Origin of the sequence: Methylobacterium sp. NEAU K, from assembly GCF_030700285.1 — a bacterium.
Classification (GTDB): Bacteria; Pseudomonadota; Alphaproteobacteria; order Rhizobiales; family Beijerinckiaceae; genus Methylobacterium.
The window spans coordinates 1-56,261 of the sequence record NZ_JAUYZJ010000033.1 but is presented as its reverse complement, the minus strand read 5'-3'; the positions used below and the strand labels follow the sequence as shown (position 1 = coordinate 56,261).

The 56,261-nt window shown below is 68.2% G+C and carries 53 protein-coding genes and 1 pseudogene (1 of these 54 running past the window's edge); 30 read left to right on the top strand and 24 right to left on the bottom strand.

Features of this window, described 5'->3' with window-relative positions:
- Both Q8W67_RS21755 and Q8W67_RS21750 read right to left on the bottom strand, forming a co-directional pair.
- A protein-coding gene (locus Q8W67_RS21755) for an inorganic phosphate transporter (RefSeq protein WP_305549852.1) crosses the window boundary here: on the bottom strand, positions 1–279 show its 5' portion. It extends 711 nt beyond the left edge of the window; only the first 279 of its 990 coding nucleotides appear in the window; its start codon is at positions 277–279; the stop codon falls past the left edge of the window.
- Positions 280–288: 9 nt separating this feature from the next.
- Positions 289–930, bottom strand: coding sequence for a DUF47 domain-containing protein (locus Q8W67_RS21750; protein ID WP_305549850.1), 642 nt, complete (start codon positions 928–930; stop codon positions 289–291).
- A 600-nt stretch (positions 931–1,530) separates the two neighbouring features.
- Between Q8W67_RS21750 and Q8W67_RS21745 the strand changes: the two genes are divergently transcribed.
- The 10 genes from Q8W67_RS21745 (at position 1,531) to Q8W67_RS21700 (ending at position 13,058) form a co-directional block, all read left to right on the top strand.
- Positions 1,531–1,794, top strand: coding sequence for a DUF485 domain-containing protein (locus Q8W67_RS21745; protein WP_305549849.1), 264 nt, complete (start codon positions 1,531–1,533; stop codon positions 1,792–1,794).
- Positions 1,791–3,437 carry a cation/acetate symporter ActP gene (gene actP, locus Q8W67_RS21740; protein WP_305549848.1) on the top strand — a complete coding sequence of 549 codons (1,647 nt, stop codon included), beginning with the start codon at positions 1,791–1,793 and terminating at the stop codon, positions 3,435–3,437. Before Q8W67_RS21745 ends, actP begins: the two co-directional genes overlap by 4 nt.
- 19 nt (positions 3,438–3,456) lie before the next feature.
- A complete protein-coding gene (locus Q8W67_RS21735; RefSeq protein WP_305549846.1) occupies positions 3,457–4,092 on the top strand; it encodes a glutathione S-transferase family protein in 636 nt (211 codons plus the stop codon).
- 780 nt (positions 4,093–4,872) lie between these two features.
- The gene (locus tag Q8W67_RS21730) at positions 4,873–5,163 is read left to right on the top strand and encodes a hypothetical protein (RefSeq protein WP_305549844.1); all 291 of its coding nucleotides are present in this window, start codon (positions 4,873–4,875) and stop codon (positions 5,161–5,163) included.
- Positions 5,164–5,327: 164 nt separating this feature from the next.
- Positions 5,328–6,272 (top strand): formylglycine-generating enzyme family protein, encoded by a 945-nt coding sequence (locus Q8W67_RS21725; protein ID WP_305549859.1) that lies wholly within the window; start codon positions 5,328–5,330, stop codon positions 6,270–6,272.
- On the top strand, positions 6,269–7,966 hold the full coding sequence (locus tag Q8W67_RS21720) for an arylsulfatase (protein WP_305549843.1): 1,698 nt from the start codon (positions 6,269–6,271) through the stop codon (positions 7,964–7,966). The genes Q8W67_RS21725 and Q8W67_RS21720 overlap by 4 nt, the downstream gene beginning before the upstream one ends.
- A gap of 49 nt (positions 7,967–8,015) precedes the next feature.
- Positions 8,016–9,038, top strand: coding sequence for a transporter (locus Q8W67_RS21715; RefSeq protein WP_305549842.1), 1,023 nt, complete (start codon positions 8,016–8,018; stop codon positions 9,036–9,038).
- A gap of 616 nt (positions 9,039–9,654) precedes the next feature.
- A complete protein-coding gene (locus tag Q8W67_RS21710) occupies positions 9,655–10,437 on the top strand; it encodes an SDR family NAD(P)-dependent oxidoreductase (RefSeq protein ID WP_305549841.1) in 783 nt (260 codons plus the stop codon).
- An 881-nt stretch (positions 10,438–11,318) separates the two neighbouring features.
- Complete coding sequence (locus tag Q8W67_RS21705; RefSeq protein WP_305549840.1) at positions 11,319–12,635, top strand: carotenoid oxygenase family protein; 1,317 nt, start codon at positions 11,319–11,321, stop codon at positions 12,633–12,635.
- 6 nt (positions 12,636–12,641) lie between these two features.
- Positions 12,642–13,058 (top strand): hypothetical protein, encoded by a 417-nt coding sequence (locus Q8W67_RS21700; RefSeq protein WP_305549839.1) that lies wholly within the window; start codon positions 12,642–12,644, stop codon positions 13,056–13,058.
- A gap of 231 nt (positions 13,059–13,289) precedes the next feature.
- Here Q8W67_RS21700 and Q8W67_RS21695 read toward each other — a convergent pair whose 3' ends face one another.
- From Q8W67_RS21695 to Q8W67_RS21685, 3 genes are read right to left on the bottom strand one after another with little or no spacing between them, the layout of a single operon-like run.
- Entirely contained in the window at positions 13,290–13,643 is a 354-nt protein-coding gene (locus Q8W67_RS21695; RefSeq protein WP_305549838.1) for a response regulator, read from the bottom strand.
- A gap of 54 nt (positions 13,644–13,697) precedes the next feature.
- Positions 13,698–14,747, bottom strand: a complete 1,050-nt coding sequence (locus tag Q8W67_RS21690) for a sensor histidine kinase (RefSeq protein WP_370693929.1) — start codon at positions 14,745–14,747, stop codon at positions 13,698–13,700.
- Positions 14,744–16,165, bottom strand: a complete 1,422-nt coding sequence (locus Q8W67_RS21685) for an ATPase domain-containing protein (protein WP_305549857.1) — start codon at positions 16,163–16,165, stop codon at positions 14,744–14,746. Before Q8W67_RS21685 ends, Q8W67_RS21690 begins: the two co-directional genes overlap by 4 nt.
- 761 nt (positions 16,166–16,926) lie before the next feature.
- On the opposite strand from Q8W67_RS21685, the gene Q8W67_RS21680 reads away from it, so the two are divergent.
- On the top strand, positions 16,927–17,214 hold the full coding sequence (locus Q8W67_RS21680) for a hypothetical protein (RefSeq protein WP_305549837.1): 288 nt from the start codon (positions 16,927–16,929) through the stop codon (positions 17,212–17,214).
- Positions 17,215–17,798: 584 nt separating this feature from the next.
- Here Q8W67_RS21680 and Q8W67_RS21675 read toward each other — a convergent pair.
- Positions 17,799–18,008, bottom strand: coding sequence for a cold-shock protein (locus tag Q8W67_RS21675; RefSeq protein ID WP_305549836.1), 210 nt, complete (start codon positions 18,006–18,008; stop codon positions 17,799–17,801).
- An 829-nt stretch (positions 18,009–18,837) separates the two neighbouring features.
- On the opposite strand from Q8W67_RS21675, the gene Q8W67_RS26910 reads away from it, so the two are divergent.
- The gene (locus Q8W67_RS26910) at positions 18,838–18,993 is read left to right on the top strand and encodes a hypothetical protein (protein ID WP_370693928.1); all 156 of its coding nucleotides are present in this window, start codon (positions 18,838–18,840) and stop codon (positions 18,991–18,993) included.
- Positions 18,994–19,342: 349 nt separating this feature from the next.
- Here Q8W67_RS26910 and Q8W67_RS21660 read toward each other — a convergent pair whose 3' ends face one another.
- Positions 19,343–19,642, bottom strand: a complete 300-nt coding sequence (locus Q8W67_RS21660) for a pentapeptide MXKDX repeat protein (RefSeq protein WP_305549834.1) — start codon at positions 19,640–19,642, stop codon at positions 19,343–19,345.
- A 386-nt stretch (positions 19,643–20,028) separates the two neighbouring features.
- Between Q8W67_RS21660 and Q8W67_RS26905 the strand changes: the two are divergent.
- A pseudogene (locus Q8W67_RS26905) lies at positions 20,029–20,161 on the top strand (IS5/IS1182 family transposase); the annotation flags it as partial.
- Positions 20,162–20,249: 88 nt separating this feature from the next.
- On the opposite strand, the gene Q8W67_RS21655 reads toward Q8W67_RS26905, so the two are convergent.
- Entirely contained in the window at positions 20,250–20,510 is a 261-nt protein-coding gene (locus tag Q8W67_RS21655) for a hypothetical protein (protein WP_305549833.1), read from the bottom strand.
- Positions 20,511–20,682: 172 nt separating this feature from the next.
- On the opposite strand from Q8W67_RS21655, the gene Q8W67_RS21650 reads away from it, so the two are divergent.
- Together Q8W67_RS21650 and Q8W67_RS21645 are read left to right on the top strand one after the other, a co-directional pair.
- Complete coding sequence (locus Q8W67_RS21650) at positions 20,683–22,305, top strand: ABC-F family ATP-binding cassette domain-containing protein (RefSeq protein WP_305549832.1); 1,623 nt, start codon at positions 20,683–20,685, stop codon at positions 22,303–22,305.
- Positions 22,306–22,396: 91 nt separating this feature from the next.
- The gene (locus Q8W67_RS21645; RefSeq protein ID WP_305549831.1) at positions 22,397–22,876 is read left to right on the top strand and encodes a hypothetical protein; all 480 of its coding nucleotides are present in this window, start codon (positions 22,397–22,399) and stop codon (positions 22,874–22,876) included.
- Between the two features lie 51 nt (positions 22,877–22,927).
- Here the strand turns inward: Q8W67_RS21645 and mnmE are convergent, their stop codons facing one another.
- The gene (gene mnmE / locus Q8W67_RS21640) at positions 22,928–24,253 is read right to left on the bottom strand and encodes a tRNA uridine-5-carboxymethylaminomethyl(34) synthesis GTPase MnmE (protein ID WP_305549830.1); all 1,326 of its coding nucleotides are present in this window, start codon (positions 24,251–24,253) and stop codon (positions 22,928–22,930) included.
- Positions 24,254–24,755: 502 nt separating this feature from the next.
- Here mnmE and Q8W67_RS21635 point away from each other — a divergent pair.
- From Q8W67_RS21635 to Q8W67_RS21620, 4 genes are all read left to right on the top strand, one after another.
- Positions 24,756–25,244 (top strand): YbaK/EbsC family protein, encoded by a 489-nt coding sequence (locus tag Q8W67_RS21635; protein ID WP_305549829.1) that lies wholly within the window; start codon positions 24,756–24,758, stop codon positions 25,242–25,244.
- A 57-nt stretch (positions 25,245–25,301) separates the two neighbouring features.
- A complete protein-coding gene (locus Q8W67_RS21630; RefSeq protein ID WP_370693927.1) occupies positions 25,302–25,676 on the top strand; it encodes a hypothetical protein in 375 nt (124 codons plus the stop codon).
- Between the two features lie 87 nt (positions 25,677–25,763).
- Positions 25,764–26,612: a pantoate--beta-alanine ligase gene (gene panC, locus Q8W67_RS21625; protein WP_305549827.1), complete on the top strand. Its 849-nt coding sequence runs from the start codon at positions 25,764–25,766 to the stop codon at positions 26,610–26,612.
- A 240-nt stretch (positions 26,613–26,852) separates the two neighbouring features.
- Positions 26,853–27,770, top strand: a complete 918-nt coding sequence (locus Q8W67_RS21620) for an alpha/beta hydrolase (protein ID WP_305549826.1) — start codon at positions 26,853–26,855, stop codon at positions 27,768–27,770.
- A 141-nt stretch (positions 27,771–27,911) separates the two neighbouring features.
- On the opposite strand, the gene Q8W67_RS21615 is transcribed toward Q8W67_RS21620, so the two are convergent.
- Complete coding sequence (locus tag Q8W67_RS21615; RefSeq protein WP_305549824.1) at positions 27,912–29,357, bottom strand: EAL domain-containing protein; 1,446 nt, start codon at positions 29,355–29,357, stop codon at positions 27,912–27,914.
- 301 nt (positions 29,358–29,658) lie between these two features.
- Between Q8W67_RS21615 and Q8W67_RS21610 the strand changes: the two genes are divergently transcribed.
- Entirely contained in the window at positions 29,659–30,522 is an 864-nt protein-coding gene (locus Q8W67_RS21610; protein WP_305549823.1) for a MipA/OmpV family protein, read from the top strand.
- Between the two features lie 73 nt (positions 30,523–30,595).
- Positions 30,596–30,823, top strand: coding sequence for a heavy-metal-associated domain-containing protein (locus tag Q8W67_RS21605; protein ID WP_305549822.1), 228 nt, complete (start codon positions 30,596–30,598; stop codon positions 30,821–30,823).
- Here the strand turns inward: Q8W67_RS21605 and Q8W67_RS21600 are convergent.
- On the bottom strand, positions 30,810–30,959 hold the full coding sequence (locus Q8W67_RS21600; protein WP_305549821.1) for a hypothetical protein: 150 nt from the start codon (positions 30,957–30,959) through the stop codon (positions 30,810–30,812). The genes Q8W67_RS21605 and Q8W67_RS21600 overlap by 14 nt on opposite strands.
- Before the next feature lie 414 nt (positions 30,960–31,373).
- Between Q8W67_RS21600 and mnmG the strand changes: the two genes are divergently transcribed.
- The 4 genes from mnmG to Q8W67_RS21580 all read left to right on the top strand — a co-directional run bounded on the left by mnmG (position 31,374) and on the right by Q8W67_RS21580 (position 35,749).
- Positions 31,374–33,281, top strand: a complete 1,908-nt coding sequence (mnmG, locus tag Q8W67_RS21595; RefSeq protein ID WP_305549820.1) for a tRNA uridine-5-carboxymethylaminomethyl(34) synthesis enzyme MnmG — start codon at positions 31,374–31,376, stop codon at positions 33,279–33,281.
- Positions 33,278–33,913 carry a 16S rRNA (guanine(527)-N(7))-methyltransferase RsmG gene (gene rsmG, locus Q8W67_RS21590; RefSeq protein ID WP_305549819.1) on the top strand — a complete coding sequence of 212 codons (636 nt, stop codon included), beginning with the start codon at positions 33,278–33,280 and terminating at the stop codon, positions 33,911–33,913. Before mnmG ends, rsmG begins: the two co-directional genes overlap by 4 nt.
- Positions 33,910–34,791: a ParA family protein gene (locus tag Q8W67_RS21585; RefSeq protein WP_305549818.1), complete on the top strand. Its 882-nt coding sequence runs from the start codon at positions 33,910–33,912 to the stop codon at positions 34,789–34,791. The genes rsmG and Q8W67_RS21585 overlap by 4 nt, the downstream gene beginning before the upstream one ends.
- A 61-nt stretch (positions 34,792–34,852) precedes the next feature.
- Positions 34,853–35,749: a ParB/RepB/Spo0J family partition protein gene (locus Q8W67_RS21580; RefSeq protein ID WP_305549855.1), complete on the top strand. Its 897-nt coding sequence runs from the start codon at positions 34,853–34,855 to the stop codon at positions 35,747–35,749.
- A gap of 508 nt (positions 35,750–36,257) precedes the next feature.
- On the opposite strand, the gene holA is transcribed toward Q8W67_RS21580, so the two are convergent.
- The 9 genes from holA to Q8W67_RS21535 all read right to left on the bottom strand — a co-directional run bounded on the left by holA (position 36,258) and on the right by Q8W67_RS21535 (position 44,728).
- The gene (gene holA / locus Q8W67_RS21575; RefSeq protein ID WP_305549817.1) at positions 36,258–37,301 is read right to left on the bottom strand and encodes a DNA polymerase III subunit delta; all 1,044 of its coding nucleotides are present in this window, start codon (positions 37,299–37,301) and stop codon (positions 36,258–36,260) included.
- A 7-nt stretch (positions 37,302–37,308) separates the two neighbouring features.
- Complete coding sequence (gene lptE / locus Q8W67_RS21570) at positions 37,309–37,854, bottom strand: LPS assembly lipoprotein LptE (RefSeq protein WP_305549816.1); 546 nt, start codon at positions 37,852–37,854, stop codon at positions 37,309–37,311.
- A 121-nt stretch (positions 37,855–37,975) separates the two neighbouring features.
- Positions 37,976–38,122 carry a hypothetical protein gene (locus tag Q8W67_RS21565; RefSeq protein ID WP_370693926.1) on the bottom strand — a complete coding sequence of 49 codons (147 nt, stop codon included), beginning with the start codon at positions 38,120–38,122 and terminating at the stop codon, positions 37,976–37,978.
- Positions 38,123–38,183: 61 nt separating this feature from the next.
- Positions 38,184–40,427, bottom strand: a complete 2,244-nt coding sequence (locus Q8W67_RS21560; RefSeq protein ID WP_305549815.1) for a TonB-dependent siderophore receptor — start codon at positions 40,425–40,427, stop codon at positions 38,184–38,186.
- A gap of 131 nt (positions 40,428–40,558) precedes the next feature.
- Positions 40,559–41,428, bottom strand: a complete 870-nt coding sequence (locus Q8W67_RS21555; protein WP_305549814.1) for a phosphatase PAP2 family protein — start codon at positions 41,426–41,428, stop codon at positions 40,559–40,561.
- A gap of 275 nt (positions 41,429–41,703) precedes the next feature.
- Positions 41,704–42,561 carry an alpha/beta fold hydrolase gene (locus Q8W67_RS21550; RefSeq protein ID WP_305549813.1) on the bottom strand — a complete coding sequence of 286 codons (858 nt, stop codon included), beginning with the start codon at positions 42,559–42,561 and terminating at the stop codon, positions 41,704–41,706.
- A gap of 28 nt (positions 42,562–42,589) precedes the next feature.
- The gene (dapD, locus tag Q8W67_RS21545; RefSeq protein ID WP_305549812.1) at positions 42,590–43,435 is read right to left on the bottom strand and encodes a 2,3,4,5-tetrahydropyridine-2,6-dicarboxylate N-succinyltransferase; all 846 of its coding nucleotides are present in this window, start codon (positions 43,433–43,435) and stop codon (positions 42,590–42,592) included.
- Between the two features lie 87 nt (positions 43,436–43,522).
- Positions 43,523–43,975: a cyclic nucleotide-binding domain-containing protein gene (locus tag Q8W67_RS21540; protein WP_305549811.1), complete on the bottom strand. Its 453-nt coding sequence runs from the start codon at positions 43,973–43,975 to the stop codon at positions 43,523–43,525.
- A gap of 66 nt (positions 43,976–44,041) precedes the next feature.
- A complete protein-coding gene (locus tag Q8W67_RS21535) occupies positions 44,042–44,728 on the bottom strand; it encodes a response regulator transcription factor (protein ID WP_305549810.1) in 687 nt (228 codons plus the stop codon).
- A gap of 410 nt (positions 44,729–45,138) precedes the next feature.
- Between Q8W67_RS21535 and Q8W67_RS21530 the strand changes: the two genes are divergently transcribed.
- Positions 45,139–45,636 (top strand): L,D-transpeptidase, encoded by a 498-nt coding sequence (locus Q8W67_RS21530; RefSeq protein WP_305549854.1) that lies wholly within the window; start codon positions 45,139–45,141, stop codon positions 45,634–45,636.
- Between the two features lie 93 nt (positions 45,637–45,729).
- Here the strand turns inward: Q8W67_RS21530 and Q8W67_RS21525 are convergent, their stop codons facing one another.
- Positions 45,730–46,482: a YggS family pyridoxal phosphate-dependent enzyme gene (locus Q8W67_RS21525; protein WP_305549809.1), complete on the bottom strand. Its 753-nt coding sequence runs from the start codon at positions 46,480–46,482 to the stop codon at positions 45,730–45,732.
- A 179-nt stretch (positions 46,483–46,661) separates the two neighbouring features.
- Here Q8W67_RS21525 and leuS point away from each other — a divergent pair, with 179 nt between their 5' ends.
- The gene (gene leuS / locus Q8W67_RS21520; RefSeq protein WP_305549808.1) at positions 46,662–49,244 is read left to right on the top strand and encodes a leucine--tRNA ligase; all 2,583 of its coding nucleotides are present in this window, start codon (positions 46,662–46,664) and stop codon (positions 49,242–49,244) included.
- Between the two features lie 118 nt (positions 49,245–49,362).
- On the opposite strand, the gene Q8W67_RS21515 is transcribed toward leuS, so the two are convergent.
- Positions 49,363–50,172 carry a TerC family protein gene (locus tag Q8W67_RS21515; protein ID WP_305549807.1) on the bottom strand — a complete coding sequence of 270 codons (810 nt, stop codon included), beginning with the start codon at positions 50,170–50,172 and terminating at the stop codon, positions 49,363–49,365.
- On the bottom strand, positions 50,169–51,122 hold the full coding sequence (locus Q8W67_RS21510; RefSeq protein ID WP_305549806.1) for a lipid kinase: 954 nt from the start codon (positions 51,120–51,122) through the stop codon (positions 50,169–50,171). The genes Q8W67_RS21515 and Q8W67_RS21510 overlap by 4 nt, the downstream gene beginning before the upstream one ends.
- Before the next feature lie 298 nt (positions 51,123–51,420).
- Between Q8W67_RS21510 and Q8W67_RS21505 the strand changes: the two genes are divergently transcribed.
- The 3 genes from Q8W67_RS21505 (at position 51,421) to Q8W67_RS21495 (ending at position 54,759) form a co-directional block, all read left to right on the top strand.
- A complete protein-coding gene (locus Q8W67_RS21505; RefSeq protein ID WP_305549805.1) occupies positions 51,421–52,257 on the top strand; it encodes a hypothetical protein in 837 nt (278 codons plus the stop codon).
- Between the two features lie 42 nt (positions 52,258–52,299).
- Positions 52,300–53,535, top strand: a complete 1,236-nt coding sequence (locus tag Q8W67_RS21500; RefSeq protein ID WP_305549804.1) for a thermonuclease family protein — start codon at positions 52,300–52,302, stop codon at positions 53,533–53,535.
- Positions 53,536–53,718: 183 nt separating this feature from the next.
- A complete protein-coding gene (locus Q8W67_RS21495) occupies positions 53,719–54,759 on the top strand; it encodes an aldose epimerase family protein (protein WP_305549803.1) in 1,041 nt (346 codons plus the stop codon).
- A 313-nt stretch (positions 54,760–55,072) separates the two neighbouring features.
- Here Q8W67_RS21495 and Q8W67_RS21490 read toward each other — a convergent pair.
- The coding region (locus Q8W67_RS21490; RefSeq protein ID WP_305549802.1) for a DNA translocase FtsK at positions 55,073–56,261 on the bottom strand (1,189 nt) is incomplete at its 5' end.

Below are 56,261 nucleotides of genomic sequence, written 5' to 3'. Positions count from 1 at the left end.
AGTGAGCAGGTTCCAGGTGATGGCGCCGCCGAGCGCGCCGAGGATCACCCGATCGTTCACCACAGCGACGTCGATGATGCCGGACCCGACCGTGCCGGCGACGTGCAGGCCGAAGACCAGGAACGCCACGAAATTGAAGAACGCCGCCCAGAGCACGGCGTAGCGGGGTGCCAGAACCCGGGTCGAGACGATGGTCGCGATCGAGTTGGCTGCGTCGTGCAGGCCGTTCAGGAAGTCGAAGACCAGGGCGACCGCGATGAGGACGATCAGGAGTGTCACGCGGCCGGCTCAGACATGCTCGACGACGATGCTGCTGATCTGGTTCGCGACATCCTCGAACCTGTCCATGACCTTCTCCAGGTGATCGTAGAGTTCCGACCCGACCAGGAAGGCCATGGGATCCTGCCGCGACGCCTTGAACAACTCCTTGAGCCCCGCATTGTGCAGATCATCAGCGCGGCCTTCCAGTTGTATGACATGCTCGGTCAGGCTGTTCAGCGCGGTCGCATTCTCGCCCATCGCGCGCAGCTTCGGGAGGGCCTCGGCGGTCACGGAAGCGGCCTCCTGAATCACGGCGGCCATCTCGCGCATCGACGGCTCGAAAGTGGTCACCTCGAAGAGCTGGACCGCCTTGGCCGTTTTGAGCATCTGGTCGATGGCATCATCCAGGGAGCCGACGAGGGCCTGGATGTCACCGCGATCGAACGGAGTGATGAAAGTCCTGCGAACCGCCAGCAGGGCCTCACGGGTGATGGCGTCGGCTGTCTCCTCGTATGCGGAGATCGCCTGGCAGGCCACCGGAACGTCCTGCGTGCCGTCGAGCAAAGCTCGGAGCGCGGCCGATCCCTGCACCAGCGTAGCAGCGTGTTGTTCAAAGAGGTCGAAGAAGCGATCCTCCTTCGGCATCAACGCCCGGAACCAAGTCAGCATGTAACGTCCTGATTTACCGAAAGCGATAGGCGCGCCGCCTCGACGAGCCGGCCTATCCTGGCGAGAGGACATCCACGACGCCGACGGTCTGCCGCGCCATGCTCACCTCGCTCCGCGTCACGGCTGGCACTCAGAGCCAAGTAGATGACCATGTCGCCGGTGGCCATCCCCCGACCGGATGCACTGGACGCCTCGTTGGGCGCTCTATCATCGCGACGCGTCCGGCTCTCGCATCTCGTTTCGAAGATCGGCATGGCGGCTGTCATCATGGGCGTCCGCATGCTGGTACGGGAACGGCGCCGCCCCGCCGGCGCCCGCTTCGGAGGATGGACGGGATGGTGCTGAAGGGCCGGGATGGGCGCGAAGCGGCCGGCCGAAGCTGGCCGGAAGCGGCATGGCTGCTTCCGAGTGACCAGTGCGGTGAAGCAGAAATTGGATGTCCAACCGCTTGCGGCCCATGGCAGTCGCAGCGGTCTGCGCAAATGTTTCTCGGGAGCGGAGTTTCGTCACAAGGTGATCGAGAGCGCAGGTCTTTCCCGGAGCGGTGTTCGGGTTGGCATCCGAGTTGCTGATGCTTCCGCGACGCGTCCGGAGACACCAATGGCTTTGCAGATTTCCCCACCTTCGGAGGCGGGTGGCAAAATCGGGCGCCCCCGGCTCGGCCTCGGCCTCACCGCGACTCTGATGCTCTTCTATTTCGGCTTCGTCGGGCTCGGCGCGTTTGCGCCCTCCGTCTTGGCCAGACCGCTTGTCGATGGTGGCACGGTGACCGTCGCCTTCGCATACGGTCTCTTCGTGATCGCGCTCGGCGTCGCGCTGACAGGGATTTACGTGCTCATCGCGAACCGCGAGAGCATCCGATGAGGGTCTCGGCTGCGCGCCGCCGCGGGCTATCCGGCCTGGCCCTTCTCGCACCGGCACCCGCCCTCGCACAGACAGGCGGGACCAGCGGCGGCCTCAACCTGACCGCCATTGCGCTCTTCACGACCGTCGTGATGGGCACGCTGTACATCACCTACAGGGCGGCGAAACGGACGCAATCGGCATCGGACTTCTACACGGCCGGAGGACGGATCACAGGATTCCAGAATGGTCTCGCGATCGCCGGCGATTTCATCTCGGCGGGCGCCTTCCTCGGGCTCGCTGGCCTCGTGTTCGGCAACGGGTTCGACGGCCTCATCTATGCGGTCGGCTACACGACGGGGCTGCCGATCGTGGTCTTCCTGATGGCGGAGCGGCTGCGTGCACTCGGCCGCTTCACCTTCACGGACGTCGCCTGCACGCGCCTTCAGGAGAAGCCGGTCCGCATCTTCGCGGCCTCGGCCTCCCTCGTGGTGATCGCGTTCTACCTCATCGCCCAGATGGTGGGAGGCGGGCAACTCATCCGCCTTCTGCTCGGACTCGATTACATCTATGCGCAGTTCATCGTCGGGCTCCTGATGATCTGCTACGTCCTGTTCGGGGGCATGGTCGCGACGACGTGGGTGCAGATCACGAAAGCGGTGCTGTTCCTCATCGGCGGGACGGTGATCGCACTGCTCGTGATGGCCCATTTCGGGTTCGATTATGGCGCGCTGCTTCGGCAGGCGGTTTCCCGGCACCCCCGCGGGGAGTCGATCCTGGCGCCGCAATTCCTGTCCCGCGATCCCGTCTCGGCGATCTCGCTCGGACTCGCGCTGATGTTCGGGACCGCCGGCCTTCCCCACATCCTGATGCGATTCTTCACAGTGCCCGATGCCCGCGCCGCGCGCATATCCGTGTTCTGGGCGTCGGTTTGGATGAACTACTTCTTCGCGCTCGTGTTCGTCATCGGGTTCGGAGCGCTCGCCCTCGTCGCCAAGAACCCGGCCTACGTGAACGCCGCCGGCGGCCTGATCGGCGGCGGGAACATGGCGGCGATCCACCTCTCGCACGCGGTCGGCGGCGACCTGATGCTCGGATTCATCTCGGCCGTCGCCTTCGCGACCATTCTCGCGGTCGTCGCGGGCCTGACGCTCGCCGGGGCGACGGCGGTGTCACACGACCTCTATGCCAGCGTGTTCCGGCGCGCCGGCGCGAGCGATGCATCCGAGGTGCGCGTCTCGCGCTACGCCACCGTAATCCTGGGAATCGTCGCGATCGGGCTCGGCATCGCGTTCCAAAACCAGAACGTCGCCTACATGGTGAGCTTGGCGTTCTCCATCGCCTGCTCGTCGACGCTGCCGCTCTTGATCCTCGTCCTGTATTGGCCAGGGCTCACGACGCGGGGCGCCGTGACCGGGGGATGCGTCGGGCTGGGAACCGCGCTCCTCTTCACCATCTTGGGCCGGCCAGTCTGGGTCGGCGTTCTGGGCTACGCGACGCCGATCTTTCCGATCGATCCGCCGACGATCGTGACGATGCCGCTCGCGTTCCTCGTCTGCTACGTCGTGTCCATGACGGACAGGAGTCCGCAGGCACGGATCGATCACCAGCGGGGCGCTTCGGTCGGCCGGACAGCGCCGCCCGCCTCGGTGCCCGCGGAATGAACCTGCCCAGGATTACAGCATGATGAAGCTGATCAGCGCGACACCGAGCCCGTATGCCCGCAAGGTGCGGATCGCGCTCGCCGAGAAGGGCATCCCTTTCGCCCTGGAGACCGAAGTGCCCTGGCACGGCACGACCGTGACGCCGCAGTACAATCCGCTTGAGAAGCTGCCCGTTCTCATCCTCGATGACGGGAGCTCCGTCTACGAGTCGCGCTACATCATGGAATGGATCGAGGCGAAGTACCCGACGCCGCCGCTCGTTCCAGAAGATGTCGACGGTCGGCTCCTCGCACGCAAGTTCGAGGTGCTTTGCGACGGCACCTGTGACGCGTTCGTGCTCATGTTCTTCGAGCAGATGCGCGAGCAGGGACGGCAGAGCCCGGAATGGATCGCACGGCAGCGCCGAAAGGTCGATGGCGGCGTGCGCGAGATCGCCCGCCTGATCGGCGACCGGGATTACGCGGTCGGCGACAGCTTCGGGCTCGGGGACATCGCGGCAGGAACGGTCGTCGGGTATCTCGACGTTCGCTGGCCGGATTATCCGTGGCGTGAGCAATACCCGAGCCTTGCCGCCTATAGCGATCGCATGGAACGTCGGCCTTCCTTCCAGGGTACGAAACCCACGCCGCAGAAAATCACGGAAAAGGTGGTGTGATGGGACAACCGACGAGCGATCGTTGAGCCATCGCATCCGCAGCACCGACCGAGAAGTTGCGCACCGCAGAACCGCGTAGCGACGCTCTCCATGCCTGCTCGCGCCACCATGCTGGCCCGGACCTAGCCCGTTGCTGAATGCCCGCTAGGCCCATCATCCAGTCGAGAGAGGACGGGTAGAAATCCACCGAACTCTGCCGTGCGGACGTGCGGGTGCCAATTTCCAGATGTGGCCGGAAGCGGCCGGACGGCTTCCGGCATTCAAGCCGGAGAAGCCGACCTTCGTCGTGGCTCAGATCGTGGTCTCAGATTGAGCCTTTGCAGACTGCCGCCCCGAATGTCCGCTCGATAGCGGAAAGCAGAAATCAAACGGAGGCGGCATACTGGACGCTCGGCATGCCTAATATTGAATCGAAACATGCGTGCAGCTATTAGATCTGCTCGTTGTCGCGCTCTGTATTGTTCAGAAATATTTGTAGTCAAAAGGATTTCATTTCGAATATCACGAAATTTGTTAGATTTATTGCCAATGTAATTTTTACGACGAAAATTTCATGCGTGTGAGATATTTATTCCACTCTATCCTATTGACAAGATTTAGAATAAAAATTCTATTGCCCGAGCGGACCCTTGAGCGTCCGGTGTCAAATGCCGGCGAGGTGCAGCCGTCTGTGGGTTCGCACCGATCGTTAGCTTGCGTGGATGGACACCAATGCAGCCCGACCGTCCTGCGTAGGATGGAAAGGCTTATCGCATCGTAGTCCGACGGATGGGACGGCAGATGTTGAAGCCACTGTGCCTGCTGGTCTTGCCGCTTCTCGCTGCCACGGCTGTCCAAGCCGACGAGGTGCCGCGCTTCAACATCAAGGCAATCTGCGGCGAGGCGCCATCACTCGGTCAGAGCGCCCGGACTACCGATCAGGGCTGTATTCACGATGAGACACTGGCCCGGACACAGCTTGAGCAGCAATGGGCCGGTTTCAAAGCCCAGCGCCGTAAAGCCTGCATTCAGGAAGTGAGCATCGGCGGACCGCCTAGTTACGTCGCATTGCTGACTTGCATTCAGATGTAATTATTTCTTATTATATCTGTGGACCGTGCCAATATTGCAGTTAATTTAGATAGTTTTGAAAAATTCGATTTTGTTCTTGGCAGGAAATATCTATTCACGTCCGACAGGAACACGAGATGGCTGGTGCTTCGTCGAGTGCGATTAACCGGCCTGTTCCCGCGACGATGCCAGATGTTCGCCGGGGCATGTGCTGGATACCAGGCGGGACGTTCCGCATGGGGTCAGATGTGCACTATCCCGAGGAAGCGCCCGCCCACCGTGTAACCGTAGACGGCTTCTGGATCGACGAGGCCCCGGTCACCAACCGCCGCTTCAGAGACTTCGTCCGCGCGACCGGCTACCGGACCGTCGCGGAGAGCCCTCCTGATCCCAAGGACTATCCGGGCGCGCAACCCGACATGCTCTACGCCGGCTCGCTCGCCTTCTCACCGCCACGACAGCCCGGCGACATGCGCGACTGGACCCGATGGTGGACTTTTGTGCGGGGGGCGAACTGGCGGCATCCCTACGGACCGGGTAGCTCGATCAAGGGCCTCGACGACCATCCTGTCGTGCACGTCGCGCTACGTGACGTCGAGGCCTACGCCGCCTGGGCGGGCAAGGGACTGCCGACCGAGGCTGAGTGGGAGTTTGCGGCCCGCGGTGGCCTCGATGGCGCGGAGTACGCCTGGGGTGATGTATTTTCGCCCGCAGGACGCCTGATGGCCAACACCTGGCAAGGCGACTTCCCCCACCTCAACACCGCCCCCCGCACCTATAAGCGCACCACGCCAGTCGGCTCGTTCCCCCCGAACGGCTACGGGCTCTTCGACATGATCGGCAATGTCTGGGAATGGACGTCCGACTGGTACGGATCGGCGCATCCGGCCGATGCCTTGAAGGCCTGTTGCGTCCCTCGGAACCCGCATGGCGGGCGCGCGGAGGACAGCTTCGACCCGCGCAATCCGCAGGTCCGGATCCCCTGCAAGGTTGTGAAGGGCGGCTCGCACCTCTGCGCGCCGAATTACTGCCGCCGCTATCGCCCCGCGGCCCGCCACGCGCAACCGGTCGACACCTCAATGAGCCACGTCGGCTTCAGGTGCGTCCTGAGAGAGAGGAACCGGTCATGACTCACGACGACGTGCACCAAGCGGATCAAACGGGCTCCGAGCCGGCAAGCGCACTCAGCCGCCGGAACATGCTCCTCGCCGGCACGTCGCTTCTGGCGACCGCCGGGCTGATGACGACAACCCAGACGGCAGCAGCGCAGGCTCAGCAGCAGCCGACGCCGGCGGGGCAGAAGCCGAACATCATCGTCATCATGGGCGACGACATCGGCATCTGGAACATCGGGGCCTACCATCGCGGCATGATGGCGGGACGGACGCCCCACCTCGACCGGCTGGCTTCCGAGGGCATGCTGTTCACCGACTACTACGCCGAGGCGAGCTGCACGGCCGGGCGCGCGGCCTTCATCACCGGGGAACTGCCGATCCGCACCGGCATGACGACAGTCGGCCAGGCTGGCGCACCCATCGGCTTACCGGCGCAGGCCGTGACCATCGCTACCGTGTTGAAGGGGATGGGCTACGCCACCGGACAGTTCGGCAAGAACCACTTGGGGGACAAGAATGAGTTCCTGCCCACAGTGCACGGCTTCGACGAGTTCTTCGGCTACCTCTACCATCTCGACGCGATGGAGGACCCGGCCCACCCCGGCTACCCGCAGGAGCTGCTGGACAAGGTCGGTCCACGCAACATGGTCCATTCCTGGGCGACGAGCGTAGCAGACACGACCGACGACCCGCGCTGGGGCGTGGTGGGTAAGCAGAGGATCGAGGACGCTGGGCCGCTCTACCCGAAACGGATGGAGACGGTGGACGACGAGATCCGCGACCTGGCACTCAACTTCATCGACAAGGCCAAGGCCGACGGCAAGCCGTTCTTCGTCTGGCTCAACCCCACCCGGATGCACGTCACCACGCACCTGTCACCGAAATATCAAGCTCTGCGCAACTCCAAGAACGGCTGGACCATCCATGAAGCCGGCATGGCGCAACTCGACGATGACGTCGGCTTGGTGATGAAGAAGCTGACGGAGTTGGGCGTGGACGATAACACCATCGTCGTCTTCACCACTGACAATGGCACGGAAGTCTTCACTTGGCCGGATGGCGGGCAGACCCCATTCGCGCAGTCGAAAGGCACGGTCATGGAGGGAGGCTTCCGAGCGCCGGCGATAATCCGCTGGCCCGGGAGAGTGCCCGCCGGCAAGGTCGAGAACGGTGTCATCTCCGGCCTCGACTGGTTTCCCACGCTCGTCGCGGCGGCGGGCGACGCCGACATCGGTGAAGAACTGAAGAGGGGCAAAAAGATCGGCGACGAGACCTACAAGGTGCACCTCGACGGCTACAATCAGATGGACATGATCACCGGCAAAGGTCCTTCGAATCGCAACGAAGTCTGGTATTTCGGAGAAAGCGAACTCGGAGCCGTGCGGATCGGCGATTACAAATACCGGTTTATCGACCAGCCCGCTGGGTGGCTTGGAGATAAAACCAAACCGGATGTCCCCTATATTACCAATCTCCGGCTCGACCCGTTCGAGCGCACCGGTTGGCCTGAAAATGGGACAAGGGGCGGCACGCAAAACTACATGAACTGGTTTCTCTACGAGTTCTGGCGCTTCACCTTCGTCCAACAGGAGGTGGAAAAGCTCGCGATGACCGCCATCGAGTTCCCGCCGATGCAAAAGGGCGCGAGCTTCAACCTTGATGCGGTGAAAGCGAAGATCCAAGCCGCCCGGGCGGCGATGGCGAAATAAGTAGTAACGATTAGGTACTGTAGCTATATTTTCCAAATCGGAGGGCGCTATGCGCAGTACAAATCGACCGAATTGGCTCGTTGTGCTGGCGTTCGCTATGACAATGAGTCTGGTGCTCCTGGGTAAAGGCCACGCTGCGGAGGGCGCGCAAGGTGTTTATGTTCTCGGCAACCGTGGGCCACTCGCGGGCGTAATCCCGCCACCGGGTTTCTACTTCGAGAGCGAGACATACTTCTATCAGGGTAATCTTGGGGGCGGCCGCACTTTCCAGAATGGCGGCGTCGTCGCTGCGAATGTCAAACTCGATATCAGTGCGAACTTCGTGACACCGATCTGGGTCACGCCGATCGAGATCCTGGGCGGTAACCTCGGCTTCTCCATCACCGTTCCGTTCGGGACGCCCAACGTGAGCGCTGGGGCGGTGCTCTCGTCGCCCCGGATCGACCGGATCGTCAGTGGGCGCGAGCGGGACGCCGTGTTCAACGTCGGCGACATCTATCTCGCCTCCTTCGTGGGCTGGCACTCCGGCAACCTCCACTGGAGCGTGACGGCCCTTGGGGTGGTTCCGTCCGGTTCCTACGAAACCGGGCAGCTCTCCAACATCGCGCTCAATCGCCCGGCGTTCGATCTCTCCGGGGCGCTGACCTACCTCGACCCCGCTCTCGGCTACGAGCTCTCGGTGGTGCCGGGCATCACCTTCAACTGGATCAATCCGGCGACACAGTATCTCACGGGCACCGAATTCCATCTGGAATGGTCGGCGTCGAAGTATCTGAGCAAGGAGTTATCGGTGGGACTCGTCGGGTACTTCTATGACCAGCTGACGGGGGATAGCGGGCGAGGCGACAAAGTCGGCCCCTTCAAGGGCCGGGTCACGGCTCTGGGTGGCCAGATCGGCTACACCTTCCAAGTCGGCGAGATCCCCGTTTCCACGAACGTGAGGGTCTTGCGCGAGTTCGCCGTTGCGAATCGTTTTGCCGGTACGGCAACCTATTTGACGATATCAGCGCCGCTTTGGGTGGTACCTCCGAAGCCCGTCGCGGAACCCAAGCTGGTCACCGCTAAGTTCTGACGACGCCGAAATACGTCATGTCATTCCGTCGCCATGGGCGCAAGAATTGGTTATGTTTGTGTAAGTCCTTTACTGCAGGCGTTATGCGCATGAGCCAGTCGGTCCGCCGCCACGCGCTATGTCCGCTGTGGCGAAGCGTGTCAGAGTCCTCGAATGACTGGGATGAGCGCTTAGCGACCGTAGGACAATCGGGCTCAGACTGCGGTGCGGATCTTTGATTGATCTTATAAGATCGACGATGAAGATATCTTTCTGTTTTTTCTGAACGAATCGCCGGAATTGACAGCTATTTTAGCAATTTTACCGGCGTTTCGATTTATTTGCGCGGTCAGATTTTGAGATTTATACTTGAGATTTGCGCTATGGATGGAGTCTTCGATCTCTCCCGCTTGCTTGATGCCGCAGCCGCCGCAACTCCTGTATCGGGCAGACCTGATCTCCACCGAATCTTCACGGTTTCGCCTGCACCATCGATAAGCAATTAAACCACGCCTCGGAATGCGACGGCGTGACGACGAGGAAGGCCCATCCGGCCCCGCTCGCGGCGGCCGCGCTGCTGCCTGCCTGAAGATCCCTTCTGCCGCCGGAGCGCGGCCGTCGCCGACGGAGACGGGACATGAGCGACACCAAGGACCGGACCGCGCTGGTGACGGGGGCGGCCCGCGGCATCGGGCTCGCCGCCGCGACCCGCTTCCTCGCGGAAGGATGGCGCGTCGCCCTCCTCGATATCGACGGCCCGGGCGTGGAGGCGGCGGCCGTCCGGCTCGACCGTCCCGAATCGGTGCTCGCGGTGACCGCGGATGTCTCCGATCCGCGGGCGGTGGCGGAGGCGGTGCGGCAGGTCGCCGACCGGTTCGGGTGCCTCGACGCGCTGGTCAACAACGCCGGCATCGCGATCTTCAAGCCGCTGATGGAGACCACGTTCGAGGATTGGTCGCAGGTGCTTGCGGTGAACCTGTCGGGGCCGTTCCTGTGCACGCAGGCGGCCGTCCCGCTCCTGGCCGAGCGTGGCGGCGCGATCGTGAACGTCACCTCGATCTCGGGCCTGCGCGCCTCGACGCTGCGGACGGCCTACGGCACCAGCAAGGCGGCGCTGGCGCAGCTCACGAAGCAGCAGGCCGTCGAGCTGGCGCAGTTCGGGATCCGCGTGAACGCAGTCGCCCCCGGCCCGGTGGACACGGCGATGGCCAAGGCGGTCCACAGCCCCGAGATCCGCGCGGATTACCACGACGCCGTCCCCCTCGGGCGCTACGGCCTGGAGACGGAACTCGCGGAAGCGATTGTCTTCCTCTGCTCCGAGCGCGCCACCTTCGTCACCGGCCAGCAGCTCGCCGTCGACGGCGGCTTCGAGGCGACGGGCATCGGCCTCAAGACCCTGCGCCGGGACCGGCGGGACTGAGCGTCGCTCCGGCCGCATCCTTCCTGCTGGTGGATTGTCCGTCGTCAGATGTTCTGAGGCGATTTGGGAGGCTGAGAAGCGGAGGCTCTAATCCATCTGGCGTGAAAGGTGAGGCAGCCTGCTCGCGGTGGTAGATTAATTTGAATGTTTCTTGTCGGCAGCCGGCCCGGACGAATATGGGCCAGAACGTCCGCACTGGCTTATGGGCGCCTTCGGCTATCGGCGCGATCCAGCCCTGATAACTGGGCTGCTACCATGTCCAATTCGGAGATGCCGTCCGAGTCGGCCGGGTGGCGGCAATGGGCGCAGGCCGGAAGGTCTGCTTCGGTAATCCCTCGATTCGGGCGTTCGCGCGATGCTGAAAACGCCGTCGCCTGCAGGCCATTGCCGATCCCCTGCATGCGCTGTTTTCCTTCCCCGCTTACCCTTGTAGGGAAAGGCTCGCCAAGCAGCTGATCGACCATGACAATCCAGCGCACATCTGCTCAGCGATTGGCTTTTCCGAAGCTCGTCCCTGTATTTTCCGCACGGACAGGGAATGCGCGCAAGGAGACTGGTTCGGGCCCGACTGCCCGCACCACCAGGCTTTCCTGATGGAAAGGGGTCTTGAGGGCACGGTGGTGATAGGGACGTCGGTGCCGACTCATGGCGGCGGCGAGCGTGGTCTCGCGCGAGCCGGAACCTCTTTCCCGGTCGCTCGACAGGCTCGTGTGCGGGCCCATGTCTCCCCAGGTGAACGACGGCGTTCCGGGCGCCCGGCCGCCGGCAGGCCGCAGACCGGCTCGCGCAGTCGCAAGAGAAGCCCGTTCGTATCCGCGGCAAGGCATGCGCCTCGCGCATCCGGCACTCCGAGGGACGGACAGCACGATACGGAGACGCCGATGCCCGAGGTCGAGGCGGCACCCTACTGGCTCGACGGCAACTTCGCCCCCGTGCAGGAGGAGGTCACCAGCTTTGCGCTCGAGGTCGAAGGCGCGGTGCCGCCTGAGCTTCGCGGCCTCTACGCCCGCAACGGCGCCAATCCTCGCGACGGCCATTCCGGCCACTGGTTCCTCGGCGACGGCATGATCCACGGCGTCGCGCTACGCGACGGCCGCGCCGAATGGTACCGCAACCGTTGGGTGCGCACGCCGCACTTCGAGGGCTGTGACTCCGGCAACCCGCTCGACCTGCGCGGCAGCGTCGCCAACACCAGCGTCGTGGCCCATGCCGGGCGCACCTTCGCGCTCGTCGAGAACGCCCTGCCGATGCGGATCGGGCCCGAGCTCGAGACTCTGGGCTACGAGGATTTCGGCGGGCGTCTGACGACGCCGTTCACGGCCCACCCGAAGATCTGCCCTGAGACGGGCGAGCTGCACTTCTTCGGTTACAGCCCGCGGCCTCCCTACCTGACCTACCACGTCGCCGACGCCGCTGGCACGCTGGTGCGCAGCTCAGCCCTGCCGCTGCCCGCGCCCGTGATGATGCATGACTTCGCCCTCACGCGTGGGCACGTTGTGTTCATGGACCTGCCGGTGGTGTTCGACCTGGGATTGGCGATGCGCGGCACGATGCCGTTCACCTGGAGCGATGTGCATGCGCCCCGTCTCGGCGTGCTACCGCGCGGCGCGGGGGCCGAGGCTATCCGCTGGGTCGCGGTCGGGCCCGGCTACGTCTTTCATGTCGGCAACGCCTACGAGGAGGCGGATGGGACGCTGGTGCTGGACGTGGCGTGGTACCCCGAGCTGTGGCGCGGCGGCCCCTCCACCTCGCGCTTCGAGCGTGCGCGGTTGAGGCGCTGGCGTGTTTGCCCTGGGGCGGAGCGCGCGCAGGAGACGGATCTGGACGATCGCGCGATCGAGTTTCCGCGCATCGACGCGCGACGCACGGGGCTGGAGCATAACGTGCTCTACGCGGTGCAGACCGGGGCCGGCTCGGGCGAAGACGAGGCCCGCAACGGCGCTTTGGTGCGCTACGATCTCACCCGGGGTCAGGACGCGACGCACGTGTTCGTCGACGGCATCCCGAGTGAGTTCGCCCACGTGTCCGGCGGCTCGGATGACGGCTGGTTGATGGGGTTCGTCTATGACCAAGTTCGCGGGGCAAGCGACCTCGTGATCCTGGAGGCGGCGGACGTGGCGGCCGAGCCCCTGGCGCGAGTGCGCCTGCCGCGGCGTGTGCCGCAGGGCTTCCACGGCATCTGGATCCCGGACGCGTGAGGACCGGTGCCGCAGGCGGTCGCAGCCCGACTACGCCGTCAAGCTGCGCGCCTCGAGCATCACACAGAGCGCAAGCATCGCGCCACGACCGGACCTTGGTTCCTGGCCGGTAAGCGGGCCTACGGCATTAACCGCCATCCGGCTACCCGGAGCAGCTTCCAGAAAGCGGACATTCCAAAATCACCCGAACTCGGCTGCTATAGATCGAACGCAGAATGCCAGCTTTCGAACATGCGAGAGTTAGAAGCAGATGCGTTCTCAGAGCCATTCACAAAACTCGCGATCACCGGGGCGTTCTCTCTGGGGGTACGACGGCGCAGCGGAAATCTTGTGAGGCGCTCTCAGCCTTCGATCGCGCGTGATCTGTCGGCATTTGAAAGCCCGACAGCTTTTTCAGAGCAATTGTCGATGCTGGCGCCGTGAAAATCCGAGCGTACCGCTCCAGCAGATTGAACGATCCTTTTCCTTTCACTGTAATGCGGGCGTTATGAAATGCGAATGAGCATCGGGCCTCGGGGAAAATAAGCGTTACGCGATATCGATTCATGCTGAAGCATCAAAACTGTGAGGCCAGCTCCGATTGAGCGCCATCGTTCGCGGGTTGGATTTCTAGGGAGATGTTTTCTTACGATTTCCGAAATTCAAAATCGGATATCATTCATTTCCCAAGGGGAAGAGCGCCATTTTTTGCGCGAAGTCCAACTGCGAAATCGGCTTACCGATGATTGCAATCGATATGTCGCGATGTTGATCCGCAATTTGTTCTTGTCCAGTAATGAAAATTGTTGGAATGCCGCGCTCCAAGAGCCAGGCGGCGGCCGACGGGCCGGTACGCCCATCGGTAAGATCAATGTCAACCAACGCGCCGTCAAACTCGAGATCCGAAAAATTTTCCTTAAGATCGGCGAAGCTTTCCAGAGCGCCTACAAATACGTGGCCCAAATCTTCGAGCAATTGCTCGATATGAAATACGATGAGGGCATTGTCTTCAAGGCAGAAAATACGCATGCGATTCGCCAAAAATATTTCTCTAGACTGATAGATTGCGGGCGCGGCATAGATCTATTGGTTGCAGGACACTCGCGCTAAGGAGCCGCGCGCTTCGCACCGCAGACCTTCGGGATGGAAGGCAATCACAGGCTTTTGTCCGAACATTCCCGTCAGGGCGGCACGCAGGTAGCGGGTCCCATAGCCGGCACGCACCGGCTCCGTGACGGGCGGTCCGTTGCTCTCGCGCCAGCTTATCGACAGCTCGCGCGGCTCGTCATCCGAAACCGTCCATTCGAGAAGCACCCGCCCTTCAGCTTTCGATAAGGCACCGTACTTGATTGCGTTGGTTGTCAATTCATGGAGGCACAGCGCCAACGTCGTTCCGGCTTCCCGGTGCAGCATGACGGTAGGCCCGCGCGCTGTGATCCGATCCTCGCCGGTCAGTCGATAGGGGCTGAATGTGATATCGGCGATCTCCTGGACCGGTACGATTTCGCCGGCCGCATGGAAGACCGCAGAATGGACCTTGGCCAGTGCGCCAAGGCGCCCCCTGAAGTCCTCGGCAAATTCTTCTATCGATGTTGCGCCCCGGCGGGTCATCTCGAAGATCGATGTGACGCTGGCGAGGATATTCTTGACCCGATGGTTTAACTCGCGCCGCAATTCGATCTCACGTGCGATATGGTCCCGCACGTCGCGTTGCCGAAGGCGGGCCAACAAAGCAGACTGGACTCCGCTGACCAGTTCCACAGGCGTGACGGGCCGTTGATAGAAGAGTTGTCGGGCCCGTGGCCATGCTCGGCTCAGTTCTGCGCGCATGCGTGCGTTCGGAGAGGCACGATCGAGCAGCACGACGATGGGCATTTCCGACCAAGCGGGCTGGGACCGCAAATGGACCGCGACCGCTTTCAAGACGGCAGGCGTCAGGGCTTCATGCGTCGTGACCAAAACTCCAGGCAGAGTTGCGAGTTGGGCCACGATGTCGTCGATGCCGGACGCTGTCTCGACACGAATGCCGTGCTCGGACAGCAGACGGCCGAGGTAGATCGCGTCTTTGCGATAAGGCGCCAGGACCAGCACGTGATCCAGCGCCGAGAGATCCTCGAAACCCAGATCGCTCACGCTTCCGGAAGCGGGTTGTAGGGGACGACGGTCACTCCCGAACTCCTGATGAAGAGTTCATGGACGTCGAGGTCATGGGGCCCATGCCGTTTCTTCACCACGGTGATATTCCGCCGTAGTCGGCCATCGTGCTCCGTAATCCGGAGGAGTAGAACAGTGTCGCCAAGAAAGCTGACATCGACGTCGATCCCGACGTTTTGGCCCAGGAGACCGTGTTGGGCGACGATCAGCATCGTCAATACACCCGCCCGCGCGAGATATTTGAGCAATGCCTGGATATCGCGGACTGCCTTTTCGCGATGGGGAAGCGAGTTGAGATAGCCGGTGAAACTGTCGATCACGACGACGCGGCTGTTGTCCTGCGTGACAATTTCTTGAACGATTTGTGCGAATTCGCCTGGTGAGATCTCGTTCGGATTGAAATCGCGAATGATGAGCTGACCATTCTCATGGAACTGGCGCAAATTCATGCCCAGGCCCTCCGAGCGCCGGAAAAAGGTTTCCAGTCGCTCCTCGAACAAAAATAATGCTACGCTCTCGCCACGCTTCAACGCGGCCGTCGAGTACAGCGAGGCCATCGTGGACTTGCCGGTGCCGGACTGGCCGATGACCAGCGTCGTCGTTCCTGCCTCCTGGCCGCCACCGAACATCTCATCGAGAGTATCGACACCGGATTTGATGAGTTCCGGTTTGATGGACTCCCTCGCCGCGCCCGGCACGATGCGTGGAAACACGACGACGCCCTGCCCTTCGCGGATCGCCATATCGTGATAACCATCGGCGATCGGCACGCCGCGCATCTTGCTGACCTCAATCCGCCGACGAACTGCGCCGTACTCCTCAAGCGACTTGTCAAAGCGGATCACACCGTGGGCGATACCCTCGACTTCTTCGCCAGTCACGCCTTGGCCGTTCTGTGTGTCGAGCAATAGGGCGACCACGTTGCGTTTAGCCAGGAAGGCCTTGAAACCGATCAGTTCGCGACGGAAGCGGGGTGTATCACCCGTGATCAGCCTGATCTCCAGCAGCGAGTCGTAAACGAGACGACTGGGCTTGTGCTCTTCAATGGCCCGTTCGATCGCCTGGCGCGTTTCGTCCAAGCGCAATTCTGCAGTCTGAAAGATCGTCTGGTCGGCCGCGCCATTGACTGCGTCCGAGGCAGACAATTCTTCGACCCGAATACCGTTCAGACTCCATCCGTGTGAGAGGGCGATCGATTCGAGCTCCGCTGCGGTTTGCGACAGGCTCACATAGATGCACCGCTCGCCAGCCTCGACCCCGGCCAGTAGGAACTGAAGGGCCGCGGTGGTCTTGCCTGCACCGGGGGCCCCTTGCAGCAAGTAGAGGTTCGAGGGCGGAAATCCACCGCGCAAGATTTCATTCAGCCCGCTTACCCCTGTCGGGACGGGCTTAGGCATCTTGCTTGTCGCCACATTTATCTCCTCGCCGCTATCCGTGGAAAAACGGCGTTCCGCCCGGTAATAAATGCTTCATCACCGGGTCGCCCGGAAAACGCAAGCCGCTAGCCGGGACCGTCCCGGTTAGGAGGTTCACCCGCAGGTTGCTCTCGGATTCATCAGCTTCGCATGGCCCACGCGGTCGACGGCGTTGATTTGAGTCGGATCCCCGTCGACGGTGTCGCTCGGCGGTTTCGCTGGAGCCCCTCCGCAGATCCCGTGGCGCGGCCGATCGCCAGGGGGACTCGCCGACCAGTTGACCCCGACGCCCGTCCCCATAACCTGCGAGCATGGCTGTCGAAGCGCGCAACCATCTCGGCCGCGCTGGGCCGATACGCTCGCAGGCGCTGTCCCGGCCGCAGGCCGTCGCCGTGAGCGTATCGGGGCTGTCCGTGAACCCGAGGGAGGGCCACAAAGCCGGCCGGTCAGGTCAGTGGACGGCTCCGGGCAGGCGCGATAGGGGCGGGGGATGACCTCGAACACAATTGTTTCTGACCTTCGCAACGCCGTCGCGGTCACGGACGGCGAGATCAACGCGGCGGTCGGCACGGTGCTGACGCATCTCGCGACCGAAGCCTATACGCTGGCGAATGCCTGGACCCTCGCTCGGCCGGAGCGATCGCCGGGCACAAGGCCTCCCGGGACGCGCTCCTCGCCGATCGTGATGCCGACAAGCCCAACAGGGTCCGCACCGCGATCCTGCTGGCGCATCCGGTGAAGGGGTGAGCGAAGTGCGCGGCGCCACGACCGAACGCAGGCACTGGTTCTATGACAGCAAAGTGATGGTCTCTGCGTTCTGCCTGCTGTCCTTCGTCCTCATATTTTGGCAGGTGAGCACCTTTGAGGGGTTTCAACCCATCTTCACGTGTGCCGCCGCGAAAGATGTTGATCGCGGGCTGCTCTCCTCGGGAATGAATGCCTGCATGGAACATGCGCATTCGCAGGCCGATCGAGAGCGGTGCATGCGGACGGTCTACGTGCTGGCCTGCATGAAGGAGCGGTGGCGTTGAGGGGCGCCCGCAAAGGCCCTGCGGCCCGGCATCTTAGACGGGCCCATGCGGGGGCAGCAGCTCCATCGCCATGCGTGACAGCCCGGGCCATGTTGTCGGCATTGTCGTGCTCTTTGGCTTCGCAACGGTGATCGGCGGAACGCTGTTCCGGCAGTGGCACCCCGAGGCGCGCGTCCGCGCAAGGAGGCCCGGGGCCGGATCCTGGCCTCCCTCTGCGACCGGAACCGGTCACGGCCACACAGGTCGCCGAGCGCGCGGGAATCGCTGGGCGTGAGCGGGGAGATGGCCTCGATGGAGCCGTGCCAGAGCGCGACCGGTTCGGACGCAGAACAGGGGCGAGGCCGGATGACATGCCGGCGAGTTACGGCGGGCCTGTGAAGGCGGCTAAGCGGCCGGAAGCGGGTTGCCCACCGGCCGCAGCAGATGGGCCCCGCCGCCCGATTCGATCGCGGGCTGGCGGGGGAGGTCGTCGATTTCACCGGCGGTCGAGCCGATACGCGACGCGGCTCGGGATGCGTGATGCGGCCGCCTGGTCAAGTCGGCGACCGGCCACACCTGCTGCCGAGGTCTCAGAACAGGAGGGCTCAGGCCGCCTGCAGATTGCCGGCGCTCTCCTTGCCGCTACGACGGTCATTCTCGACGTCGTAGGAGATCTTCTGCCCCTCGATCAGGTTGCGCATCCCAGCGCGCTCGACGGCCGAGATGTGGACGAATACGTCCTTGCCGCCGTCATCGGGCTGGATGAAGCCGTATCCCTTGGTCTCGTTGAACCACTTCACGGTGCCAGTCGCCATCAGATGTCCTAGTCGTCTCCGGCACGCCAACGTGACGTGCCTAAAGCCCAAACCGAGTCTCTTGGCCGACTGTTCCGTGGGAACTTCGGGGGGCCGGCAGGCCATGCGGCCAAAGGCGCCCTGCCCGATACGGGTTGGGACGGCTCGCCCCTACCATTCGCATGGCGCCGCAGCGGTGCCCGACCTGACCGGGGGCGATGGTGCTCTCGGATTCCTAATGCCGAGAGCGGTCGCAGGAGGTTCGCCCACCTGAGGATTCTCACCGGAATCCTCGGAATCCGAAGCGGTCGCGGGCATACCCTTGCGGCATCCTCAGGCACGAGCGGCAAGACCCCTCGCCTCAGACGCGCTTGGTCCGGGACGCTAATTTACACCGCTGTCACTGTTCCGCTGCTTACAGCGCCAGCCGACGAAGCACGCCGGTACATCGGACGTCGGCTCATAGGCGGGCGCACTGGTCTGGTCCTGCTGGCAGGCGCCGCCGTCTCGATAGACCATCTCGTATTCGCGTTCACTCGATGCAAGCACCGCTTTGCCCGCTTGAGCCACGAATGCCTTCAGCGCCGCACACGTGGAGGTTCGCGTGGGTGTGCGAACCTGGGCATGTGTGCCTGTGGACGCGGTCAGCATGAGGAGGATCGCGAGGGTCGGAGAAAGGCGATTCATGGCAGGCTATGGTCAGCAAAATAGGTGACGATCATGGCGCCCCCGGGATCGTCTATGTCCATCGCGCGATCCGCGGCATAGGCACGCTGGTGTCGCGGGCCTATCGCAAACGGCAACGCGTCGTTGGCCATACCCGTCCGGCTTGCCGCTCCGCAGGCGGCCCATGATCCTCCGCACGCTCGCCGTCAAGCTGGAGCGGCAGGCCCGCGGCGACTTCAAGAGCCGGTATTTTGAGGGCGCCCGCATCGTGCCGGCCGTGTCCCGGGACCGGCTCGCCGGGTGCCCGCGGGCGCGCCGCCAATGGGGCCGGCGCGGATGAAGGAACCGCGCCGGGATCAAGGACCTGGAGCGCGAGGTCCGCCAAGCCCACGAGCTCCTGAGGGCGGCGTCGGCGTATTCCGCCATGGCGGAGCTTCGAGGCCGTCGCGTACGCCACCCCGGATGTGTCACTGGTTCAGAAGACGCCGGCTACGCGAACCGTTCGGCAACGCGCCCCCCGCCGAGGCCGAGGCGCTCGACCATGCCCGGATCGACGTGCAACCCTTGACCGCGTGACCCAAACCAAACGGCCCCCCGGGAAGCCCGGGGCGGTTCAATCCCGCACGTCCGGGCGGGGACTGTTGGACGGGTAGCCGGCGACGGCTACCCACCGGCGCATCATGGCGGCCTTACTTTTTCATGGCGTCCTTGCCCATGGCGTCCTTGCCCATGGCGTCCTTGCCCATGGCGTCCTTGCCCATGGCGTCCTTGCCCATGGCGTCCTTGCCCATGGCGTCCTTGCCCATGGCGTCCTTGCCCATGGCATCCTTGCCCATGGCATCCTTCTTCATCGGATCCTTGTGCATGACGTCGGTGCCCATCGAGTCCTTGTGCATGACGTCCTTGCTCATCGACTCAGCCGCGTAGGCAGGAGCCATGACGACCGTAGAGGCAATGAGTGCGGCGGCGACGCTGAACGAGAAGCGCATGTGAGTTTTCCTCCTCTGCTGTGCCTTGGAAGGCACCGACCAAGCTTTCGACGCCATCGCGTCGATGGTTACACCCGCTCCAGAGGTTCTACTCCGTCGGTCTCCAGAGGACTTCTCGGTGATAATGCGCTCGCATCGGCCTCTCGCGGTGCCGAGAGCTGAAAGGCGGGCTTCTGGCCGAGGGGGATACCCGGGCGTAGCCAAAGCGCATGTAAGGGTCTGAGCCGCATCAAGTTGTCGCGAGGGCTATGGTTTTGCGAGTCAGGGCCGTCATTGCAGCACGGCGGCAGCGAGGATGGAGCTGTTTTGGCGCTCGGATGAGCAGTGGGCGGTGATCGAGCCGTTCATGCCGGTGAACCAGGCCGGCCCAGACCGCCAAAAGCGGGCGCCGCTACCGCGAGCCTTGGCGCGTTGAAGCCGCCTTCGTCCCTCTGAAAGACTTCCGCCGCATCGCAACCTGCTACAACAAGCGACCGCCGCAACGACGCCTCGGCCGTACCCCTCGCCTTCTGGTGCTGATCAAATCCAGACTCTCGGGCCGAGCAGAGACTAATGCGGCGGCCTGGCAGGGCGCTTCTGGTGCGGCCGGTGGTGCCGAGCCTGCACCTCAGCCCTTGCTCAGCCGCAGCGCGTTGGCCCGGACCTTGCGCCGGTAATTGCGGATCACCTTGCCGTTCGAGGCGCCCGCGGCGACCATCAGCGCCGTCTCGCTGGCCGCCATGATCTTCTCCGTCACCATGAGCTGCGCTTCCACCTGCGCGGCCGGGCCGCCGAGCGCGAACATCGCCATCCGCTGGGCGATCACCTCCTGCGCCTCCAGCCCGAGCATGGCCATGTCCAGGCTCGTCTTCCACCAAGCGAACAGCATCGCGTTCCTCATGTTGCGCGGGGCAACGGCCCAGCCTGGGCTTGGCTCCCGACGCCCGACCACGGTTGCGTGAGGCGCAAGTCCGCCCCGCGACCCCGGGTTCCGTCTTTGCGCCGTCTCGATCCATGCCGTAAGCGCCCCCGAGACCTCCCCGGATACGCGCCCACTCCTCATGATACGCCTGGACAAGATCACCAAACAGAACGGGCGGCAGCTCGTCTTCATCGAGGCCTCGGCTGCCCTCCAGCGGGGCGAGAAGGTCGGGCTCGTGGGGCCGAACGGGGCGGGCAAGACGACCCTGTTCCGCATGATCATCGGCCAGGAGCAGCCCGACGAGGGCCATGTCGCGGCCGACCGGGGCATCACCATCGGGTATTTCAGCCAGGATGTCGGCGAGATGTCCGGGCGCAGCACCGTCACCGAGGTGATGGATGGCGCCGGGCCGGTGAGCACGGTGGCGGCCGAACTCGCCGAGCTCGGCGCGGCGCTGGCCGACCCGGACCGGGCGGACGAGATGGATGCCCTGGTGGAGCGCTACGGCGAGGTCCAGGCCCGGTTCGAGGAGCTCGACGGCTACGCCCTGGAGGGCCGGGCGCGGGAGGTGCTCGACGGCCTCAGCTTCAGCCAGGAGATGATGGACGGGGATGTCGGCGCCCTGTCGGGGGGCTGGAAGATGCGCGTGGCGCTGGCCCGGATCCTCCTGATGCGCCCGGACGTGATGCTGCTCGACGAGCCCTCCAACCACCTCGACCTGGAGAGCCTGATCTGGCTCGAATCGTTCCTGAAGGCCTATGACGGCGCCCTGCTGATGACCTCGCACGACCGCGAGTTCATGAACCGCATCGTCACCAAGGTGATCGAGATCGACGGCGGCGCGCTCACCACCTATTCGGGCGACTACGCCTTCTACGAGGGCCAGCGGAAGCTGAACGAGGCGCAAGCCCAGGCGCAGTTCGACCGCCAGCAGGCGATGCTCGCCAAGGAGATCGCGTTCATCGAGCGGTTCAAGGCGCGGGCCTCCCACGCCGCCCAGGTGCAGAGCCGGGTGAAGAAGCTCGACAAGATCGAGCGCGTGGAGCCGCCCCGGCGGCGGCAATCGGTGGCCTTCGAGTTCCAGCCGGCGCCGCGCTCGGGCGACGACGTCGTGATGATGAGGAACGTCCACAAGCGCTACGGCAGCCGCAGCATCTACGAGGGGCTCGACTTCTCGGTGCGGCGCAAGGAGCGCTGGTGCGTGATGGGGATCAACGGCGCCGGCAAGTCGACGCTCCTGAAGCTCGTGACCGGTACGACCGAGCCGGACGACGGCTCGGTCACTGTGGGCGGCAGCGTCAAGCTCGGCTACTTCGCCCAGCACGCCATGGACCTGCTGGACGGTGACCGCACCGTGTTCCAGTCCCTGGAGGATGCCTTCCCGCAGGCCGGGCAGGGCTCGCTCCGGGCGCTGGCCGGCTGCTTCGGCTTCTCGGGCGACGATGTCGAGAAGCGCTGCCGGGTGCTCTCGGGGGGCGAGAAGGCGCGGCTGGTGATGGCCCTGATGCTCTACGACCCGCCAAACTTCCTGGTGCTCGATGAGCCGACCAACCACCTCGACATGGGCACCAAGGAGATGTTGATCGCGGCGCTCGGCGCTTACGAAGGCACGATGCTGTTCGTCTCCCACGACCGGCATTTCCTAGCGGCCCTGTCCAACCGGGTGCTCGAAATCACGCCGGAGGGCGTCCACCAATACGGCGGCGGCTACACCGAGTACGTGGCCCGCACCGGCCAGGAGGCACCCGGCTTGCGGAGCTGACGGGCGGCCTGCGCCGCGACCATGCGGCCGGTTACGCGGGCCGGGCGGTTTGCGCTATGGCTGGACCGACAGTGCTGGTGGCCGAGACGCCGTGCGACGCCTGCTGAAATTCCTCCACACGATGGGGGCCGCCGGAATGCTGGGGGCGATGGCGTCCCTTGTCGTCATGCTGGGCGTCAGCCCTGGGCCTGCCGCCCTGCCGGAATACGCCGCGCTGCGGGGCGGCATGGGCGCCGTCGCCACCTGGGTCTTCCTTCCTTCCCTGGCGTTGACCCTGATGTCGGGCCTGCTGGCGATGGCGGTGAACCGCGCCTTCTTGGGCGCAGGCTGGGCGTGGCTGAAGCTCGCCACCGGCGTCCTGATGTTCGAGGGCGGGCTCGTCTACGTGCAGGGGCCGATGCGGCAGGAGGCCGAACAGAGCGCCCGGGCGCTCGCTGGCCGGGTTGATCCCGGGACGCTCGCCGCCTCGCTCGGGGCCGAGCGCGGCACGCTCTGGGTGCTGCTTGCCGTGGCGGCGGCCAACGTCGTGCTGGCGATCTGGCGACCGCGGATCCTTCGGATTCCGCGATAGGAGCTCCCGACAGTCCGGAGCGGCAAGCCTCTGTATTGCCGGCTATTCAAATTACTTTCCGATGCAAAATCCCGAAAACAGACGGTCGAGGACATCTTCGATGCCGACATGACCCCCGACCTCGCCCAGGGCCCGGACGGCGAGCCGCAGGTCTTCCGCGACGAGTTCCGGCATTCCGCCCACCCCCGCGAGCAGGCGGTCGAGGTGGGCGACGCAAGCCTCCAGGGCTGCCCGGTGGCGAGCCCGGGTGACCAGCGCATCGCCTGCGCCGAATCCGGCCTCCGCCTCGCCCTGGATCGCGTCGAGGAGCGCCTCCAGGCCGGCCCCCGTCCGGGCCGAGACGGCGAGGGCATGGGGCGGGACGGATCGTGATGCGTCGGCCAATAGATCGGCCTTTGTAAGCACCCGGAGGGTTCGGATCCCCGGGCTGCCGAGATCGGGCGCGTCTCCACCCGGGGGGATCAGGGTGAGCACGAGGTCCGCCGCGCCGATGCGGGCCCGGCTGCGCAGGATACCCTCGGCCTCCACCGGTTCGGCGGTGTCACGCAGTCCCGCAGTGTCGACCAGAAGGACCGGCAGGCCTCCGAGGTCGAGGCGGACCTCGATGGCGTCCCGCGTGGTGCCGGGCACCTCCGAGACGATGGCCACGTCCCGCCGACTCAGCGCGTTCAGCAAGGTCGACTTGCCGGCGTTCGGGGCGCCCGCCAGCACCACCGTAAAGCCTTCGCGCAGGCGCTCGCCCCGGCGGCCGTCATGGAGGGCGGCGGCGATCTCCTGGCGCAGGGACGCGGCGCGGCCGAACAGGGCGGCGTCGAGGCCGGCATCGTCCACATCGCCCTCGTCGGCAAAGTCGAGGGCGGCCTCGGCGGCGGCCAGACAGTCAATGGCTTCCAGGCGCCACGCCGCGACCTGCCGGCTGAGCGCCCCGTCGAGCTGGCGCAGGGCCTGCCGGCGCTGCCCCTCCGTTTCGGCGTCGATCAGGTCAGCCACCGCTTCGGCCTCGGCAAGGTCCATGCGGCCGTTGAGCACCGCCTGGCGGGTGAACGCACCGGGACCGGCAGCTCGGCATCCCGGAAGCCGGGCCAGGGCCGCCAGCACGCCCATCCGCACCGCCGTCCCGCCATGCAGGTGCAACTCCGCCATGTCCTCGCCGCTGTAGGTGTCCGGGCCGGGAAACCACGCGACCAGGGCCCGGTCGAGCAATGTGCCGTCTGCGGGATCCCGCAGGGTCCGAAGGGACAGGCGGCGGGGTGGCGGCAGGGCGCCGCTCAGGGCGACGAGCGCGTCGGCGGCGGCCGGGCCGCTCACGCGGATCACCGCAACGGCCGCGCGACCGAAGCCGCTGGCGGGGGCGAAGAGGGTAGCGGTCTCGGTCATGCTGCCGTGGCTCGTCATGTGCGCCCGGAGGTCGGTCGCCAGGGGGCTCCTGGATGTTTCACGTGAAACCAGAGTCCGGGCCGCCTGGCCATCCCGGCGACCCTCTCACCTGCCCCGACCGCAGTGAGCCGGCCTGAACACCGCGATCACCGGTGACCCGCGCGACACCACGACGCCGAGGCGAAGCGCGCGACTTTTGTCCGGATCCCGCTCGGTCCGATCCTGCCGGCCTTCGCGCCCGGCCGGCTGGAGGCTTGGTGGCCGCGTCCCGGACCGGTCTCAGGCGGCTGCGCGCGGGCCTACCGCCGGACTGGCCCGTGGGCAACGAGATCGCCGTGGCGACAACGGCACGGTCAACGATGTGGCGACCCTGCGGCCGCCGGGCTGTACGCCCGCCGTCGCGGCGGTGTACGTCGCCGGCGCCCCAGGGCCCGCGGAGGCCTACGCCGGGATCAGCCGGCTTGTCCCCGCGCGGGCGGGGGGCGCCCGAGAGCAGACGGATATGGCCAAGACGCCCGCGAAGACGACCCGTGCCACCCAGACCCTCGAAAGGGCGGGCGCCCGCTACAGCCTGCACGCCTACGACTATGATCCGGAAGCCCCGCGCATCGGCCTCCAGGCCGCGGAGGCGCTGGGCGTCGATCCCGGGCGGGTGCTGAAGACCCTGATGGCGGCGGTGGACGGGCGGACGATCTGTCTGCTGGTGGCCTCCGACAAGGAAGTCGCGATGAAGCGGGTGGCGGCGGCTTTCTCGGGCAAGGCGGCTGCGATGCTCAAGCCCGCCGATGCCGAGCGACTCACCGGCTACCATGTCGGCGGCATCAGCCCGCTCGGGCAGAAGCGGCCGTTCCCCACGGCGATCGATGCCGGATCCCTGACCGAGCCGTCGGCCGAGATCCACGTCAATGGCGGCGGGAGGGGCCTGCAGATCCGCCTCGCGGAGGGCGATCTCGTTGCCTTGCTGAGCGCGCTGGTGGTGCCGCTGACGTGAACGGTTGGTCGCCGGGGTAATCGCCCGTTTACCCTGTTCCCGCACGGTGGCGGCGGTATGTGGGGTGGGCGCGGCATGCGGGTGATGGGGCGCGGGATCATGGCGGCGCTCGGGCTCGCCCTGCTGGCCGGCGGCGCGGCGGCGGCGGACTTGGACGTCGTACGCGGCGGCTACGACCCCGTCCCGAGCGGCAGCCCGCGCTTCTTCCCGCGCAGCGACGGGCTCGACCGCCGTCCGGTCTATGCCGTCCGGTCCCGCCGGGTGCCGGTGGGCTGCACGCCACGCCGAGCGCCCGTGCCCACCGACGCGCCGGACGATCCGAGCTATGTCGGCTCCGCGTACGGGCTGTCGCATCCGAGCTATTACGGCTTCACGCCGCCTTTGGGCGTCGACGACCCGTTCGGCCGCTCCCTCCTGCCCTATTGTCCCTGACCGGGCCTGCCGGTCGCGGCGCGAACAGGCTGTTTCCCTGCGACGGCCTCATGGTCTAGATCAGCGCCCCGCCGCGGAGCCTGACCCGTGCCCGATTCGATCCCACAGCGTTTCAGCGACCTTGCTGCCCTGCGCCGGAGCGTGGCGGCCTGGCGGCAGGCGGGCGAGCGCGTCGTGCTGGTGCCGACCATGGGGGCGCTCCATGCGGGGCACCTCGCCCTGGTGGCCGAAGCCCGGCGGATCGGCCGCCGGACGGTGGCGAGCATCTTCGTCAACCCGACCCAGTTCGGCCCGAACGAGGATTTCTCGCGCTATCCCCGCGACCTGGAGACCGACCTCGGGCTGCTGGGGCGGGCCGGCGCCGACGCTGCCTGGACGCCGGCGGTAGGGACCATGTACCCGCCAGGCTTCGCCACCCGGATCGAGGTGGCGGGGCTGACCGAGGGGCTGTGCGGCCCGTTCCGGCCCGGCCATTTCTCGGGGGTCGCCACCGTGGTGACCAAGCTCCTGAATCAGGTCCGGCCGGATGTCGCCCTGTTCGGCGAGAAGGATTTCCAGCAGCTCCGGGTGATCCAGCAGGCTGTGTCCGACCTCGATCTCGATGTCGAGATCCGCGGCGTGCCGACGGTGCGCGAGCCCGACGGCCTCGCCCTGTCCTCGCGCAACCGCTACCTCTCGGCCACGGAGCGCGCGGTCGCCCCGAACCTCCATGGCGTGCTCACCGAGATCGCCGCCGCCGCCCGCGGCGGGGCCGCGGTGGCGGGGCCGATCAACGCGGGACAGGCCGCCCTGGAGGCGGCAGGCTTCCAGGTGCAGTACCTCGCGGTCTGCGATGCCCGCACCCTGGCCCCCGTCGAGCGGGTGGCGGGTCCGGCGCGAGTCCTCGTGGCCGCCTTCCTGGGCCGGACCCGGCTGATCGACAATCTCGCCGTGTAGACGTTCGGCGCGGCCCGGCGTTCGGGGTGCAACAAAGCCCCCGGCAGCCGCGCGCAGCTCGGGGACACGCGGCCTTTTCAGAGACGCCGCGCACTTGATCTCGGCAGGACCGCCGAGCAGGCTTGTGTCCGCGTCGGGGCGGGGAATGCATTCGTTCGCCACCGACCGCAAAGATTGCACGCTCGCCAGTCGTTCTATTTTATGGATTGTATTGCCGGCTTGATGCGAGCCCGAAATCTGATGACGCTGCCACCTCCGGCTGAAGTGAGCGACATCGAGCGGATCCGCGCACGACTGGTGGCGAGCCCGAGACCGGCCGATCTCGCGGCGCGGCGCGAACGCGTGGACGCCCTGGGTGCAGGCTACGCGGTGCCGAGCGACATCGCGGTCGAGCCGGTCGATGCGGGCGGCGTGCCTGCGGAATGGACCGCGACACCGGCGGCGGATCGGGATCGCGTGATCCTGTTCCTGCATGGCGGCGGCTACGTCTCCGGTTCCCTGGCGAGCCATCGCCACGCCGTGGCGCAGGCGGGCCGCGAGGCTGGGACGCGCACCCTCGCCCTCGCCTACCGGCTCGCCCCCGAGCACCCGTTTCCGGCCGCGCTCGACGATGCGCTGGCCGGCTATCGGTTCCTCCTCGAGGCCGGGTACGCCCCCGGTCACATCGCCCTGGCGGGCGAGAGCGCGGGCGGCGGCCTCGCCCTGGCCGCCGCACTGTCTCTGCGCGCGATGGGCCTCCCGCTGCCCCGCTGCCTCTGGCTCAGTTCCCCCTGGACCGACCTTGCGCTGACGGGGGCGAGCCTGGACACCAAGGCCGCCATCGATCCGCTGATCAGCCGGGCCTATCTGACCGAGCTCGCCGCTGCCTACCTCAACGGGGCCGATCCGGACGGCCCTCTGGTCTCGCCGATCCGCGCCGATCTGGCCGGCCTGCCGCCGATGCTGATCCAGGTCGGTTCCGCCGAGACGCTCCTCGACGACGCCCTGCGGCTCGCCAATGTCGCCGGTGCGGCCGATGTCGCGGTGGACCTGCAGGTCTGGCCGCACATGATCCACGCCTGGCACCTGTTCTACCCGGAGGTCGCGGACGGGCGCCGGTCCCTGGCAAGCGCAGGGCGCTTCATCCGGGCGCGCCTGAACGGCTCGGAGGTTGCATGACGGGCGGCCGCCCCTGGGGCGGGGCGGCCGCCCGCTGGTGATAGGTTGCTGGCCGGTGCGAGGCTGATCGGGCTCCAGCCGCCGCAGGACTCGCGATGACGGCGCGGGACGATCGGCCGAGCGCGTCAATCGGAAGCCGTATCAGACGGCCCGGCGCAGGACCGACCGGAATGGGCGCCGCTCGGGCTCCGGCTCCACCGGCGGCGGCGAGGGCTCGTGCGGCGGCGGTGCGGCGAGGACCTCGGCACGCACGGGCCGCGGCGCCGCGAAGGCCGCCCCCTGCGCGAACGGCACGTCGAGGTCGATCAGGTCCGGCACGTCCGCCTCGTCGACGACGTCCGTGGCGACGAGGCGGATGCCGGCCCGGGCCAGGGCCGGGACGAGGTCCTCGATGGCGATGTCCGACAGGTGCCCCCGGTCCGGACCCGGCCGCAGCAGCATCTGCGCCGGCACCTTGACTTGGCCAACCCCGAGCCCCGCGAGCACGGCGGCGTCGAAGCGCAGGTCGTCCGGGCGGTCGAGGCTGAAGCCGATCCGGCCGCGCAGCGGCGCGAGCAGGCCGCGCTGCCCGGCATCGAGACCGTGCCAGCTCGCCTGCGGCAAGGCGATCGCCAGCCCTGCCAGGGCGGGGTCGTCCGCGGTCGCGCGCGCCAGCTCGCGCAGGAGGCCGGGCTCGAACAGCGACAGCGGCGACAGGCCGTAGGTCAGCATGGTCTCGCTGCCCCGGCGGGCGAGGTGACGCACCACGACGACTGCCCGCTGCAGCATGCGCCGGTCGAGCTCGGTGGTGCGGCCGTAGCGCTCCAGCACCGGCAGGAACGCCTCGGGCTCGGTGAGCCGGCCCTCGACCCGCAGCCGCGCCAGCGCCTCGTAGGCCGTGACCTTGCGCTGGGGCAGGGTGACGACCGGCTGCAGGTGGATCTCCAGCCCATCGCCCTCGAAGGCCCGGATGATCTCGGCCTCGCTCCCGGGCTGCTGGTCGGCTTGGCGCGAGGCAGGGCGCGGCGGGATCGGCCGCTGCGGCGGCATGGGCGGAGAGTGTGGTTGCGCGGGCGCGTCGAGCCTGAGGGCCGGGACGGGGCGCGCCTCGGCCGCGGGCGGCATCGCGCGCGGTCGGGTCTGGGGCGGGGCGGGATCGAGCGCGGGGGCGGGCGGGACTGGGGTGGGCTCCGGAGGCAGGGCCGGCCGGGGCTCTGGCCGGGCCTTGAGAGCCGCGATCTCCGCGTCCTGGGTGCCGACCACCGTGGTCAGGTCGCGCACGATGCCGCTGAGGAGCCCGAGTTCGACGCTCAACTCCTCGATCTCGACCCGGAGCGCGGCCTCGCCCGTCTCCGGACGCGGCTGCACCGCCGCGGTCTCGGCCTTCAGCAGGCGCCGGGACAAGAGGTCGACCTCGCCCGACAGCTTATCGCAGCGCGCCTTCAGGGTGGCGGTACGGACCTGGAGGAGGCCGGCCGCGGCGACCGCAACCGCGCCGAGTGCAAGAGCACCCAATGACGGCGCTAACACCGCGAGCGGCCCGAGCACGACGAGCCCGAGAAGCCCGGTCGCCAACAGCCCCGCGTACCGGCCGAGGACCGGGACCATCGTCAGAACACCTGCCAGGGTCACGCACCGGCCGCCGGGAGACGTCCCGGGTGGGGATTCGGCGGGCGAAGACCGTCGGGGCGATCATTGTCGCTGCGCGGGCCGCGCGGCAAGGCGACGACGGGCGGGAGCGCGCGAATTCCACCCTGTGTGACGCCGGAGCCCGCTGGAACGTTGCGGAATCGTCACGGCCGCACCGTTTCCGATGTGTTCGGAGAAGGGTTGCGCGGTGCGCCCATGCAGACCGGATGAAAAGGCGCCATAAAGCGTGGCCATGTCTACAGTGCCGAAGCGCGTCCCGATGCTCCGTGTCCTCCTCCGTGCCTGCGCGGGTCTCGGCGCCCTCTGTCTCGCCCTCGATGGGGGCGCCACGGAAACGCAGGCAGCCGATCTCGGCGCGATCCTCCCGCGCGACACGCCTGTCTTCACCCAGGTCGATCCCAACACCTGGATCGTGACCGTCAGCGGCTCGCTGCAGGCGGTGCCCCGCTACCCCGGCGCGTCGGATTACTCGGCAGTCGGTTATCCCTCGATCGACATCCGCCGGGCGGGCGAGCCGCGCCGTTTCTCGACGCCGGATGACGGCTTCAGCCTGTCGTTCTACGACGATCCGGCATTCCGGATCGGCCCGACCGCCCGCATCGTGCCGGGCCGCTACTACGGCGACGACCGGCGCCACCTGTTCGGGTTCCGGGATGCGCGCATCGCGTTCGAACCGGGTGTATTCGCCGAGTTCTACCCGGTCTCGTTCATCCGGACCCGGGTAGAAGCCCGGCAGGGCGTGTACGGGCATCACGGCACGGTCGGCTCGGTGGCGGCCGATTACCTGATCCCGACGGGGCAGTTCCTGTTCTCGATCGGGCCGCGCTTCAACATCGGCGACGCCAGCTACGCCCGGAAGTATTTCGGCGTGTCCCCGGCCGAGGCGGCGCTCAACGGCCGGGTGACCCCCTACGATCCGCGGAGCTTCTACTCGGCGGGCCTGCTCGGGGCCGCGACCTATACCCAGAGCGAGACCTGGGCCTATACGGCCTATGCGGGCTACACCCGGATCCTGGGCGCGTCCGGCGACAGCCCCCTGGTGCGGCGGCCGTTCGGCAATCCGAACCAGTTCCAGTTCGGCCTGAAGATCGACTACGCGTTCAGCATGCCGGCGCAGTTCTGAGCCGCGCTCCGGCGGCGCTTGCGCGGGGCGCGCTGCGCCGCGACAGGCCGGGGCACGGTTCATGGAGGCTGGGATGGACGGGACGCGCACCGACCTGCGGATGCGGGTTGAGGGGATGACCTGCGACGGCTGTGCCGCCGCGGTGACCCGTGCGGTGAACCGGATCGACCCGACGGCCGAAATCCAGGTCGACCGCGCCGCCGGGCGGGTCGCGATCCGCACCGATGCTCAGGCCGTGGTCATCGCCGAGGCCTTGGCCAAGGCCGGCTACGCGGCGACGGCTCTGCCTACGAGCGGCTGAGGAACATCCCGGTCAGGAGCAGGGCGAAGGCTGCGAGCCCGAACAGGCCTTCCTTGCGCTTGGTTGTGTCGAGAAAGTGGGCGGCTGCGCCGGCCGCGCAGCACACGGCACCCAGTCCGATCGTCAGCGACGACATCTCAGGTCCTCCTTATCGCGCGTCGCCCCCGCGGAGATCCGCGACGCAGCGAAACAGTCCCATGCTCGGGGCCTGCCGGACGCCGTTGTCCGTTCAGGATTCGTTCAAGTCTTGAAATTCGCATGGCCCGTATCGACTGGCAAGTGTCAATCGTAATCTTGGGCTGGCCCCCTGGCCGGCCATGCTGCCCAAGTACATCAGCCGGAGGACGCTGCTCGAATGCCCGTCCCAACTTGAATAAAGCATTCACCGTGCCGGGCCGGAGCCGGGGACCCCTTGACCGCAGCGCCGGACGCGTTGACCGTGCCGGTCGCGCACGCTTAGAGCACCTCACAGGACTCCCGCTGCGCCGTCGCGCTCAGAGTGAGAACTCCCGGAGATCGGGAGTTTTGTGAGAGGCTCTTCATCACGCCCATGCTCATCCCCTCCTCCGCCCGGTTCGACGTCGCGGTCGTCGGCGGCGGCCATGCCGGCGTCGAGGCGGCTGCCGCTGCGGCGCGCTGCGGCGCGCGCACCGCCCTCGTCACCCACGATCCCGCCACCATCGGGGCCCTATCGTGCAATCCCGCCATCGGCGGGCTCGGCAAAGGCCATCTCGTTCGGGAGGTCGATGCCCTGGACGGCCTGATGGGCCGGGTCGCGGACGCGGCCGGCATCCAGTTCCGGCTGCTCAACCGCCGGAAAGGGCCCGCTGTGCGCGGCCCCCGGACCCAGGCGGACCGGAAGCTCTACGCGGCCGCCATGCAGGCGGCCGTCGCCGAGACGGACGGCCTCTCGGTGATCGCGGGCGCCTGCGAGGATCTCATCCTCGACCCGCAGGGCCGGCTGTCCGGCCTCGTGCTGGCGGACGGGCGGGTGATCGGCTGCGGCGCGGTGGTACTGACGACCGGCACCTTCCTGCGCGGCTTGATCCATATCGGCGAGCGACAGATCCCGGCCGGCCGTGTCGGCGAGGCCCCGGCGATCGGGCTGGCCCAGACGCTGGATCGGCTCGGCCTGCGGCTGGGGCGGCTCAAGACCGGCACGCCCCCGCGCCTCGACGGCCGGACCATCGACTGGACCGGGCTGGAGATGCAGGACGCGGATGCCGAGCCGGTGCCGTTTTCGACGCTCACCGAGCGGATCACCATACCCCAGATCCGCTGCGGCATCACCCGGACGACCCAGGCCGTCCACGACCTGATCCGCGCCAATCTGCACCGCTCGCCGATGTATTCCGGCGGCATCGCCAGCCGCGGGCCGCGCTACTGCCCATCGATCGAGGACAAAGTCGTGCGCTTCGGCGACCGGGAGGGCCACCAGATCTTCCTGGAACCGGAGGGGCTGGACGACCCGACGATCTACCCGAACGGCATCTCCACGGCGCTGCCGGAGGAGGTCCAGCGGGACATCGTTCGGCTGATCCCGGGCTTGGAGCGGGCCGCGATCCTGCGGCCGGGCTATGCCATCGAGTACGATTACGTCGACCCCCGGGGGCTCGATGCGGGCCTGCAGGTCAAGCGTCTGCCGGGCCTGTTCCTGGCCGGCCAGATCAATGGCACCACCGGCTACGAGGAGGCGGCCGGCCAGGGGCTGGTGGCTGGGATCAACGCCGCCCGGCACGCGGGCGGCCTCGGCATCGCCACCTTCGATAGGGCCGAATCCTATCTCGGCGTGATGATCGACGACCTCGTGACACACGGGGTCAGCGAGCCGTACCGCATGTTCACCTCGCGCTCGGAATACCGCCTGTCGCTGCGGGTGGACAATGCCGATGCCCGCCTGACGCCGCGCGGCGTCGCCCTCGGGTGCGTCGGCAGCCACCGGGCCGCGCATTTCGACGCTTCGCAGGCCGAACTCGACGGCGCGCGCGCCCGGCTCGACGGCCTCGCCCTGACGCCGAGCCAGGCGGCCGTGCACGGGATCAGCCTGAACCGCGACGGGATCCGCCGCACCGCGTTCCAGCTGCTCGCCTATCCCGAGATCACCTGGGCACGATTGGCCACGGTCTGGCCAGACCTCGCTTCCGCGACCCCGCGGATCGCCGACCGGCTCAAGACCGACGCGACCTACGCGGTCTATCTCGACCGTCAGAATGCCGACATCGCCGCCTTCCGCCGCGATGAAGCAGTATGTCTGCCGCCCAGCCTGGACTATGCCGGAATCAGCGGCCTCTCGAACGAGATGCGCACGAAGCTGGAGACCGTCCGGCCCGGCACGCTGGGACAGGCGGCCCGGATCGAGGGCGTGACGCCGGCCGCCCTCACCCTCCTGGCCGCTCACGCAAGGCGGGGAGAGCGGACCCTGCCGGGCGGTTCCCCGGCTGGCCGTCTCGCGCCATGAGCGACCCGGACCGCGCCCGCGTCGTCGCGGCCTCCCGTGTTTCACGTGAAACAGCCGAGCGGCTCGACCTCTACGTCGCGCAGCTCCGGCGCTGGCAGCCGATCAAGAACCTCGTCGGCCCGGCCACCCTGGCCGAGGTCTGGAGCCGCCATATCGAGGACGCACTCCAGCTCCTGGACTTGGCCCCGGGGGCCCGCACTTGGCTCGATCTCGGCTCGGGCGCCGGCATCCCCGGCCTGATCCTCGCCATCGCCGGCCATGAGCGTGGCATCCGGGTCGATCTGGTCGAGAGCAACGCCCGAAAATGCGCCTTCCTCACCGAGACCGCGCGACTCACCGGCGCCCAGGCGCGGGTGCGCAACGCGCGCATCGAGGCGGTGATCGGCGACTATGCCGGCGTCGAAATCGTCTGCGCCCGCGCCCTCGCGCCGATGGCGCAGCTCCTCGCCTGGACGGAGCCGCTGTTGAAAACGGGTACCACCGGACTGTTTCCGAAGGGCCGGGACGTGCAAGCCGAATTGACCCAGGCCTCCGCGCAGTGGACAGTCGTTAACGACCTCGTGCCGAGCCGGACTGATTCCGAAGCCCGGATCGTGCGCGTCACTGCCCTCACCGCCCCGAGCCACCGATGAGCGAAGCGATCCTCGGCGATTCCGCCGACCGGTCCACGGATCGTTCCAGCGATCCTGTCCGGGATTCCGCCAAGAGCCGCCCCTTGCGGATCCTGGCGCTGGCCAACCAGAAGGGCGGCGTTGGCAAGACCACCACGGCGATCAATCTCGGCACCGCTCTCGCGGCGATCGGCGAAGACGTGCTGGTGATCGATCTCGATCCTCAGGGCAACGCCTCCACGGGCCTCGGCATCGACCGGGCGCAGCGCAGGGTCTCAACCTACGAGGTGATGACCGGCGAGGCCTCCCTGGCCCAGGCCGTGATTCCCACCGCGGTGCCGCGGCTGTCGATTGCGCCCTCCACCATGGACCTCCTCGGCCTGGAGCTGGAACTGGCCACCCTGCCCGACCGCGCCCACCGGCTGCGCGCCGTCCTGAGGGGCCTCGGCCAAGCCCAGAACCTGAGCCGGATCAGCTACGTGCTGATCGATTGCCCGCCTTCGCTCAACCTGCTGACCATCAATGCGCTCGCCGCCGCGGACGCGGTGCTGGTGCCGCTGCAATGCGAGTTCTTCGCCCTGGAGGGCTTGAGCCAGTTGCTGCGGACCGTCGAGCAGGTGCGCGGTGCCCTGAACCCGAAGCTGACGATCCAGGGCATCGTGCTGACGATGTACGACCCGCGCAACAACCTCTCAGCCCAGGTGGTGGCGGATGTGCGCGGCTTCATGGGCGACAAGGTCTACGAGACCGTGATCCCCCGCAACGTCCGCATTTCCGAGGCGCCGTCCCACGGCAAGCCGGCTTTGCTGTACGACCTGAAATGCGCCGGCAGCCAAGCGTATCTGCGCCTCGCCTCCGAGGTGATCCAGCGCGAGGGCCGGGTACCGGCGGCGGCCTGATTCTTGTGATCCCTCGTCCAGTCAGAGGGATCGAGTGCGGAGCGTAACACGGGTGGCAATGATGGCGGAGGAGGGGGCACGACCCCGGCTGGGGCGCGGACTCGCGGCGCTGATCGGAGATTTCGGCGACACGGGACAGGCACCGGCCAAGACCGAGGGACAGCGCAAGGTCCCGGTGGAGTTCCTGCGCCCCAACCCGCGCAACCCCCGCCGCAGCTTCGGCGAGGCGGAACTCGCCGAACTCGCTACCTCGATCACCCAGCGCGGTATCATCCAGCCGATCGTGGTGCGCCCGATCGGCGAGGTGCCCGGCGCCTTCGAGATCGTGGCGGGCGAGCGGCGCTGGCGGGCGGCCCAGCGGGCCGGGCTCGATGAGGTGCCGGTGGTGATCGTCGAGATCGACGATCGCGCCTCCCTGGAATTCGCGATCCTGGAGAACGTCCAGCGGGCCGATCTCAATCCGATCGAGGAGGCGTCCGGCTACGAGCGGCTGATGCAGGATTTCGCCTATACCCAGAAGGAGTTGGCCGAGATCCTCGGCAAGAGCCGCAGCCACCTCGCCAACACCCTGCGCCTGCTCAACCTGCCGCCCTCCGTGCAGGACCGGGTCAGCGCCGGGGAACTGACCGCCGGCCATGCCCGCGCGCTCCTGTCGGTGCGCGATCCCGAGGCGTTGGCGCGCCGTGTCGTGGCCGAGGGCCTGTCGGTCCGCGAGGTCGAGGCCGTCGCAGCCGCCGAAGCCGAGACCGCCGACACGCCCCGGCCCGGCCGCCCGCGCCTCTCCGCCGAGCGACCTGCCCCGGTCCGCGACCTGGAATTGCGGATCCGGCGCGCCCTCGGCGTCGGTGTCACCTACAAGCCCAAGGACGAGGATTCGGGCGAGATCCGCATCCGCTATGAGACCCAGGACGAACTCCAGGGGCTTCTCGCCCGCTTCCGGGTGTCGGAGGAGAGCTGAGAGGCTGCCGGATGTCCGGCCGTCGCCGGCCGTGGCGGTTGTCCTTCTCGAGCACAGAAGGTCTGTGTCGCGACCCAGTGTGGTCGCGATGCGCCCCCTCCCCGAACCCCGTCGGGGGCCCCTCCCCTGCGGATGGGACGGTGAGTGCGTGCCATCTCCGGCGTGGGCCTGCCTTCCAGCCGGGAACGACCTGAAACCCAAAGCGGGATACAGCTTCCAGTTGAAGGATTAGCGGCGCCCGTCATCGTCTTCGGGCGCGTAGCAGAGCCATTCAGGGCTTCACGCGGTTGCGGCAGGGGGCGTGTCCCTGGGTCGCTTGGCTGCGCGCGATGACGGCGCGGGACGATCGGCCGAGCGCGTCGACCGGCGAGCGTAGGAATCGGGTAGCCCGAGCGCACTGGCGATCCCCCGCGCGCATGCCCCGGATCCCGCAGCCCGACGATGTGCTCAGGTGTTCCTGCGCATCGCCGTCTTCTGGAATCGAGAGGCCCCCTTCCGGGCCGGCATCCTAGCGCCGCCGGCGTGCACCCGCCTCGGCGACCCGCAGCAGCGCCGCGGAAGCCAGCGCATGGGCCAGTTCCGGGTCGGCGCGCCGACAGGCCAGGATCGCCTCCTGCAAGGCCGCCACGGCCTGCCGCAAGGTGCCGGGCGGCCAGGAGCCGAGCTGCCCCTCGATGCTGGCCTTGCGCTTGAAATGCAGGCCCCGCCACGTGGCCGCCATCAGGGACGGTGTCTTGTCAGGGTTGTCGAGGCGGGTCGTCAGCAGCGTCAGCGCGTGCCGCAAGGCCGATCCGAGGACGACCCCGGGGTCCAGCCCCTCGTGCCGGAACCGCCGGTAGTCGCGCTCGACCGCCTCCCGGCGCCCGTCGAAGGCCGCGTCGATCAGGGTGTTGAGGACGCTCGCGGCCACGTCGCTGGTCACCGCCTCGACATGGTCCAGGGTCACGATGCCCTGTTCCGGCCCCTCCCCCGCCGCGTAGAGGGCGAGCTTCTCGATCTCCATCAGGCTCGCGCGCCGGTCGCCGCCGAGGCTGCGGGTCAGAACCTCCCGGGCCGCCCGGTCGATGCGCAGACCGCGTTCCTGCAGGGTCCGCTCGATCAGGTCCGAAAGCGTGCGCGCGTCGTCCGCGTAGCAGGGGATCGCCAGGGCCCGGGGTGAGCGCTCGCACAGGGTGCGCAGCGGGTTGTTCTTGGCGAGATCCCCGGCCTCCACGACGATGCGGGCGTCCGCGACCTCCGCGCCCAGCACGGCCTCGACGGCGGGCGCGTAGTTGCGGCTGCCCGGCCGCACCCAGATCGACCGGCGCCCGCCGAACAGGCCCAGGGTCCCGGCCTCGTCGCAGAGCCGGCCCGGGTCGGAGGCGAGCGCGTCGCCGTCGATCCGCACCAGGGCGAAGGGGTCGGTCGGGTCGGTGACGAAGTCCTCGGCGAGCTTGCGGGCGCGCTCGGTCACCAAGCCGGTATCCGGCCCGTAGACGAGGATCACCGGGACGCGCGGATCGGGCCCGCGCCGGATCAGCCCCTCGATCTCGCCGGCCTTGACCGTCGTCAAATCGGGCTCACGGCTTGGTCGAGAGCACGGCCGCGAGGCGGGTCTTGATCTGGTCGGAGAGGACGCTGGCCAGACGGATCTCAGCGTCCCGGGCCGCCCGCTGGCTGGCGAAGCGCTGGACCGACCGGTCATAGGTCGCCGTCGAGGTGGCCACGCCCTCCGTGTAGACCTTCGTGCCGGCCATGTCCTCGAGGCTGTACTTGATGTTGGCGACCAGCGTGCCGGCCTCGGCGCGGCCGGTGGTGGAGGAGACGATCGGGGTCTGCACGATCTCGGAGCCCGAGAGCTTCAGCCGGTAGCGCTTGCTCGCCGGGTGACCCGACCCGTCGAGGTCGAAGACCAGCTCGCTGCGCAGGTAGTGCCCCAGCCGCTCCTGGCCTTGCGCCATCGCGACGTCGTCGACCTGTACCGAGGCGAGCAGCGCCTGCACGGTCTCGCCCGAGGCGGTCGGCCCGTAGAGCGGCCGGAAGCAGGCCGACAGGTTCAGCGCCAGGCCGGCCACGCAGGCGAGGCGGCCGATCCGCCGTGCAACCGAGACTCCCGAACCCACCATCACGCCGCTGTTCCGCCCCGCTTCGTCGGATTTCACTCTAGCGCGGACCCGGAGGGCCGCGCCATGAGGCTATGCGGCAACCGTTACGATTCCTCTGCGGCGAGAGCGTGGTCGTGCTGTTTCAGACTGTCGCCCGAAAGCTCGAGACCGTGAGGATCGACAGTACGGTCGAGACCAGCACCACCCTTGCGGTCGGGTCGGCCTCCCGGCGGTCGAACGCCGCCAGCATGAGCGGGCCGGTCCCGGTGGGGAGGGCCGCCGCCGGCACCGCGACATGCAGCAGAGCAGCAGCAGGTCGAACAGCATGCCGGCCCACGCCAGCGGGACGCCTACCAGCGGTAGATCAGGCTGCCGATGACCGTGGCCGGGGCGCCGCGGTAGCACAGACCGGCCTGGCAATTCGTATAGTCGCGGTCAAAGATGTTGAACGCATTGATCTGGGCACGGAAGCCTTTGTATTTCGGATCGAGTGCCGCGAAATCGTAGGCCACGAGTGCGTCGAACAGGGTCACGGTCGGGTTGCGGACAGTGTTCTCGTCATCGGCGAAGCTGTTGGCATTGACTCTGATGCCGCCTCCGATCGTCAGGCCCCGCAGCGGTGAGGAGGGCGGAAACAGGTAGCTCAGGAAGGACGTGAAGGTGTCGCCCGGGATGCCCGAGAGACTGTTCCCGTCAATCGCAGCGCCCGTATAAACCGAGGTCTGCCTGACGAATCGGAAGTCGAGATGGGTGTAGGCGACCGTCAGGTTGGTGCCCGGGGCGAAGTTCGCCGTTGCCTCCATTTCGAAGCCGCGCGAATTGACCGCGCCGGTTGGCACCGTATTGGCGAAGTTCGTGGGATCCTGACGCAGGATGCTGGACTGGTTGATGTCGAAACCCGCAATGGCGGCGCTGATATTGGTGCCGGGGATCAGGTACTTCACGCCGGCTTCCAGCTGGTCACCGGTGGCGGCTTTGTACGGACGACCCGTGACGACGTTGACGCCGACCTGAGGGGTAAAGGTCGTGGCGTAGCTCGCGTAGGGCACGAGACCGGGCGCCAACGCGTAATTCAGGCCGGCCCGGTAGGTGAATCGGCCGTCGTTCTGGCTCTGCACTCCGGATGCGACGCCCCGGGTGACGCTGCTCGTGTCCGAGGCGACCCAATCCTGTCGTCCGGTCAGCGTGAGCACGAGCCGGCCCCATTTCGCCTGTTCCTGAACGTAGAGACCGACCTGATCCTGCGCCTGACGCGACGACCGGTCGATGGCCGGCCGGACGATCGGCTGGCGGCCGTAATTCAGGGTCGTGAGGTCGAGGTCAGGGGCCGCACCGAACCCGGCGAGGCTCGAAAAATCGTAATGGTAGTAGTCGAGGCCCGTGAGCAGCGTGTGGGCGACCGGCCCGGTGCGGACATGACCCTCGAGCTGTGTATCCACCGCGAAGGCGTCGAGCGACTGCTTGAACAGGCCGGTGGAGCGCTGCGCGCTCATGCCCGTGACCGAATCGACCTGGACGTAGGGGAAGTCGGCGTTGACGCCGGTGTAGCGGAAGTTCTGCCGCAGGATCAGGTCCGGCGAGAACACGTGCTCGAACGCGTAGCCGATGCGGTACTGGTCCGTCCGGTAGTTGTTGAGCGCACCGTCGCCGGAGTAAATCCGCGAGACGCGGAAGCCCGGGAAGGTGAAGAAGCTCGAATTGCCCGGCAGATTCGATTGCTGGAACTCGGTGAGCAGCGTGAAGGTCGTGTCCGCCGAAGGCTTCCAGGTGAAGGCGGGCGCGATATTGATCCGGTCGTCCCTGACGCCGGGGCCGGGCAGGAAGGTGTCCGATTGGCGGACGATTCCGGTGAGCCGGTAGGCCATGGTATTGTCCGACCCTTCGATCGGACCGCCGAGGTCGAAGTTGCCCTGGAACCGCTCGAAGCTTCCAGCCTGGAGCTGGACCTCGCCGAAGCGCGTGAAGACGGGGCGCTTGCTGGTCACGTCGACGATGCCGCCCGGCGAGCCCAGGCCGTAGAGGCCGGAGGCGGGCCCGCGCAGGACCGTCACCGCCTCGGCCCCATAGGGCTCGATGCGGGGAACCGCGAAGCCCACTCCCGTCTGCCGCAGGCCGTCGCGGAAGACGCCGTTGTAGGTCACGTCAAATCCACGGATGTAGAAGGCGTCGAATCGCGGGTCGAAGCCGAACACGTTGCTGGACACGCCGGGCGTGTAGGCCAGGGCCTCGTTGAGGCTCTGGACGTTGCGGTCGTTGAGCTGCTCGCGCGTGACCACCGAGACCGATTGCGGGGTCTCGATCAGCGGCGTGTTGGTCTTGGTGGCGGTTGGGCTCACCCGGGCGGTGTAGCCGGTGACCCCCGAGGGGCCGCCGCCGCCGCCGCTGGTGGTCGCGCTGTCGCCGTCACCGCTGCTGACGTTGGCGCCCCCGAAGCCGGCACCGGCCGGGACGGCGCGTCCCGGGGCGGCAGCCTCCACGGAGATCTCGTTGAGCTGCACGTTCGCACCCTGCGCGGCGGCAGCGTGCGGCAACATGGGGGTGGCAAGTGCCGTGGATGCGAGGAGCAGCCCGAGGCGAGCGGTCGGCTTGGACATGAGAGACCCTGACAGGCGCCCTCGTTCCGGCGCTCGAGTCTCAGGATTCTCCGGTCACGGGATCTTGATCAAGCCGAAAACGTGTTTTAAATCACACACTTAGAAGGGTTCAAATCTGGAACCGCTCGAGCCTAGAAATCCAGCGGCGGCTCCCGCAGGGCCTCGGTCTCGTGGGTGCACGTGGCCTGATCGGGCAGTGCGCCCCCGCCGGCCAGCGCTCCCCGAAGCTCGGTCCGGGCCTTCTCCAGATCGCCCCGGAAACCCGGATCGCCCATCAGGGCGGCGAAGACCGAGGTGCCGGTGAGGCGCCCGGCCGCCACATCGCTGAGCCAATGCACCCCGCAGATCACCCGGCTCTCGCCATAGGCCCGGCCGCGGGACAGGATCGGGGTGGCCTTCTCGGGCACCAGCGACGCCAGGATCAGCGCGTAGGCCCAGCCCTGGGTCGCGTGGCCGGATGGATAGCTGAAGCTGTCGGCGAGCGCCTGGGTGCGCTGGACGCAGATCGGCGCCTCGTTGCCCACGAAGGGGCGCAGGCGACGGTAATGGATCTTGGGGCTCCGGGTCGCCCGGGCGAGGTCGAGGCGGGCGCGCTCCAAGAGGTTGATCACCGCCGGTACCCGGGCCTGATCGATCCGGGTCCCGAGCACGCAGGCGAAATTGTCGAGGACCGCAGCCGCGCCTTCCGACACGTCGTTGGCGGCGAGATCCCAGCGGGCGCTGCCCTTGAGGCTGCGGGTGCCGTTGAAGGCGGCCCGGTCGGCCATCTCGAGGGGCGCGTTGTGGGCTGGCGGCGGCGGCAGGATCTGGACGGCGTCGGGGAGCGCCGTCTCCGCAAGATAGGGCTTCACCGCCGGCTTGCCCGGCTTGAGCGTGTCGGCCCCCAGGGAGGGCGCCGCCGGCGCGCTCGGCGGGGCAGGGCGGGGCATGTCCTCGGCGCGCGCCGGGATCGCCGCGACGATCAGGAGGGCGAGGGCCGGCAGGGACGGGGTGCGGAGCATCGGATCCGTAACGGTGTCGGGCGAAGGGGGCGGGCCGCTCCCGCTGCCGGAGGAACGCGTCAGCCGGCCCGAAAAATCCTGCACAGGTGCATCCTGCTGTCCAGAGGGCCGTCCTCGCCGGCGCCGCCCGCAGGTGTCGGCGGTTGACCCGCGCCGCCGGGCGCGCGACCCCCGAGGTCTTCCTGCTGCGGCCTCCGGATCCCGCGGCTAGCCCCTCGACCGCGGCGTGACCGCGAGGCCGCCGGAACATCCCCCGGCGGCCTGCGCTGACGCGCTCAGCCCGCCCGGATCTGCGCCGCGACGGCGCCCGGATATTCCTCGTGCGGGCTCAGGGCCCCGGGAATGGGGGCGCCCGCCACCCGGCCGCCCGCGATCAGCGCGTCCATCTCGGCTCCCGAGCGGCGCGGGGCATTGTCCGGCCGCAGCACCAGGATCGGCGGAAGTCCGTCCGCGAACAGGTCCAGGAAGGCGGCGCGGCTCCCCACCGGATCGAGTCCGCCGGTGACGAAGGCGGCGGTGCCGAATCGGCCGTTGCGCTGCCGGGTCACGGCGTGCTTGGCCCGGATTACCGTCTGGGTGACGTGGGCCGGGTCCGCGTAGACATGGGCGCGCATCATCCGGCCGATGATCGGCGGGCTGATGTTGAGCCGGTAGAGCGCATCGCCGAGAACCGGCGTCTCCACGGCCCGGCGGATGCGCGGGAACCAGTGCGCGCGCCCCGGCATCGCGGTGGGCAGGGGCCCCCGCCAAGTCGGCGCCACCAGCACCAGCCGCGCGAATGTTCCGGGATGTCGCCGCGCCGCGGCCACGAGGTAGCCGGCGGCGTGGCCCGCCGCGACCCCGAGGGCGTAGGGCCCCGGCGCGGCGGCGAGAAGCGCGTCCAGGAAGGCGTGGAGCGTCTCCGGACCGAGCGGCACCCGCGTCCGCGGCCGCGCGCCGAAGCCCGGCCAGTCCGGCACGAGGCAGCGGTAGCCGGCCCCGAGGTGCCGGGCGAGGTCGCGCATCTCGGCCCGGGCCGAGATCGTCGAGAGCGCCGGCAGCAGGAGCGCGTCACGCCCGTCGCCGATCACGTCGCACACCGTCGGCAGCGCCGTGCCGACGACCGTCAGATCCAGGGTCCGCGTCGTCTCCACCGGGCCGTCCCCTAAGTCCCACAACGCATCAGGTGCGGAGCAGCTCGTTGATGGCGGTCTTGGACCGGGTGCCCGCATCGACCCGCTTGACGATCACCGCGCAGTACAGGCCCGGGCCCGGCGTGCCGTCCGGCAGGGCCTTGCCGGGCATCGTGCCCGAGACGACCACCGAATAGGGCGGCACGCGGCCATACATCACCTCGCCGGTGGTGCGGTCGACGATCTTGGTCGAGGCGCCGATATAGACGCCCATGGACAGCACGCTGCCCTGGCCGACGATGACGCCTTCGGCCACCTCGGCGCGGGCGCCGATGAAGCAATCGTCCTCGATGATCACCGGGTTGGCCTGGAGCGGCTCCAGCACCCCGGCGATGCCGGCGCCCCCGGAGATGTGGCAGTTCTTCCCCACCTGCGCGCAGGAGCCGATCGTCACCCAGGTGTCGACCATCGTGCCCTCGCCGACATAGGCGCCGAGATTGACGAAGCTCGGCATCAGCACGGCGCCCGGCGCGATGTAGGAGCCGCGGCGGACGAAGCAGCCCGGAACGGCGCGCAGGCCGGCGGCCCGGAACTCGGCCTCACCCCAGCCGGCGAATTTCGACGCGACCTTGTCCCACCAGGGCGCGCCGCCGGGGCCGCCCGTGATCGCCGCCATGTCGTTGAGGCGGAAGGACAGCAGCACCGCCTTCTTGAGCCACTGGTTGACCACCCAGTCCTGGTTGCCGCTCTTCTCGGCGACGCGGGCCTTGCCGGCATCGAGCAGGTTCAGTGCCTCCTCGACCGCTTCGCGAACGGCACCACGGGTCGCGGTCGAGATGCCGGCACGCTCCTCCCAGGCGGTCTCGATGGTCTTGGCGAGGTCGGAAATGGGCATGCCGGCCTGGGACATGGATGTTCGATGCTCTTGCGGCGGGAGCCCGTGCTTACAAGCGGGCACCGGGGCTGTCACCCGGGGACAGCTTCAATCGTCTTCCAGGAGCACCCGCACCCGGTCGAGATCGGCCACGAGGTCGACCAAGTCGGTCGCCAGGGTGTCATAGACGGCCTGCGCGGCCTCGGGGAACTCCTCCAGCACGCGGCGCATCAGGGTCGGGGTGATCCGCATGACCTCGGTGGCGCCCTCCGCCCGCGCTTCCGTCGGGCGGGTCCCACGCACGAGCAGGGCGAGCTGTCCGATCAGCGCCGAGCGCCCGGCCCGAACCGGCTCGGCATCGGCGACCCGCGGGGCGAGCCGGATCGCGCCCGACATCACCACGAAGCCGCCATCGGCCGGGTCGCCGCGGGCGAACAGCAGATCGCCGTCTGCGAGCTCGCGCCGCTCGGCCGCGAAGGTCAGCAGGCGCAGGGCGTCCCGATCGAGGAAGCCGAACAGCGGTGCGGCCTCGAGGATCGCGATGTCGTCGTCGAGCCCCAAAGAACCGCCTCACCCCTTGCGCGCATGCGAGCCTGCCGGATCGCCTACACGCAAATCCCTAACCGATCAGGGGAGCAGCTTGTAGCCTCCGCCCTCGGTGACGAGGATCGCCGCGGTGGCGGGGTTCGGCTCGATCTTCTGGCGCAGGCGGTAGATATGCGTCTCCAGCGTGTGCGTGGTGACGTGGGCGTTGTAGCCCCAGACCTCGGCGAGCAGCGTGTCGCGGTTCACCACGGCCCGGCCCGCCCGGTACAGGAAGCGCAGGATCGCGGTCTCCTTCTCGGTGAGCTTGAGCTTCGAGCCGCGCTCGCCGACCAGCAGCTTGGCGCCGGGCCGGAACGTGTAGGGGCCGATCTGGAACACCGCGTCCTCGGAGGCCTCGTGGCTGCGCAGGTGCGCGCGGATGCGGGCGAGCAGGATGCCGAACTTGAACGGCTTCGTGACGTAGTCGTTGGCGCCGGCCTCCAGCCCCTCGACGTGGTCCGCCTCGGAATCCTGCGCGGTGAGCATGATCACCGGGCCGCGGAACCCGCCGGCCCGCATCCGGCGCACCGCCTCGCGCCCGTCGAGGTCGGGCAGGCCGACATCCATCACCGCCAGGTCGATGCGCTCGGACCCGACCCGCCGAATCGCGTCCGCGGCATTCGCCTCGGTGACCACCGTGAACTCCTCGCAGAGGTCGAGCTGCTCGGTGAGGGTGTCGCGCAGGATCGCGTCGTCGTCACAGATCAGCAGGCGATAGGCATTCGACATCGTCCGGGGCCCTAGAGCACGCTGCGGAGCCGGGAAGGACGGCTTTCCGCGACCAGCATGCGATGACAAGGATCCGGAGCAAGCCGACGATTTTGTGAAAACACGGCCGGCTCCAGGGAAGGCGGGGCGCGCCACGCCGGAATCCGAGGGCGTTCGGTCCCCGCGACGAAGGCGGTGGGCTGGAGCGCTCCCGGATCCCGGCTTCGACGGCCCGGGTTCCGCGGCAAGGATAGCGCTGCGTTTGTGTCTGGAAATTGCCTTGCGCGCAACTTTTCACCGGTGTCGGCTGCGGATTTCGGGCATAAGCCCGCCAGATCGGCCGGCAAGCGGGGAGGGCGGTGGTGCGTGGACGGTTGAGCGATCGGTCCGGGCCCCGCCACGTGACCCTGGGTGAGATCCGCGTCCGGGCGATGGTCGGCGACCGCCGCCGGGGCCAATTGCTGGTCGGGGCCGCCGTGATCCCGTGCGCTCTCGGGGCCGGCGGCATCGTCCGCGACAAGCGCGAGGGCGACGGCGGCTCGCCGCGCGGGCGCTTCCGCCTGCGCGGGGGCGTCTACCGGCCCGACCGCTTCGGCATCCGCCCGCGCACGGCGCTGCCCCTGCGGGCGACCCGGCCCGACGACGGCTGGTGCGACGATCGCCGGGACCGGCGCTACAACCGGCCGATCCGCCTGCCGGCCCCCGGCATCAGCGCGGAATCGATGTGGCGGGGCGACGGGCTCTACGACGTCGTGATCGACCTCGACTACAACCGCGCCCCGATCCGGAAGGGGCGGGGCTCGGCGATCTTCATGCACGTCGCCCGGGACGGCTACCGCCCCACGGAGGGCTGCGTCGCCCTCGCCCGGGCGGACCTGCTGCGACTGCTCCGGCGCCTCGGGCCGCAGACCTATCTGCGGATTGGGTGACCCCGAAATCCCCCCATCGCCTTCCTCGGACGGTCCAGGCATCCGAGGAAGGGGGCGCATTTCCTCCGTCAGAGGAGGAAAGCCGGTACCGACTCACGCCTTCCGGGTCCGCGCTCCGAATATGGCGGTCCCGACCCGGACATGGGTGGCGCCGAGCTGGATCGCCGCGGGAAAATCCGCGCTCATGCCCATGGAGAGGATCGGCAGGTTGTGCTGGCGCGCCAGCCGGGCGAGCAGGGCGAAATGGGCCGAGGGCGGGTCCTCGGCCGGCGGGATGCACATCAGGCCGTGGATCGCGAGCCCGTGCGTGTCGCGGCACTCGGCCAGCAGGGTGGCGAGCTGGTCCGGCAGGACACCGCCCTTCTGGGGCTCCGCGCCGGTATTGACCTGGATCAGCAGCTTCGGGGCGCGGCCCGAGCGGGCGATCTCCTTGGCGAGCGCCGCCGCCAGCGACAGGCGATCGAGGGAGTGGATCACGTCGAACAGGGACACGGCCTCACGGGCCTTGTTGGATTGCAGCGGCCCGACGAGGTGCAACTCGACATCCGGGTAGCGGGCGCGCAGGGCCGGCCACTTCGCCGCCGATTCCTGGACGTAGTTCTCCCCGAACACCCTTTGACCCGCCTCCAGGGCCGGGAGGATGCCTTCGGCCGGCACGGTCTTGGAGACCGCCACGAGGTGGATCTCCGCCGGGTCGCGGTCCGAATCCTCGGCCGCGCGGACGATGGCGGCCCGCACCTCGGCGAGCCCGGCGGCGACGTCGGCCTCGCCGACCGGGGGCTTGGCGGTCGGGTGGCCCATCCCGTCGGAGGGGAGGGGGCCTTGCTCGGTGATCGCGTCGTCCATCGCGTGCCTGTCCTGTCGGAACCGGGTCCCGGTTCCATGCGGACCTATGCGCTCGCGCGCCGCGCGCAAGCCTGGATCGAGCGCTCCGTTGACCGGCTCCGGCGCAGATATGCTACTGGGCCGCGACCGTGCCGCGGCTCTCACCGATCAGCCGCCGAGCCTCTGACCCAGCCGGATCCATGACCAGCACCGCCCCCTCCGCCGTCGAGCGCTACAACGCCAAGGATGCCGAGCCGCGCTGGCAGGCCGCCTGGGCGGACCAGCGGCTGTTCGAGACCGACAATTCCGATCCGCGCCCGAAATACTACGTGCTGGAGATGTTCCCGTATCCCTCGGGGCGCATCCACATGGGTCACGTCCGCAACTACGCGATGGGCGACGTGGTCGCCCGCTACAAGCGCGCCCGCGGCTTCAACGTGCTCCACCCGATGGGCTGGGACGCGTTCGGGCTGCCGGCCGAGAACGCCGCCATGGAGCGCAAGGTCAACCCGCGGGACTGGACCTACGCCAACATCGCGTCCATGCGCGACCAGTTGAAGGCCATGGGCCTGTCGCTCGACTGGAGCCGGGAGATCGCGACCTGCGACCCCGCCTACTACAAGCACCAGCAGCGCATGTTCCTCGACTTCCTGGAGAAGGGGCTCGTCACGCGCCGCACCGCCAAGGTGAACTGGGACCCGGTCGACCACACCGTGCTGGCCAACGAGCAGGTGATCGACGGGCGCGGCTGGCGCTCCGGTGCCCTGGTCGAGCAGCGCGAGCTGACCCAATGGTTCTTCAAGATCACCGACTTTGCCGAGGATCTGCTCACCGCCCTCGACGGCCTGGATCGCTGGCCGGAAAAGGTCCGGCTGATGCAGAAGAACTGGATCGGCCGCTCGGAGGGCCTGGAGGTCCGCTTCGATCTCGCGCGGCCGGTCGCCGGCTCGCCCGAGTCGGTGACCGTCTACACCACGCGGCCCGACACCCTGTTCGGCGCGAAGTTCCTGGCGATCGCCGCCGACCATCCCCTGGCCGCCGCGCTGGCCGCCGACAAACCTGGCCTCCAGGCCTTCATCGAGGAGTGCCGGCGCACCGGCACCGCTCAGGCCGCGATCGACACCGCGGAGAAGCTCGGCTTCGACACCGGCCTCACCGTGCGCCACCCGCTCGACCCGGCCTGGGAACTGCCGGTCTACGTCGCGAACTTCGTGCTGATGGAATACGGCACCGGCGCGGTGTTCGGCTGCCCGGCGCACGACCAGCGGGACCTCGACTTCGCCAACAAATACGGGCTCGGCAACACCCCGGTGGTCTGTCCCGAGGGGCAGGACCCGGAGACCTTCCAGATCACCAGCACCGCCTATGTCGATGACGGGCGGATGATCAATTCGCGGTTCCTCGACGGCATGTCCACCGGCGAGGCGTTCGAGGCGGTGGCGCGCCGGCTCGAAGGGGAGGGTGTGGCCAAGCGCAAGGTCCAGTTCCGCCTGCGCGACTGGGGCGTCTCGCGCCAGCGCTATTGGGGCTGCCCGATCCCGATCATCCACTGCGAGTCCTGCGGCCCGGTACCGGTGCCGGTCCCCGACCTGCCGGTGAAGCTGCCCGAGGCGGTGTCCTTCGACCAGCCCGGCAACCCGCTGGAGCGCGACCATTCCTGGCGCGACGTGTCTTGCCCGCGCTGCGGTCAGCCGGCCCGGCGCGAGACCGATACGATGGACACGTTCGTCGACTCGTCCTGGTACTATGCCCGCTTCACCGCGCCCTGGCTGACCGACGCCCCCACCGACCGGGCCGTGGTCGACCGCTGGCTGGCGGTGGACCAGTATATCGGCGGCATCGAGCACGCGATCCTGCACCTGCTCTACGCCCGGTTCTTCATGCGGGCGATGCGCGCGACCGGCTGGGCCGGCGTCTCCGAGCCCTTTGCCGGCCTGTTCACGCAGGGCATGGTCGTGCACGAGACCTACAAGGACGCGACCGGCGCCTGGGTGCCGCCGGCCGAGATCCGCTTCTCCACGGAGACGGGCGAGCGCCGCGCGTTTCACGTGAAAACTCAGGCGCCGATCGCGATCGGCCCGATCGAGAAGATGTCGAAGTCCAAGAAGAACGTGGTCGACCCGGACGACATCATCGCGAGCTACGGCGCCGACACGGCGCGCTGGTTCGTGCTCTCCGACTCGCCACCCGAGCGCGACGTGATCTGGAGCGAGGAGGGGGTGCAGGGGGCCGCCCGCTTCGTCCAGAAGGTCTGGCGCTTGGTCAATGCCGCCACCCACGCGCGCGGCGACGGCGCCGCGGACCTCGCCCTGCGCAAGGCCGCCCATCGGGCGCTCGCGGCGGTGCAGGACGATATCGAGCGGCTGCGCTTCAACCGCTGCGTCGCCCACATCTACACCCTGGCCAACGCCCTCGAGGAGGGCTTGCGCGGCCCGGTCTCGCCATCGGCGGCCACGGAGGCGGCCTGCATCCTGGTCCAGCTGATCGCCCCGATGATGCCGCACCTCGCCGAAGAATGCTGGACGGTGCTGGGCCGTTCCGGCTTCGTCGCCCAGGCGCCCTGGCCGGAGGCCGAGGCGGGACTCCTGGTCGAGGACGAGGTCACCCTGCCGGTCCAGATCAACGGCAAGAAGCGCGCGGACGTGACCGTGCCGCGGGACGCCGATGCGAAGGCCGTGGAAGCCGCGACCCTCGCCCTGGAGGCCGTCCAGAAGGTCCTGGACGGCAAGGCGCCCCGCAAGGTGATCGTCGTGCCCGGACGGATCGTGAACCTGGTGGTGTGACGGTGCGAGCGGGCGGCACGAGCTGCGGCTCGGTCGAGGTGCCGCCAGCTCCGGAGCCCGCCCGTTGGCCGCGCGGCTTCGGGCGGCCCGGAAGCCGGGGGCCTGCTGCCGCCGAAGCTCAGGCCCGCCCGGCCTGCCCGGCCGGCGCCTGTCCCCGGTCGTGCCCGTGACCTTGCCCGTGACCCTGTCCTTGGCCACGACCCTTGGCGCCCCGCCGGCGCCTTCGGGCCAGCATGTTCAGGCCCTCGACGCCGGCTGAGAACGCCATGGCGGTGTAGATGTAGCCCTTTGGCACATGCGCCCCGAACCCGTCCGCGATCAGCGTCATGCCGATCATGATCAGGAAGCCCAGCGCCAGCATCACAACGGTGGGGTTCCGGGCGATGAAGGCCGAGAGCGGCTCGGCGGCCACCAGCATCACGATCACGGCGACCACCACGGCCACCATCATCACCGGCACATGCTCGGTCATGCCCACCGCGGTGATGATCGAATCGATGGAGAACACCAGGTCGAGGAGCAGGATTTGGCCGATCGCGGCGCCGAAGCCGAGGGTGCCACCGGACTCCTCGGTTTCGGGTTCGGGATCGACGCTGTGGTGGATCTCCTTGGTGGCCTTCCACAGCAGGAACAGGCCGCCACCGATCAGGATCAGGTCGCGCCAGGAGAAGTCCTGGCCGAGCACCGAGAAGACCGGCTCGGTCAGGTGCACGATGAAGGCGACGGTGCCCAGCAAGCCGAGCCGCAGCACCAGCGCCAGCCCGATCCCGATACGCCGCGCCCGCGCCTGCCGATCCGTCGGCAGCTTGTTGGTCAGGATCGAGATGAAGATCAGGTTGTCGACGCCGAGCACCACCTCCATCACGATGAGGGTGGCCAGCGCGGCCCAGACGGTCGGCTGGCTGGCGAGCTGGATCAGGTCGGTCACGAGCGGGGCGTCTCGCTGGTCGGGAAGAGGCGGCTGCCGAGGGCGGCGAGGTCGAACGGGCCGGGACGGGCCGCGGGGTCCGGGGCGAAGACCCGTAGGATCTTCGGGAAGACCTTGAAATGAGCGGGCGTGTGCGTGGTCAGCTCGCCGTCGGTGTTTATCGGCCGGGGCCGGCGCGTCGAGAGCTTGATCTCCCGGGTCTGGAAGGCGCGCACGTCGGCCGCGCGGCCCTGCGTGCCCCGGCGCAGGGCCGGCAGCAGGGCGATCAGCCGCCACCAATGGGCGACTTCCAGGCTGTAGAAATCGAGCTTGCCGTCGTCGACCGTGGCGGTCTCCTCCACGGTCATGCCGCCGCCGTAATGCCGCCCGTTGCCCACCGAGACCTGGATCGTCGTCACCTTCTCGACCGTGCCGTCATGCTCGATCGTCACCGTGAAGGGGCGCACCCGGCGCAGCACCCGGATCGCCGCGACCCCGTAGCCGAGCACGCCCCAGGCCTTCTTCGAATCGGCGGTGAGCTCGCCCGCGAGCTCGGCCGAGAAGCCGATGCTCGCCACGTTGAAGTAGTAGTGGCCGTTGACCCAGCCGAGATCGACCGGCCGCGCCTCGGCCGTCGGGATGAACCGGGCCGCCGCCACGGGATCGAGGGGCAGGCCGAGGGAGCGGGCGAGGTCGTTGGCCGTGCCCAGCGGCAGGATGGCGAGCGGCAGGCCGGACTCGACCAAGGCCGGCGCAGCCATGTTCAGAGTGCCGTCGCCGCCGCCGAGGATCACGAAGTCGACCTCGCGGGCCCGGGTCCGGATCACCTCGCGGCAATCGGCGTCCGGCGCCGGCTCCACCGGCTCGATGCCGCCCGACCGCAGGATCCCCCGAACCTCGTCGAGATCGCAGCCGCCATTCCGGGCCTTGGCGTTGCAGATCAGCAGTCCCCGGCGCTGGACGGGCCTCATCGCGAACTCCGGCACATCTGCGGGTTCGATGTCGCCTTGGTCTCGGATGGGGCCACGGAAACCTCGATGCGCAGCGGCGCGGGATTGGGACAGCCGTGAGCCCGAAACGGGTCAAGGCCAAGATTGTCCACGACTTGGGAGCAAAACGAACGAACGCAACCCCGTCATCCACGGAATCCCGGGCTGGTGCCGGTCGTGGAGATCGGCAGAGTCGCTCGCACGCCCGAACCTTTGGAACCCCTTCGGCATGCGGGCGCGTTCTCAAGACGTCCGCCCCCGGCCGCGACGGAAGGCACCGATGCCCGCCTCAACTCCTAACCGACCCCATGCCCTCGCTCTCGGCCTGCTGCTGCCGATCGCGCTGGCCGGCGGCGCCTCGGCCCAGACCTCCTGGGTCGATCCGCCGCCCCGCCCCGCGGTCGCCGCGCCGGCCAAGGAGTCCATGAAAGCAGCGGCCCAGGGGCAGGCACAGGGGCAGATCACGGATCCCGCCAAGCAGCAGACGGGGCCGGCCCGGCAGGCGGCCGGAACCGAACCCGCGGACGACGCCCTGCCGAAGGCCGCCTCGACCCGAGCCGCGGGCCCGAAGCGGGCCGCCGCCCTGGAGCGTCCGCCCGTCCGCGAGACCCTGCGGCGCCGCGGCTCCCATCCCCACCGGCTCGCCGAGACGCCGGCCGCCGTCGGCCCGATGCCAGTGGCGACTCCGTCCGCCGAGCGGGCCGCCGCAGCCCGGGCCCTCGCGGCGAGCTACCTCGCCACCGTCTCTGGTTCGGGGGATACGATGGTCGGTGCCACGCCGCGCTTCTACGGGACACGGGTGCGGTTCTACGGACGCCCGGTCACCCAGGCCGGCCTGCTGGCCGAGAAGCGCAGCTTCGTCCAGCGCTGGCCCGAGCGGCGCTACGAGCCGCGGGCGATCCGCACCGCGTGCGATTCCGAGACCTGCACGATCCACACGATCGTGGACTTCCGCACGGCGAGCCCGGACCGCGGCACGGTTTCCACCGGGGCGGCCGAGCTGATCCTGGAGGTGAGCTTCTCGGGCGCGCGGCCGGTCATCGTCGGCGAAACCGGGCGGGTCCTGCGCCGGAACGTCCAGGCCGCCACCCTGGCTCCCTCGCCCGGCAAGGCGTAAAGCGGTCTCGGTGCGGCGCGCGGCGATGCCGGGATCGGGTTTATGACGTCTTCAACGGTGGCGGCGGAACAGGAGTCGGGACCGGTGCGTCCGGCGCTCGACGATCCGGAACGCGCCGGCCTCCGCGAGGCGATCCGCTCCGAGATCGCCCGCGCCCGGCCGCGCCCGGTCGCAGTGCGGACCCTCGAACTCCTGGCCGAGGCGGCCCTCGTGCCCGGAGAGGCCGGCTGCCGCGTGCTCGACCGGAACGGTGTCCCGCGCACGCGCCCGGGTACGTCCGAGCCCATGACGCTCGCCGATTTCGTGGCGGAGTTGCAGGCGCGCCACCCGGCGCTGTTCCTGCCGCAGGAGCAGGAACCCGCGGCCCCACCCGAGGAGGCGAAGGATTCCGCCCTCCTGACGGGCGCCTACGAGATGAAGGCCGCGACCGCGCGCTTCGTCGAGACCCAGTCCGAGCGCGCCCGCTCGCTCGCCGAGCGTTCCTCCGTACAGGGACGGGCGCTGGCGCAGACCGCCGCCGGCCGGTTCGCCACCCTGCGGACGGGCCTGCGCGACCGGTTCGCGCGCCCCTCCGGCGGTATGGAAACGTCGGAGCAGGGCCGGGATCCCGCGGCGGCCTGGAATGCCGGGCCCGGCCGGCTCGGCGGTTCAGTGCGCGGCGGCCTGCACGGCCTGCGCGACCGGCTGGGCTTCGGCGCCGGGAGCGTGGACGAGAGCGGCCAGCGGCACCGGCGCTGGCTTACGGGCGCCAGCGCCGCCGCCCTGGTGGCGGTGATCGCGGCGGGGCTCGTTCTGGCCGGCCGCGAGCCCGAGCCCTCGCGGCCTGCGACCACCAAGCCCGCGCCGTCCCGGGCGACCGCGCCTCCGTCAACCGCGCCTGCGGCTCCGTCCGTGGCCCCCGACACGGTCACGCCCCCGCCCGAGACCGGCGGCGATCCGGAGACCGACACGCCGCCGGCGCCGAATTCCGTGACCGGACAGGTCCAGGTGGTCGACACCGCGACCCTCAAGATCGGCGGCAAGGTGGTGCATCTGTTCGGTGTCGAGTGGGTGCGGGGCGGCCAGGCTGGGGAATTGGCCCGCTACATCGGAAGCCGGCCGGTGACCTGCCAGCCGGCACCGGGCAGCGAGAGCATGAACTGCGTGGTGGACGGACGCGACCTCTCCGAGGTCGTGCTGTTCAACGGCGGCGGCCGGGCCTCCCCGGAGGCGAGCCCCGAGCTCGTCGCCGCCGAGGACCACGCCCGCAGCGAGCGCCTCGGCGTCTGGAAGCGCTAGGGCGCGGCATGCAAGGATCCTGATCGGCCCGCGGGCGCGAACGGGGTTTTCCAAGGGGCCCCAGGCCCTTTGACGAGGTTCAGGGCGCGGAACCCCGAGGTTCGCGAGGCTTCGTCCTGCACCCGCAGAGGGTTCAAGACCTCGTCAAACCGGGACTTTGCCGACGGGCGGGGAGGGGCGGCCATGCCGGGCGACATCTTCGGGCGCACCGCGGACGGACAGGCGGTCACGCGGCACGTTCTGGACCGGGGCGGCTTGCGCGTCCACGTCATCGATTTCGGCGCGGTGGTCACGGCGATCGAGGTGCCCGACCGCGCCGGCCGCCGCGCCAACGTCGTCCTGGGCCTCGACACCCTCGCGGGCTACGAGACCGTGAGCCCGAGCTTCGGCGCCGTGATCGGGCGCTTCGCCAACCGCATCGCGGGCGGCCGCTTCAGCCTCGACGGGCAGACCTATCGGCTTCCGGTGAACGAGGGTCCCAACACCCTGCATGGCGGTCCCCGGAACTTCGGCCGGCGCCTGTGGCGGGTGGAGCGATCCGACGCCACGCGCCTCGCCCTGAGCCGCCGCTCTCCGGACGGCGAGGAGGGGTTTCCCGGCAACCTCGACGTCCAGGTGGTCTACAGCCTGCCCGCGGACGGGCTGCTGCGCATCGACTACGCGGCCACCACCAACCGGCCGACGGTCCTGAACCTCACCAACCACAGCTACTTCAATCTCGCGGGTGAAGGGGCGGGCAGCGTCCTCGACCACGTTGTCCGGCTCGAAGCCGACGCGTACACACCCACCGACGCGACCCAGATCCCCACTGGGGAGATCCGGCCGGTCGCCGGCACCCCGTTCGATTTCCGCACGCCGCACCCGCTGGGCGCGCGCATCCGGGTCGGCGACCCGCAACTGGCGATCGCCAAGGGCTACGACCACAGCTTCGTGCTGCGCGGGACCGCCGGGACGCTGCGGCCGGTCGCGACCTGCATCGATCCGGGCAGCGGCCGGCGGCTCGACGTGTCGACGACGCAACCAGCGCTGCAACTCTACTCCGGCAACACCCTGGACGGTGCGCTGATCGGTCCGTCCGGCCGGATCTACCGCTCCGGCGACGGGGTCTGCTTCGAGACGCAGGGCTTCCCGGACGCCCCGAACCGACCGGACTTCCCGTCCGCGGTGCTGCGGCCGGGGACGATCTTCCAGGCGACCACGACGTTCCGATTCTCGGCGGCGTGAGGCGCGTCGGATCGCCTCCGGAGGCCCGCCGGCGCCCGTATCCAGTAAGGGACGTCCACCTCTCGGCATCGACCCGACCCGAGGCACGCGCACCGTGCAGCGGGGTTCAGGCGGCGGCACGATCTGCGACCTTCCCTCCCGGTCGTGTTCCGCGCAGGCGGACGATGTTTATGGCCGCTCCGGCCGCCGGTGTGACGCGGGACGCGGCACGCCGGCGAATTCACACAGTGTCGGTGGCTGTGCGCAGCGCCTGGACACGCGCGCTTCCCACGGCGTGCGAGCCCCGGTCGTGAGGGGCTATGGGGCCGAGCCTTCAGCCCACCGCATCCTCGACCAGGATCTCGCGCTTGCCGGCGTGGTTGGCCGGACCGACGATGCCTTCGACCTCCATCCGCTCCATGATCGAGGCGGCGCGGTTGTAGCCGATCTGGAGGCGCCGCTGGATGTAGCTGGTCGAGGCCTTCTGGTCGCGCAGCACCACCTGCACCGCCTGCTCGTAGAGATCGCCGCCGGCTTCGCCGAAGGAGCCCTGGTCGAACACCGCGCCGTCGAGTTCCAGCTCGGTCGCGCCGCCCTTGCCCTTGGTGCCCTTCTCGGGCGCACCCTCCTCGTCGTCGGCGGTGACGGCGTCGAGGTAGCTGGGTCGGCCCTGGCGCTTGAGGTGGGCGACCACGCTCTCGACCTCGCTGTCCGAGCAGAACGGCCCGTGCACGCGCGTGGTGCGCCCGCCGCCGGCCATGAACAGCATGTCGCCCTGGCCGAGCAGCTGCTCGGCGCCCATCTCGCCGAGGATCGTGCGGCTGTCGATCTTGCTGGTCACCTGGAAGGAGATCCGGGTCGGGAAGTTCGCCTTGATGGTGCCGGTGATCACGTCCACCGACGGGCGCTGGGTGGCCATGATCAGGTGGATCCCCGCCGCCCGCGCCATCTGGGCCAGCCGCTGGATCGCCCCCTCGATGTCCTTGCCCGCCACCATCATCAGGTCGGCCATCTCGTCGACCACGATCACGATGTAGGGCAGTGCCGACAGGTCCATCGCCTCCTGCTCGAACACCGCCTCGCCGGTCTCGCGGTTGAACCCGGTCTGGACCGTGCGGGTGATGACCTCGCCGCGCTCGCGCGCCTCCTTCATCCGGGCATTGTAGCCGTCGATGTTCCGGACGGCGATCTTGGACATCTTCTTGTAGCGCTCCTCCATCTCGCGCACGGCCCATTTGAGGGCGATCACCGCCTTCTTGGGGTCGATGACCACGGGGGAGAGCAGGTGCGGGATGCCGTCGTAGACCGACAGTTCCAGCATCTTCGGGTCGACCATGATCAGCCGGCACTCCTCGGGCTTGAGCCGGTAGAGCAGGCTGAGGATCATGGTGTTGATCGCCACCGACTTGCCCGAGCCGGTGGTGCCGGCGACCAGCAGGTGCGGCATGCGGGCGAGGTCGGCGATGATCGGCTCGCCGCCGATGTTCTTGCCCAGGCACAAAGCCAGCTTGTGCTTGCTCTCG

Excerpts from the sequence above, each read along its gene's own strand:
- Q8W67_RS21750 (WP_305549850.1), bottom strand. The coding sequence starts at position 930 with ATGCTGACTTGGTTCCGGGCGTTGATGCCGAAGGAGGATCGCTTCTTC.
- Q8W67_RS21745 (WP_305549849.1), top strand. The coding sequence starts at position 1,531 with ATGGCTTTGCAGATTTCCCCACCTTCGGAGGCGGGTGGCAAAATCGGG.
- actP (WP_305549848.1), top strand. The coding sequence starts at position 1,791 with ATGAGGGTCTCGGCTGCGCGCCGCCGCGGGCTATCCGGCCTGGCCCTT.
- Q8W67_RS21735 (WP_305549846.1), top strand. The coding sequence starts at position 3,457 with ATGATGAAGCTGATCAGCGCGACACCGAGCCCGTATGCCCGCAAGGTG.
- Q8W67_RS21730 (WP_305549844.1), top strand. The coding sequence starts at position 4,873 with ATGTTGAAGCCACTGTGCCTGCTGGTCTTGCCGCTTCTCGCTGCCACG.
- Q8W67_RS21725 (WP_305549859.1), top strand. The coding sequence starts at position 5,328 with ATGCCAGATGTTCGCCGGGGCATGTGCTGGATACCAGGCGGGACGTTC.
- Q8W67_RS21720 (WP_305549843.1), top strand. The coding sequence starts at position 6,269 with ATGACTCACGACGACGTGCACCAAGCGGATCAAACGGGCTCCGAGCCG.
- Q8W67_RS21715 (WP_305549842.1), top strand. The coding sequence starts at position 8,016 with ATGCGCAGTACAAATCGACCGAATTGGCTCGTTGTGCTGGCGTTCGCT.
- Q8W67_RS21710 (WP_305549841.1), top strand. The coding sequence starts at position 9,655 with ATGAGCGACACCAAGGACCGGACCGCGCTGGTGACGGGGGCGGCCCGC.
- Q8W67_RS21705 (WP_305549840.1), top strand. The coding sequence starts at position 11,319 with ATGCCCGAGGTCGAGGCGGCACCCTACTGGCTCGACGGCAACTTCGCC.
- Q8W67_RS21695 (WP_305549838.1), bottom strand. The coding sequence starts at position 13,643 with ATGCGTATTTTCTGCCTTGAAGACAATGCCCTCATCGTATTTCATATC.
- Q8W67_RS21685 (WP_305549857.1), bottom strand. The coding sequence starts at position 16,165 with ATGCCTAAGCCCGTCCCGACAGGGGTAAGCGGGCTGAATGAAATCTTG.
- Q8W67_RS21675 (WP_305549836.1), bottom strand. The coding sequence starts at position 18,008 with ATGGCGACTGGCACCGTGAAGTGGTTCAACGAGACCAAGGGATACGGC.
- Q8W67_RS26910 (WP_370693928.1), top strand. The coding sequence starts at position 18,838 with ATGATCCTCCGCACGCTCGCCGTCAAGCTGGAGCGGCAGGCCCGCGGC.
- Q8W67_RS21660 (WP_305549834.1), bottom strand. The coding sequence starts at position 19,642 with ATGCGCTTCTCGTTCAGCGTCGCCGCCGCACTCATTGCCTCTACGGTC.
- Q8W67_RS21655 (WP_305549833.1), bottom strand. The coding sequence starts at position 20,510 with ATGCTGTTCGCTTGGTGGAAGACGAGCCTGGACATGGCCATGCTCGGG.
- Q8W67_RS21650 (WP_305549832.1), top strand. The coding sequence starts at position 20,683 with ATGATACGCCTGGACAAGATCACCAAACAGAACGGGCGGCAGCTCGTC.
- mnmE (WP_305549830.1), bottom strand. The coding sequence starts at position 24,253 with ATGACCGAGACCGCTACCCTCTTCGCCCCCGCCAGCGGCTTCGGTCGC.
- Q8W67_RS21635 (WP_305549829.1), top strand. The coding sequence starts at position 24,756 with ATGGCCAAGACGCCCGCGAAGACGACCCGTGCCACCCAGACCCTCGAA.
- Q8W67_RS21630 (WP_370693927.1), top strand. The coding sequence starts at position 25,302 with ATGTGGGGTGGGCGCGGCATGCGGGTGATGGGGCGCGGGATCATGGCG.
- Q8W67_RS21620 (WP_305549826.1), top strand. The coding sequence starts at position 26,853 with ATGACGCTGCCACCTCCGGCTGAAGTGAGCGACATCGAGCGGATCCGC.
- Q8W67_RS21615 (WP_305549824.1), bottom strand. The coding sequence starts at position 29,357 with ATGGTCCCGGTCCTCGGCCGGTACGCGGGGCTGTTGGCGACCGGGCTT.
- Q8W67_RS21610 (WP_305549823.1), top strand. The coding sequence starts at position 29,659 with ATGCTCCGTGTCCTCCTCCGTGCCTGCGCGGGTCTCGGCGCCCTCTGT.
- Q8W67_RS21605 (WP_305549822.1), top strand. The coding sequence starts at position 30,596 with ATGGACGGGACGCGCACCGACCTGCGGATGCGGGTTGAGGGGATGACC.
- Q8W67_RS21600 (WP_305549821.1), bottom strand. The coding sequence starts at position 30,959 with ATGTCGTCGCTGACGATCGGACTGGGTGCCGTGTGCTGCGCGGCCGGC.
- mnmG (WP_305549820.1), top strand. The coding sequence starts at position 31,374 with ATGCTCATCCCCTCCTCCGCCCGGTTCGACGTCGCGGTCGTCGGCGGC.
- rsmG (WP_305549819.1), top strand. The coding sequence starts at position 33,278 with ATGAGCGACCCGGACCGCGCCCGCGTCGTCGCGGCCTCCCGTGTTTCA.
- Q8W67_RS21585 (WP_305549818.1), top strand. The coding sequence starts at position 33,910 with ATGAGCGAAGCGATCCTCGGCGATTCCGCCGACCGGTCCACGGATCGT.
- Q8W67_RS21580 (WP_305549855.1), top strand. The coding sequence starts at position 34,853 with ATGGCGGAGGAGGGGGCACGACCCCGGCTGGGGCGCGGACTCGCGGCG.
- lptE (WP_305549816.1), bottom strand. The coding sequence starts at position 37,854 with ATGGTGGGTTCGGGAGTCTCGGTTGCACGGCGGATCGGCCGCCTCGCC.
- Q8W67_RS21560 (WP_305549815.1), bottom strand. The coding sequence starts at position 40,427 with ATGTCCAAGCCGACCGCTCGCCTCGGGCTGCTCCTCGCATCCACGGCA.
- Q8W67_RS21555 (WP_305549814.1), bottom strand. The coding sequence starts at position 41,428 with ATGCTCCGCACCCCGTCCCTGCCGGCCCTCGCCCTCCTGATCGTCGCG.
- dapD (WP_305549812.1), bottom strand. The coding sequence starts at position 43,435 with ATGCCCATTTCCGACCTCGCCAAGACCATCGAGACCGCCTGGGAGGAG.
- Q8W67_RS21535 (WP_305549810.1), bottom strand. The coding sequence starts at position 44,728 with ATGTCGAATGCCTATCGCCTGCTGATCTGTGACGACGACGCGATCCTG.
- Q8W67_RS21530 (WP_305549854.1), top strand. The coding sequence starts at position 45,139 with ATGGTCGGCGACCGCCGCCGGGGCCAATTGCTGGTCGGGGCCGCCGTG.
- Q8W67_RS21525 (WP_305549809.1), bottom strand. The coding sequence starts at position 46,482 with ATGGACGACGCGATCACCGAGCAAGGCCCCCTCCCCTCCGACGGGATG.
- leuS (WP_305549808.1), top strand. The coding sequence starts at position 46,662 with ATGACCAGCACCGCCCCCTCCGCCGTCGAGCGCTACAACGCCAAGGAT.
- Q8W67_RS21510 (WP_305549806.1), bottom strand. The coding sequence starts at position 51,122 with ATGAGGCCCGTCCAGCGCCGGGGACTGCTGATCTGCAACGCCAAGGCC.
- Q8W67_RS21505 (WP_305549805.1), top strand. The coding sequence starts at position 51,421 with ATGCCCGCCTCAACTCCTAACCGACCCCATGCCCTCGCTCTCGGCCTG.
- Q8W67_RS21500 (WP_305549804.1), top strand. The coding sequence starts at position 52,300 with ATGACGTCTTCAACGGTGGCGGCGGAACAGGAGTCGGGACCGGTGCGT.
- Q8W67_RS21495 (WP_305549803.1), top strand. The coding sequence starts at position 53,719 with ATGCCGGGCGACATCTTCGGGCGCACCGCGGACGGACAGGCGGTCACG.